Below are 57671 nucleotides of genomic sequence, written 5' to 3' on the forward strand. Positions count from 1 at the left end.
CAAACCGAGATCCTTGATGGACTCAAGGGTGGCGAGCGTGTCGTCGTCTCCGGTCAGTTCCTGATCGACTCGGAAGCGAGCTTGTCCGGTGCGCTGGAACGCTTGGGCAGCAGTGGCGCGAACGCCAAGGAGCCGCAGCCATGATCGCCCGACTGATCCATGCCTGCATCGCCAATCGCGTGCTGGTGCTGATGGCGGCGGCGTTGCTTGCCGTCGCCGGATTGTGGTCGGTCCGCCACACGCCGCTGGATGCACTGCCGGACCTGTCCGACACCCAGGTCATCATCCGCACGCAATGGCCGGGACAGACACCGCGCATCGTCGAGGACCAAGTCACCTATCCGCTGGCGACGACGATGCTGTCGGTGCCGGGCGTGAAAGCCGTGCGCGGCTTCTCGTTCTTCGGCGATTCCTTCGTCTACATCCTGTTCGACGACGCCACCGACCTGTACTGGGCACGTTCGCGCGTGCTGGAGTACCTCAGCCAGGTGCGCGACCGCTTGCCACAAGGTGTCAGTCCCGCACTGGGGCCGGACGCCACTGGCCTGGGCTGGATCTACCAGTACGCGCTGGTCGATCGCACTGGCCAGCATGACCTCGGGCAACTGCGTGCCTTGCAGGACTGGTTCCTGCGCTACGAGCTCAAAACCATCCCCGACGTGGCCGAAGTGGCCAGCGTTGGCGGTGCGGTGCGCGCTTGGCAGATCGTGCCCGATCCGCAGGCACTCGCCGCCCGCGGCCTGACCGTGGCGCAGGTGACCGAGGCGATCGGCAAGGCCAACGGCGCCGCCGGCGGTTCGGTGATCGAACAGGGCGAAGCCGAACTGATGGTGCGCAGCGAGGGCTACCTGCGCAGCCAGTCCGATTTCGAGCGCGTGCCGATCACGGCCGGCGGCATTCCCGTCCTGCTGGGCGACGTGGCCACCATCACCCGCGGGCCGACCTTCCGTCGCGGCATCGCCGAACTCGACGGCAATGGCGAAGTCGCCGGCGGCGTCATCGTGCTGCGCACAGGCAAGGATGCCTTGGCGGCCATCGAGAACGTCAAGGCGCGATTGAAGCAGTTGCAGGGCAGCCTGCCCAAGGGCGTGGAAATCGTGCCGGTCTACGATCGCTCCGGCCTGATCCATGACGCGGTGCGCAATCTCACCCACAAGCTGGGCGAGGAATTCCTGGTGGTCGCGCTGGTCTGCGCGCTGTTCCTGTGGCACCTGCGCTCGGCGCTGGTTGCGGTGATCACCTTGCCGCTGGGCGTGCTGATCGCGTTCATCGTGATGCGCACCCAGGGCATCACTGCCAACCTGCTCTCGCTCGGCGGCATCGCCATCGCGATCGGCGCGATGGTCGACGCGGCAGTGGTGATGATCGAGAACGCGCACAAGCACCTCGAACACTGGCGCGATCAGCACGGTCGAGATCCCGAAGGAAACGACCGCTGGCACCTGATGGCGGAATCCGCCGCTGAAGTCGGCCCTGCGTTGTTCGCCAGCCTGCTGGTGATCACGTTGTCGTTCGTGCCCGTGTTTGCGTTGCAGGCGCAGGAAGGCCGGCTGTTCTCGCCGCTAGCTTTCACCAAAACCTATGCGATGGCCGCCGCCGCGGGCTTGTCGGTCACCCTGATCCCGGTGCTGATGGGCTATCTGATCCGCGGCCGCATCCGTCCGGAGCACGAGAACCCGATCAACCGCGTCCTGATCGCCGGCTACCGGCCGGTGCTGGACTGGGTACTGCGGCATCCCCGCCTGACCTTGGGTCTGGGCGGCGCGTTGCTGGTGCTGACGCTGATCCCCTATTCCCGTGTCGGCAGCGAATTCATGCCACCGCTGGAGGAAGGCACGCTGCTGTACATGCCCACGGCCTTGCCGGGCCTGTCGGCGGACAAGGCCCGACAACTGCTGCAACTCAGCGACCGCATGATCAAGACCGTACCCGAGGTCGCGCACGTGTTCGGCAAGGCCGGCCGCGCGGACACGGCGACCGATCCGGCCCCCATCGAAATGTTCGAGACCACGGTGACGTTCAAGCCGCGCGAGCAGTGGCGCCCGGGCATGACCCCGGAAAAACTTCGCCAGGAACTGGACGCCGCAGTGAAGGTGCCGGGCCTGACGAACCTGTGGGTGCCGCCGATCCGCAACCGTATCGACATGCTCGCCACCGGCATCAAGAGCCCGATCGGCATCAAGGTATCGGGGCCGGACATCGGCGTGATCGAGCGGATCAGCAGCGACGTCGAACGCGTGGCGAAGACCGTGCCGGGCGTGAGCTCGGCATTGGCTGAGCGCGTCACCGGCGGGCGTTACGTCGATGTGCGTATCCGCCCGGAAGTCGCGGCGCGCTACGGCCTGCGCCAGGCCGAACTGCAGGCGCTGATTGGCACCGTGGTCGGTGGCGATCCGATCGGCGAAACGATCGAGGGTCGCGAACGCTATCCCATCGTATTGCGCTATCCGCGCGGGCAGCGCGATTCGCTGACGGCGCTGATGCAACTGCCGCTCGTGGCCCCCGGCGGCGTGCAACTGACCTTGGGCCAGGTGGCCGAGGTGTCGCTGAGTCCGGGGCCGCCGATGCTCAAGAGCGACAACGGCCGCCTGGTCGGCTACATCTACGTCGATGTCGCCGGCCGCGACCTCGGCTCGGTCGTCGCCGATCTGCAGCATGCCGTTGGCGAGCAGGTGCAGTTGCCGCCGGGCTACGGCATCGCCTGGTCGGGCCAGTACGAATACCTGCAACGTGCGGTTACCCGCCTGAAGTGGGTCGTGCCGGCGGCGCTGGCGATTATCTTTCTCCTGATCTGGCTCGTATTCCGCCGCTTCGGCGAAGTCGCGATCATCCTGCTCAGCCTGCCGCTTGCGCTGGTCGGCGGTCTGTGGCTGATCTGGTTGCTCGGGCACGCGGTGTCGATCGCGACGATGATCGGCTTCATCGCCCTGGGCGGCGTCGCCGCGGAATTCGGCGTGATCATGCTGCTGTACCTGCGCCAGGCGTGGGAGCGGCGCATCGCCGCCGGCGAACCGGCCAACCTCGCCACGCTGGAGGAAGCGATCCGCGAAGGCGCGGTGCAGCGCGTGCGACCCAAGGCGATGACCGTGGCCGTGATCCTGGCCGGCCTGTTTCCGTTGTTCGTCGGCAGCGGTGCCGGTTCCGAAGTCATGCAGCGCATCGCCGCGCCGATGCTCGGCGGCATGGTCACCGCGCCCTTGCTGTCGATGCTGGTGATCCCCGCCGCCTTCCGGCTGCTGCGCGGTCGACCCCTGATTCGTCCCACTTCACCCGCAGTCAAGGCGGGTGCCGCGACATGAGCGACGCGTCCGTTCCGCTCATCCCTCGAATTGGAGATCCATCATGAAACGTGCTCTCTTCATTGCATGCCTTGCCATCGGCGTTGGATTGCTGAGTGCCTGTGCCTCGTTGAATCCGGCGTATCGCCTCGGCACGGTCGCGTCCGTGTCGGATAGCGACCTGCGCGTCTGCCTTGATCCACGCGCCGCACCCCCTGCAGCCGGCCAGGTGGTCCAACTGGTGCGCCGTCAGCAGATAGGCAACCCGAAGTTCGCGCCTACGTTCCGCGACCATCGTGTCGGTACGGCACGGATAGGTCCGGATGTGTCTGGACGTTGCGTGGCCGCCTCGCTCGTTCAGGGCAAGGTGCGCCGGTACGACCAGGTGTTCCCTGCACCGGTCGATGCCACGCCCAGATGAAATCGCTGCACCCGAAACGGCGACGGACTCCGCCCGTTGCCGTTCCGGATTCGTTGCCCCACCCACCCATCGCTACAAGGAGATCCACTGATGAGCACCAAACTTCAACCGCTGTCCTTTGCCTTGGCCGCCCTGCTCCTCGCGGGTTGTTCGCAGGCGCCGAACGCTGACGACATGGCCAAGGAGAACGCGGCCGATATGGACATGCCGGCGAATGAGCACGCAAAGATGGCCGAGCCGATGCCGCCCGCGGTGAGTGCAACGGCCCAGCCCGCCAAGACGGCGTCGGCAACCGGTACGGTTGAATCCGTCGATACGGCCGTCGGCAAGATCACCATTGCCCATGGCGCGATCGAAGCCGTGAATTGGCCGGCGATGACGATGGCGTTCAAGGCGACGCCGGAGCAGATCGCATCGGTGAAAGCCGGGCAGAAAGTTCACTTCGAATTCCGGCTGGAGGGGATGGACGCGACGATCACCCAGATCATGCCCATGCCGTAACCGCTGCGCAGGCAAGCAACAGCGTTGACTCCGGCTGGCCGCCGGGCGGTGTCGGGTTCGCTGCGTCATAATTGAACCCGACCGCCCGTGCGGCGGTCGTGGCTGCACCGCATCAATGGAGAGACATTAGGGGGACGAATGGGGAATGTCGGTCGATTCGATCATGGAGAGATCGAGGCACTGATTGCGCGATGGCGTGAACTGCCGACGTGCACCTACCGCAGCTGGTTCCTGTGGGAGGAACGGATCAAGAACTTCCGGTCGATCCGCCGCGGGCTGCAGGCGGTCGTCGAGGACATCGACGCCGGAACCTTCGGCAACGCCTACCGCGGCTCGACGCTGGAAACCGTCGTGGCCGCAGTCGCCGAACAACGACAGATCTTCAAGGGCGCCGACCATGCGTTCTTGTGGAAGCCCAAGCTGCGCATCCCCGACATCTACGAGAACCCGGGCCACCAGCGTAGCTTCGGTCGCTTCCTCCAAGCCTGCGACTGCTGCGACACCGAAGCTGGCGTGCTGAATGCCATCCACGCACTGGATGCAGCGAAGATCAAGGGCCTGGGGCCGGCGGCGGCGAACCTGCTGTATTTCATCCATCCGACCTTGGTGCTGCCGTTCAATACGGCCATCGTGAAGGGCTACAACGCGCTGACCGGCGCCAAGGTCAAACTGGGGCGCTGGGACGAGTATCTGGCGATGCGCCAAGGGGCGCTTGCGATCAACGCGGAGTACCGAACCTTGCTATCGAACGACCTGGGCGCCATGGCTGGCTTCCTGTTCGACATCGGCGCTGGCCACCTACCCCTCCCACCCGCCGTCGCGACCGAAGAATCGTTGGCCGCCTGGGAAGCGGATCTGGCCAAGGTTCGTGCGGACGCCGCGGCCCTGCGGCTGCAGTCGACGCAGATAGAAGAAGACCAGTCGCACACGGAGGTCCAGGGCTGGTTGCGCGATCTGGGCCGCGCATTGGGGTTCAACGTGTGGGTGGCCAGCAACGACCGGGCACGCCTCTATTCTGGAGGTCGGCTGGCCGACGGCTGCCTGGACGTATTGCCGGTTGCGCTGGAGTCTTCATTGGCGGTGGATGCCATCCGCCTGATCGATGTGCTCTGGATAGACGAGTCGAGTCGAGTGGCGGCGGCCTTCGAGGTCGAGCACAGCACCAGCATTTATTCGGGCATCGTGCGCATGCTCGATCTGGCCTTGGGCGCGGATGATGGGATGGCGGGACGCTATTTCCTGGTTGCGCCCGATCGCCGCGAGGAAGATGCACGTGCCCAGGTCGCACGCCCGGCCTTCCGGCGCGTCGCGGACATGGACCTGCGCTTTCTTCCCTACAGCGAACTCAAGACGCACCGCGAAAGCATCGCCCGTTTCGGCCAGGGCCTGCGCCCCATCGACGCGCTGGCGCGGCCGTTACGCTAAGTCGGCACGTTCAATCGGTCTTCTCCGGGATTGCCACGCCATTGAGCGGGCAATCCTTCACGGGGATGCTGGATCCGAGTTGCTGCACTTGAGTGACCTCAAGTTCGTCGTTCAGTATTGTTCCAGAGAATCGGGCGTAGACCGGCATGTCATCCTCGATCACGACGTTCTTCGGCGCGGCAGCGTGGATGTCGACATCCCCAATCACACGGAATTGCGAAGCACCGCCACACGGCAGAAAGTAACCGCGTCCGGCGTGCTCGATGTACCAGCCGGCAGCATGGATCTGATCGGATGAGGGTGTGGTCGCCTGGCAGGCGACCAGAAGCACGCCGATACCTGTCAGTACGATCGGTTTCATTCGCGTCATCCTTCTGGCCTAGATAATGGATCGGCCTGGCCGGTGCCGGCTTGCAGAGAAGTGACGGCACCGGCCCGACAATGGCGAAGGGATGCTGACGCCCCCTTTCTCGCTTACGAATTACATGCCCTTGCCGGCGTCGAATTCGGCCTTGCTCAGACGGCCATTCCTATCAGCGTCCAGCATGCCGAAATGCGGCGCGAGCCGATGCTTGGCCAGTTCGGCTTTGGACAGGCTGCCGTCCTTGTCGGTATCCAGCTTCGTGAACTCGTCGGATGCGCCACCGTGTTCGGCGGTCTTGCCATGATCCATGTGGCTGTGGTCCATGTGCTCGTGCTGCATCTGGCTGTGGTCGGTCGTGGATTGCGTCGTCGTGGCGGGTTTGGTCTGGTCTGCGGCCGTGGCAGCGCCAGCAATGAGGGAGAGCGTGAGCAGGGAAAGCGAGGCAATGTGTTTCATGGGAGAAATCCTGAGGGAGTGAGCCGTTAATGACAGGATGCACCGCGCACCGGCTCGGCGTGGCGGGCATCCGGGGAAGAAGAAGGTTCAGGCACAGCGGTCTTCGCCAGGCGCAGTGCATTGGTCACCACCGAGACCGAGCTCAGGCTCATCGCCAAGGCGGCGATCATCGGGCTCAGCAACAAACCAAACGCCGGATACAGCACACCGGCCGCGATCGGCACGCCGATGGCGTTGTAGACGAAGGCAAAGCCCAGGTTCTGGCGCATGTTGGCGACGGTCGAGGCGGAAATGGTCCGTGCCTGCACGATCCGGCGCAGATCACCCTTGACGAGGGTGACCTGTGCGCTGGACATGGCGACATCGGTACCGGTGCCCATCGCGATGCCGACATCGGCGGCCGCCAACGCGGGCGCATCGTTGATGCCGTCGCCGGCCATCGCCACGCGCCGGCCCTGGGCACGCAATTGCTGCACCAGTTCGGCCTTGTCCTGTGGACGCACGCCGCCCCGCACGTCCTCGATGCCGAGCGTGCGGCCCACCGCCTCCGCGGTGGCCTGCGCATCGCCCGAGGCCATGACCAGGTGCAGGCCATTGGCCCGCAGTTCGTTCAGTGCCGCCAAGGTGGTGGGCTTGATCGGATCGGCCACCGCGATCGCGCCGGCCAGGCGCCCGTCGACGGCGAGGTACATCACGCTGGCGCCGCCCTTGCGCAGGCGTTCTGCGGCTCCGAGCACCGGTGCGATGTCCGCCCCGACGGCATCCATGAGCGCCTGGTTGCCCAAGGCCACCGTGCGTCCTCCGATGCGACCGCGCACGCCTTGGCCAGTCACCGAGTCGAAGTCGTCCGCCGTCGTGAGCGACAAGCCACGACGACGCGCCTCGGCGAGGATTGCCTCAGCTAGAGGATGTTCGCTGCCCTGTTCGAGGCTGGCGGCCAGTTGCAGCAGTTCATCCGCGTGGAAGCCTTCAGCCGTGATCGAATCGCGGAACGCAGGCCGCCCTTCGGTCAAAGTTCCAGTCTTGTCGACGATCAGCGTATCGATCGTGCGCAGTTGCTCGATGGCCTGGGCGTCCCGGAATAGCACGCCCGATTGTGCGGCGCGTCCGGTGGCGACCATGATCGACATCGGCGTGGCCAATCCCAGCGCACACGGACAAGCAATGATCAGCACCGAGACCGCATTGAGGACGGCGTATGTCCACGACGGCTCCGGCCCGAACAGGCCCCAGCCGAAGAACGTGAGTACGGCAATCGCCAACACCGCGAGCACGAACCAGAACGCGACTTTGTCGGCCATGCGCTGCATCGGTGCACGCGAGCGCTGCGCCTGGGCGACGAGCTGCACGATCTGCGACAGCACGGTCTCCGAACCGATCCTGTCGGCGCGGATGACGAGGCTCCCGGTGCCATTGATCGTGGCGCCGATCACGCGGCTGCCTGCGGTCTTTTCAACCGGAATCGATTCGCCGGTCAGCATCGATTCGTCGACGCTGGAGCGCCCTTCGAGCACTTCGCCGTCGACCGGCACTTTTTCGCCGGGGCGCACGCGCAGTTTGTAGCCGATGTGGACATGTTCGAGCGGGATGTCGTCTTCGCTGCCATCGTCGTTGATGCGACGGGCCGTCTTCGGCGCGAGCCCCAGCAAAGCCTTGATCGCCGCCGAAGTCTTCGAGCGGGCACGCAACTCCAGCAACTGCCCCAACAGAGTCAATGACACGATGACCGCGGCGGCCTCGAAATAGACGCCGACCCGGCCATGCTCACGGAACGAATCCGGGAATAGATCCGGTGCCACAGTGGCCACCACGCTATAGCCGAAGGCTGATGCAACGCCAATCCCGATCAGCGTGAACATGTTCGGGCTGCGGTTGCGGATCGATTGCACGCAACGCTCGAAGAACGGCCAGCCGGCCCAGAGCACGACCGGCGTGCTCAACGCGAGTTCCAGCCAGGTGCGGGCACCCATGCTCAGGAACGTCAGCCGGTCGCCCAACATCGCCAGCAGGAAGACCACGACGGTCAGCGGCAACGTCCACCAGAAGCGATGCGAGAAGTCGCGCAGTTCCGGGTTGTCCTCGTCCTCCAGGCTGGGCATTTCCGGCTCCAGCGCCATGCCGCAGATCGGGCACGTCCCCGGTCCTTCCTGGCGGATTTCCGGGTGCATGGGACAGGTGTAGATCGTGCCCGCCGGCGCGGCGGGCGCCGTCTCGGCCTTGGGCGTGAGATAGCGCGGCGGGTCGGAAACGAATTTCGCTTGGCAGCGTGCCGAACAGAAGTGGTAGTCGGTGCCGGCGTGGCTGGCGTGATGCGGCGTGGTGTCGGGATCGACCTGCATGCCACAGACCGGGTCGATCACGGCGCTATCGGATGTCGGTACCTTGGTCGCACAGCAACTGCCCTTCCCTTCCCCTTTGGCCGAGGTCGTCGTGTAACGCTCGGGGTCGGTCACGAATTTTTCCCTGCAGCGTGCCGAGCAGAAGTGGTAGTCGGTGCCGGCATGACTGACGTGATGCGATGTCGTGTTGGGATCAACCTGCATGCCGCAGACCGGATCGATCACGGTGTTGTCGGATGCTGGTGCCGGCTTCTTGTTCGCACAGCAACTGCCCTGCCCATGCGCGTCGTGATCGGAATGCGTGTGCGTGTTCATGCGGCGTCCTCGTTGAGTGCGTGCAGGATCGGGCAAGCGCCCAATGCCCCATGCCCGGGACATGCCTTGATCAGCGTCCGCAATCCGTCGCGAATCCTCGTGAGTTCCGCCAGCTTGGCCTCGACGCCCGCCAGCTTCTGCTCGGCGGCTGCCTTGAGGCTGCCCATGTCGTTCTCGCGATGGCTGGAGAGTGCGAGCAGTTCGCGAATCTCTTCCAAGGTGAAACCCAGTGCCTTCGCGCGACGCACGAAACGCAGGCGCAAGACATCGGCGCTCTGGTACCGACGGTAGCCGGACGGTTGACGTTCCGGCTCCGGCAGCAGTCCTTGCCGTTCGTAGTAGCGCACGGTGTCGATGGGGACACCGGTGCGTTGGGCGAGTTCACCGATCTTCATTGAGGGACCTCTTGCGTCTGGAATGCCGCCAGTCTCCACCCTTGAGTAAAGTCCAGAGTCAAGCCCTGCTGCATGCGGCCATCCATGTACGTTCAGTGCGCTGCAAAGGCCGCTGTCGTGCCGTCCCGACGCACCAGTTCGACGGTGTACGGCTCCGAATGCCCGTCCGGCATCTCCATACCGGGCGATCCCATTGGCATGCCGGGCAGCACCAGTCCCTTAGCGTCGGGTTTTTCGGCCAACAGGCGCTTCACGTCCGCGGCCGGCACGTGGCCTTCAATGAAATAGCCTCCCACCTCGGCGGTATGGCAAGACCCCTTGCCATACGGCACGCCCACGCGTTCCTTCACCGGATTGACGTTGTCCTCGTCGCGTACCTCGACCTGGAATCCGGCTTGGCGCATGTGGTCCACCCACAGGCCGCAGCAGCCGCAACTCGGGCTCTTGTGAACGACAACGAGCGGCAGCGCTTGCGTTGGTGCGGGCACTGGTGCCACTTCGGCTGTGACCTCGGCAGCGCGTTCTGGTGCTGGCGCCTGTTTGGCGCAGGCGCCCAGCGATACGACAGCGCCCAGCACCAACACGGCCGTTGCAGCATGCATCGACATGGTCTTCCTCCTCATCGCTTCGCCCGCGAGGACCAATGGATATGGACAATGCGCCAGCCGTCCTTACCGCGCTTGAGCACCATGGTTTCGGTGCTCAGCGTGGTCACCGGCTTGCCGTCCTTGCTGGTGTGCAGTTCACTTTCGGTGCCAACCCACGCCAACTCGCCCGCCACTTTGGCCGTGCGTTGCTTCAACTGCACATGCGCGCCTTTCAGGAACTCGGCGTCGTGCGTTGCATGCCCGCCCATGTATTCGGCTTTCGAGTGCTCGGCACCGCCGCTTTCTAGGATCAGTACATCGTCGGCCAACCAGGTGCCAGCACGCTTCAGATCACCGGCCTGCAATGCGCTTGAGAAGGCATCCACGGCCACAACCGCAGGCTTCGCCTCGGCGGCGATGGCAGGTACGTTGGTCTTCGCATGCTGCGCAGGGTCATGTGCTTGCGATGCAAATGGAAGCACCAGCAAGGCGAGGAAAACAATTCGATGGATCATGGGATTCGCGGCTCCGGTCAGTGTTGGTGATCGTGGCCATCGCTGGCCGGTTCTGTTTCGGGCATGTCCATGCCGGCATGCGGGTCGGCGGTGGTCGGCTTCGCAGTGGCAGGCGTGGCCGTGGGTTTTGCGTCGTGGACGTGCTTCTTGCCGTCGGCATGGATGTGCACTTCACCGGACGGTGCCTTCGTGTCCTTCGGCGCATCGACGTGCGGCGGTGTGCCCGAAGGGTGCGAGTGCGGCTTGGGCGCATCCATCTGCATGCCCGCCATCGCGTTGTGCTCCTCTCCTTCGGTGTGCGCGTGCGCGTCGCCCTCGTCGTGATGGTCCTCGCCGCCCTCGGCATGCGCGTGGCCCTCGGACTCACCGCCACCGTGCGAATGACCACCGCTGCTGGCGACGAGCGCCTGATATTGCTCGGGTGTGAGCTTGGGCAGTGCCTGCAGGAACGCCGCCATGTTCCAGATGTATTCGTCGTCCATGCTCTTGCCCCAGGCCGGCATGCCTGAGGCCTTGATGCCGTGCTTAATCACCCAGAACGCAGTGTCGGCGTCGACCGTTTCCTTACTCAGATTCGGCGGTGCCGGATACAGGCCCATGCTCAGTTCGGTGTCTTGCATGCCCGGGCCGAGGTGGCAGCCGGTGCACATGGCGTTGTAGTTGCCAGCCCCCTGACGGATGCGCGCCGGGTCGTCGAGATCGGCGGGCACTTGCAACTTGTTCGCCCGTACCTCGATGGAGCGTTCGCGCAGGGCTTGCAGCGTCGAGTACACGGGTCGGGTGTGGGTGTCGTCCGCGCCGATGTTGTAAATACCGGACCAGACAAAACCGGCTGCCGCCGCGAGGGCGACGCCGGACAGGATGCTCAGTGTGAGCAGGGACTTTCGGGTAACGAACGGCATGATGGTCTCCCCCAATCAGAACCAGATCCGGATCCCCGCCACGAAGCGGGTGTCGTTGACGCCTTCGTCCGCCGCGCGACGAAAATCTGCAGTGCGACCGAAGGCGCGTTCATGAACCACGCCGATGTACGGCGCGAATTGCCGGGTGAACTCATAGCGCAGGCGTAAACCGGCCTCGGCGGTGCTCAGACCGGAACCGATGCCGCGGCGTTCGTCGTTCTTGCCGTAGAAACTGACTTCAACCAGCGGCTGCAGGATCAACCGGTTGGTCAGCAGCGTTTCGTATTCGGCCTCCAGGCGCGCAGCGGTCTGGCCGGATTGGCCGAGATACGCGGTCGCTTCCACCTCGAACTTGTACGGCGCCAGGCCCTGCACGCCGATCGCAACGAAGTCCTGCGATGCGCCCGGTTTGAAGTCGTGGCGCACGCCGGCGACCACATCCCACCAGCGGGCGAATGCACGGCCGTACAGCACTTCGAGATCCGCGCCTTCGGTGTGCCCCCCTACTCGCTCGCCCTCGCTGCGCAGCTTCAGAGCTTGTTGAGATCGGTGCCGACCCAGGCTTGGCCTTCCCATGCCATGCCGGTGCCATCGTCGGTATCGAAGCCTTCGAGGCGGTTGAACAGCACATAGTGCTGCACGTCGTTGTCGTGCACAGGATGATAATTCGGTGGCGGGATGGCCGCTGCACGAACTTCATCCGTGAGTACCGGAATCGGCGTGATGGGTTGGTCGGCGGGACGCGGCATGGCATGCCCTATCGCGGCGTGATCCATTGGCACCGGTTGGGCGGCGTCATGTCCCATGGCGCTGTGGTCCACGGCAGCCGGTTGCTGTGCCGGCATCGCGTGGCCCATGGCCGCGTGATCCATCGGTGCGGCGGGTACCGCTGCCTTCGTCTTCGGCGTGGCGGCGGGTTTGGCCTTCGGCTTTGGTTTTACCTTCGGTACGGCTTTCGGTTTGACCTGGTGCTGCGTGTGATCCTGCATCGCCGGCATTTGGTGCTGGGAATGATCCTGCGCAGCAGGCATCGGCATCTGGTATTGCGAGTGATCCTGTGCAGCGGCATTCAAGGCCAGCAGCAGGCCAGCAGCGAGTGGTGCGAGCGTCATGATCGTCTTCATTCGTCGACCCTCACGGTGCGCATCATTCCCGCTTCCATGTGGTAGAGCAGATGGCAGTGATAGGCCCAGCTGCCGAGCGCGTCGGCCCGCACGCGGTAACTGCGTCTGCTGCCGGGCGGCATGTCGATGGTGTGCTTGCGTACGAGGAAGTTGCCTTGATCGTCCTCGAGGTCGCTCCACATGCCATGCAGGTGGATCGGGTGCGTCATCATCGTGTCGTTCACCAGCACGATGCGCATGCGTTCGCCGTAGTTGAGTCGCAGCGGTTCGACGTCCGAGAACTTCTGCCCATTGAAGCTCCAGGCGAAGCGTTCCATGTGACCGGTGAGGTGCAGTTCGATGTCGCGGCCAGGATCGCGCCCGTCTGGATCGTCGAAGGCACTCTTGAGCATCGAATAGCTCAAGACCTTGCGTCCGTTGTCGCGCAGGCCGATGCCCGGATCATCAAGCCGTGAACTGACCACCATGGCCTGGTTGTCGACCAGCGGATTGCGCGTTTCGCTGGCCGGGTGCGTGACCGTGCTCCCGGAATCCATGCCGGCCATCGAGCCATCTTTCATGGTCGCCATGTCGTGACCTGCATGCGGATCGGCATCGGCCGGCTTCGACGTCTGCGCCATCGCGCCATGATCCATGCCGGCCATGCCCATGTTGGCGCCACAGCTCATTTCCATGCCCTTGCCGCCGGACATGTCCATGCCACCCATGCTTCCGTGATCCATGCCCATGTCCTGCATGGTCAGCAGCGGACGAGGATCGACCGGCGGAATCGGCGCACGAAGCCCTTCGCGCACGGCCAGCGTGCCGGCGACGAAACCGGTGCGGCCCATGTCCTGCGCGAAAATCGTGAAGGCATCCTGCCCCGACGGCTCGACGATCACGTCGAAGGTTTCGGCAGTGGCGATGCGGAACTCGTCGATGGTGACTGGATGCACGTACTGGCCATCGGCGGCCACTACGGTCATCTTCAGGCCGGGTATCCGCACGTCGAAATGCGTCATCGCCGAACCGTTGATGAAGCGCAAGCGGATCTTCTCGCCGGAGCGGAACAGGCCGGTCCAGTTGCTCAGCGAGGTCTCGCCATTCATCAGGTAGGTGTAGGTGTTCGCATTGACGTCCGACAGGTCGGTCGGCGACATGCGCATCTGTCCCCACATCTTGCGGTCGTCGATCGTGGTCGCAAGACCATTTCGCTCAGCATCACGCAGAAAATCCCCGACCGTGCGCATGTAGTAGTTGTCGTACATCGACATCTTCTTCAGCCGCGCGAACAGCCGTGTGGGGTCCATGTCGGTCCAGTCGGACAGCATCACCACGTAGTCGCGGTCGTAGGCGAACGGTTCAGGTTCGATGGGATCGATGATGAGCGGGCCGTAGAGCCCGGCCTGTTCCTGGAATCCCGAATGGCTGTGGTACCAGTACGTACCGCCCTGATTCACCTTAAACCGATAGTGGTAGGCCTCGCCCCGGTGGATGCCGTCAAAGCTCAGCCCAGGCACACCGTCCATGTTGGCCGGCAGCAGGATGCCGTGCCAATGGATCGAGGTTTCATGGCCAAAGATCGAGCCTTCCGGCAGCGCATTGGAGACACGCAGGTTGACCGTCGTACCCTCGCGCCAGCGCAGCAGCGGTGCTGGAATCGAGCCATTGACGGTGACTGCTGGACGCGTGCGCCCGGTGAAATTCATCGGCGTCTCGCCGATGGTCAGGTCGAACTCGGTACCCGACAGGACATTCGGATTACCGGGGCCTTTGAGCGCCCAACTGAGTTTGGGCCAGAGACCCAGGCTGGCCACAGCACCATCCGCGGCCAACCCCTGCACGAATCGCCGCCGCGACGGTTTGAACAACCCGTCGGCATTGCGGCCGAAAGCATCGGAAGACATGTGAACTCCATCAAAGTGTCATAGGCCAGCACAAGCGCTGGACCACTGCCTGCAAAGCACGTCGAACGGCGACGCGCGCAAGCGAACCGGCGCCCGGGGCGCCAAAGGACACTTAGCCGATGGGAGGTCGGATCAGATGGGGCAACGGTGGTGTTGCATGGCCCAAGGCCATCGATCGCACGCTACCGACATGCAGCAGGGCGGTGCCCTGGAAGGCCATCACCGGCACCATGGCGGCCGCCTGATGCACGCATGCACAGGTACAGGTGCTCGACTTGCAGCAATCGGGTGACTGGCCGGGTTGCTTGTCCTTGGTAGCCGTTGCCGCATCGGCCGCATCCTGCGAATGCGCGGGCTGCCCGTCGTGGTGGCATGGCATCTCGGACTCGGCACTCGCCATAGGCGCGACCGGAGTACTTGCGGCTTCATGCCCATCCGCGTGCATCTGCATCATCTGCACAGACGCCATGGCCGAGGCTGCCCCGTTGAATACCAAGGCAACGCACAGCAACAGACGCAACAGGATGGCGCGGGTGGACATGGCCTTACTTTAACTCGCGAGCGTGCTCAGGGGTAAAGGAATCATGAATAGCACGAGCCTATCTCTGGACTATGGTGAAGGGTTCAACACCCACGGCCCAATGAAGTTACTTGCCGGGAAGACGACCCCCGCTTCGACTTGGAAAGTTTCCACACCCTCGACCTGTTTGAGAAGGTCCTTCTTCTGGCGGAGGGACAACTCATTCCAACGTAGTAACAGCGCGGCCAATAAATCGTCTTCGGTGTAGAGGAACGCGGGAGGAATCCCCAGTACCTCCGCCAACCGCTTCGCGGTCTTGAGTTGGGGCTCGTGTTTGCCTCGCTCGTCGTGCTCGGATGGCAGCGCCGCCGCGGAAAGGTGGAGTCCGCATTTCCGCGGCTGGCAATGCTGGCGGGCGGCGCACTTGCTACGCTGGCATGGAACGGCCACGCCGCCGCCGGTGAAGGCGCGTCCGGTGCGCTGCGGCTTGCTGCGGGCCTGGTCCACCTGCTCGCGGCAGGCGGCTGGGTTGCCGCGGTACTGGTGTTCCTGGGCCTGCTCCTGCGCAGGGAGGCGGTCTCCGGCAGTAGGCGCCTTCGAGCGACGCATGATCTTCTGCACGGATTCTCGACGCTCGGCACGATCTTCGTTGCTGCGCTCATCGTGTCTGGCATCGCGCACTACGGTGATCTCACCGCATGGTCGTTGTCGACACTGCTCCAGAGCACGTACGGGAACCTGCTGCTGGTGAAGCTTGCCCTGTTCGGAGGAATGCTGGGCCTGGGTGCATTGCACCGCTGGACGCTGGTGCCGCGTCTGGGACGCGCCCTGGCCAGCGGCGATCCTGTGCAGGAAGTGCGGGCCCTGCGGCAGAGTGTCGCGGCTGAGGCCACACTGGCCATCCTGATCTTGATCGTCGTTTCGGTGCTGGGAACGCTCAGCCCCGCGGCTGCCTGAGCGCGATGGCGCATAGTCTTGATGGTTCCTCCCCGCCGAGCATCGGCACGAACTCCCCCGCCGTCTCCGTGCTTGACCAGAAATTGATCTGGATCAGTTTCACCGGATCAGAAAAAGAGTAAGCTCCGACCATGATCCGCCTTCGCCATCGGAACTGGTTCAAGCGCACTGCCCTCCTCGCGATGGTGGCGTTGCTCTGGTCCCAGTTCGCACTGGCCGGTCATGGCGGCTGTCTGGATCTCAAGGTCACAACCGCCGCAGTCGCGGCCGACGCGGACACCCACCACGACCACGGTCACGGTTGTGGCGCCGAGCTTCCCTCGGCTGACGAGGCACTGTGTACCGCGCACTGCAGCGAAGGCGACCTCTCGGCAGACAGCGGACGCATCCCGCCGGTTCCGCCGCTGCTTGTCGGCGTGTGGTTCTCCTGGTTCGCGGTCGCGGAAGTCGCGGACGGTGGCCCCGGGGTTACGTCCACATGGGTCGATTCGCCACCCACGCCTGCCTGGCACCGACCCACCGCGCATCCCGCGGCCCTCCTGCTGATCTGATGCCCGAACGCTGACTGCGCCGCACGCCTGTGCGGTGCAGTGCTGTGCGTTCGTGCCGTGCGCGTCACGGCATGTGTTCCTGCCCCGGCCGAGCGACTGCGTCGCGTCGGCCCAAGGACACTGATATGGCATCTCCGTTCTACCTGTGGCAGGCCAGCCGCCTGCACTGCCACCCGCTGTCCTGCCAGCGGCCACCGCGGCGGCGCCTGCTCGCCTGCGTGCTCGCCGGCGCCTTGTGGGCGCTGGCGCTGCCGGTGACCGCAACCGAGCCCATCCCGGGACACAGTCTCGAGTCGATCCGGACCTGGGTGCTCGAACACAACCCCGAGCTTCGGGCCATGGGCTTGGAAACCCAGGCTGCCGAAGCGCGGATCCTGCCGGCGGGCGCCCTGCCCGACCCAATGGCCTCAGTGGGATTTCGCGGCCTCGATCCGGACAAACCCTGGCGCACTGTCGGTGCCGAGCGTGAGGTCAACTACGCGCTGCGCCAGCGCTTCCCGCTCTGGGGCAAGCGCGACCTGGCGCGGACTGCGGCCAGCCAGAACGCGGTCGCGATCGGGCTCGATCGCATCACCGCGGCGCGCGACCTGCTGTCCGACGCCGAGGCGGCCTACGCACGTTATTGGCATGCCGATCAAGCGGTAGCCGTGCTCGATCGCCGCATCGCCCTGCTCCGCCAGGTCGAAGAGATCGCGGGAGTGCGCTACGCCCTTGGCCGCGCGCCACAGCAGGATGCCATCCGCGCCCAGGTCGAGCAGACCAGCCTGCAGCGCGAGCGGATCGAACGCCTCGCCGCCAAGCAGGAGGCGGCCGCCACCTTGAACGCGGTGCTGGGGCGCCGTTCCGATGCACCGCTGGCGGCTCCCGACGAGGCGCCGCGCCTTGCCGTCCGCAGCGCTTCGCTTGCCGAGGCTCTGGACGCCGCCGACACGCACCCCGCGGTCCGTTCGCAGCAGGCCCGCGCCGAGGCCGCGCGCACGAATGTGGTGTTGCAGCGTCGCAACCGCTTTCCCGACATCACCGTCGGCGTGGGTGCGATGCAGCTGGGCAACGGCATCCAGAGTACCGAGCTGATGCTCGAGGTGGAGATCCCGTTCCAGCAGCGCGCCCGCCGCGAGCGCGAGCGCGAATCGCGCCTGCTCGAGGAAGCCGCGCTGGCCCGCAGGGACGCCACGCTGCGGGCCGTCGAGGAGCGAGGCGCTTCCGCCTGGTCGCAGTGGACCAGCGCCCGCGAACGCCGGCAACTGATCCAGAACACGCTGCTGCCGCAGGCCGACGCCACCTGGCAGTCGGCGCTGGCGAGCTACCAGGTCGGCGAAGTCGACTTCGGGACGCTGCTGGAAGCACTCAATGAATGGCAGGGCGCCGATCTCGCACGGGTCGATGCATTGCGTGACGAACTGTTGGGCGCCGCCGCCGTGCGCGCCATCGAAGGAGATATCCGATGACCCGTGTCCAGACCCTGTCGCTCGCCATCGGCGTCGCACTCGCCGCCCTCACCACAGGCTGGATGGCCGGCCGCGCGACCAACGATTCGCCGACCGCAGCTACATCCGCCGAGGCGCCTGCCGCGGAGCGCAAGGTGCTTTATTACCGAAATCCCATGGGGCTCCCCGACACCTCGCCGGTGCCGAAGAAGGATCCGATGGGCATGGACTACGTTCCGGTCTATGCCGACGACGCGCCGCCGGCGGCGCAGGGCACGGTGGTGCTGCCGCCGGACAAGGTGCAGGCGCTGGGCGTGCGCACGGAAGCGGTTTCGCGCGGGGCACTGTCCGCCACCGTGCGCACCAGCGGCACGGTCGAGGTCGACGAGACCCGACAGTACGTCATTGCCCCGCGCTTCGAAGGCTGGGTGGAGCGGCTGTACGCGAACCAGACCGGCATGCGAGTCCGCGCCGGGCAGCCGCTGCTATCCGTCTACAGCCCGCAGTTGGCTGCGGCGCAGCAGGAATACAGGCTCGCTGACGAGACCGCCCGCAGGCTGGCCGGATCCGATCCCGCCAGCGCGGCATCGATGACCCGCCTACGCGATGCCGCCCGTACCCGCCTGCGCAACTGGGAAATCAGCAATGCGCAGATGGGCAAGAAGGCCCTGGTCCTCACCGCGCCGGCAAATGCGGTGGTGATCGAAAAACCGGTGGTCCAGGGCGCCCGGTTTGAGGCGGGCGAGACCATCCTGCGCCTGGCCGACCTGTCGATGGTGTGGGTGGTCGCCAAGGTGCCGGCGGCGCAGGCCGCGGGCATAGCAATCGGCCAGCCCGCCCGCTTTGAAACCGTAGCCCTGCCAGGCCAGGTGGCCAAGGGCAAGGTCACCTTCGTGCAGCCCGTCATCGATGCAATGACGCGCACCGTGGACGTGCGCATCGCATTCCCCAATCCCAACGGCGACCTGCGGCCCGGGCTCTACGGGACGGTGCTGCTCGAGGCGCCGGGGACCGGCCCGGTGCTCACCGTTCCGCGTTCGGCCGTGCTGGACAGCGGCACGCGCCAGATGGTGCTGGTTGAGACCGGCGCGGGCCGTTTTGCACCGCGCGACGTGACCCTGGGTCGTCGCGGCGGCGAGCGCATCGAGATCCTCGACGGGTTGTCTGAAGGCGAACAGGTCGTGGTGTCCGCCAACTTCCTGATCGACGCCGAAAGCAACCTGCAGTCGGCACTCAAGGGGCTTGAGGGTCACGCAGGACACGGGTCGCCCTCCGGCACCAGTGAAGATCCGCAGCGCGAACAGTCAGGCGATGGCTCCGCCGACCCGCACGCCGGCCATGGTGCCGAGGCAGCGGATCCGCACGCCGGGCACAGCGAGGAGGCGGCTGACCCACATGCCGGCCATGCCATGCCTGCGGCGCCGGCGGATGCGCCGGCTCCCGCCAGCGCCCTTGACGCACCTGCCGGTCAAGACGGCCATGGCAGCCACGGGATGATGAGCGACCACGCCGCACCTACTTCCCCCACCGGGCACGAGGGGCACTGACATGCTTGGCCGTCTCATTGAATGGTCGGTACGCAACGTCTTCCTGGTGCTGGTGATGGCGCTGGCGATCGTCGCCGGGGGCATCTACGCGCTGACGAACACGCCGCTGGACGCCCAGCCGGACCTCTCGGACGTACAGGTGATCGTGTTCACCGAGTACCCAGGGCAGGCGCCCCAGGTGGTCGAGGATCAGGTCACCTATCCGCTGACCAGCGCCCTGCTTGCAGTTCCGAAATCGCGAGTCGTCCGCGGCTTCTCGTTCTTCGGCGCCTCCTTCATCTACGTCATCTTCGAGGAAGGCACCGATCTCTACTGGGCGCGCTCACGCGTGCTCGAAAACCTCAACGTCGCGTCGAAGAACCTGCCGCCCGGCGTGGCACCCGCACTGGGCCCTGACGCCACCGGCGTGGGTTGGGTCTATCAGTACGTCCTCAAGAGTGACCGCCACTCGCTGGACGAACTGCGCGCGATGCAGGACTGGTATCTGCGCTACCAGCTGACCACCGCGCCCGGGGTGGCCGAGGTCGCCAGCGTCGGTGGCTTCGTGCGCCAGTACTCGATCACAGTCGATCCGGTGCGGCTGCGCGCGTTCGACATCCCGATTTCGCGGGTGTCCGAGGTGATCGCTGCAAGCAACCGCGACGTTGGCGGCCGTGTGATCGAAATGGCCGAGACGGAGTACATGGTGCGGGGCCGTGGCTACCTGCGCGGCATCGAGGACATCGAGAACCTGGTGCTGCGCGCCGAAGGCGGCGCACCGGTGCTGATCGGCGATGTTGCCCGGGTCGAGCTTGTGCCCGATGAGCGCCGCGGGATCGCCGATCTGGACGGCAAAGGTGACGTGGTGGGCGGGATCGTGATTGCGCGATTCGGCGAGAATGCCCTAGCCGTGATCGACGGGGTGAAGGACAAGATCGCCCAGCTTGCGAGTGGACTGCCGGAGGGCGTCAGCGTGCAGGCGGTCTACGACCGCTCCGACCTCATCGTGCGTGCGATCAAGACCCTGCGCACGACCCTGCTCGAGGAGAGCCTGATCGTCGCGCTGGTGTGCCTGGTGTTCCTGTTCCATGCGCGCAGCGCGCTGGTGGCGATCGTCATGCTGCCGGTCGGCGTGCTGATCGCGGTTATCGCGATGCGTGTGCTGGGCATGAACTCCAACATCATGAGCCTGGGCGGCATCGCGATCTCGATCGGCGTGATGGTCGACGCGGCGATCGTGATGATCGAGAACGCGCACAAGCACATCGAGCGCGGCGACGGCTCTCGCAGCCGCACCCAGCTGATCATCGACGCCTGCCGCGAAGTCGGGCCGGCGCTCTTCTTCAGCCTGATGATCATCACCGTCTCCTTCCTTCCCGTGTTCGCGCTGGAGGCGCAGGAAGGCCGCCTGTTCAAGCCGCTGGCCTTCACCAAGACCTTCGCCATGGCCGGTGGCGCGCTGCTGTCGGTGACGCTGGTACCGGTGCTCATGCTGCTGTTCGTGCGCGGCAAGATCGTGCCCGAGCACAAGAATCCGGTGAACCGGTTCCTGGTGGCGGCCTATCGGCCCGTGATCGACGTCGTGCTGCGGCATCGCATGGCCACGATCGTGCTCGCGCTGGTCGTCCTGTTCGCCAGCCTGTGGCCGGCATCGCGCGTGGGAAGCGAGTTCATGCCCACGCTCAACGAGGGCACGCTGCTGTACATGCCCGCGTCGCTACCGGGCATGTCGGTGACCAAGGCCTCCGAACTGCTGCAGCAGCAGGACCGGGTCATCAAGGGTTTCCCGGAAGTGGAATCGGTGTTCGGCAAGGCGGGGCGCGCCCTGAGCGCCACCGATCCGGCGCCGCTGGAAATGTTCGAAACCGTCATCAACCTCAAGCCCGAGGACCAGTGGCGCGACGGCATGACCACCGACAAGCTCATTGCCGAGATGGACGCGGCGCTGAAGTTCCCGGGTGTCGCCAACTCCTGGACGATGCCGATCAAGGCCCGCACCGACATGCTGGCCACCGGCATCCGCACGCCCGTGGGCATCAAGATCTTCGGTAACAACCTGGATCAGCTGGCGGCCCTGGCCACCGAGATCGAAGCCGTGGTACGGCAGGTGCCGGGGACGACCAGCGCCTTCGCCGAACGCCTGACCGGTGCCTACTACCTCGACATCACCCCCGACCTGGCCAGCCTGGCCCAGTACGGCGTGACTCTGGGCGAGGTGCAGGACGTGGTGGCGGCAGCGCTGGGTGGCGAGATGGTCACCACCATCCTGCAGGGCCGCGAGCGTTTCAGCGCGATCGTGCGCTATCCGCGCGAACTGCGCGACGACCCGCAGCGCATCGGGACCCAGGTGCTGGTGCCGGTGCCCGGCGGTGCGCAGGTGCCGCTCGGCGAGTTGGCGAAGATCGAGGTTAGGAAAGGGGCGCCCAGCATCCGCACCGAGAACGCCATGCTGGCCGCATACATCTATGTCGATACCCGCGAAAGCGACCTCGGCCGCTACGTGAAGGCGGCGCAGGAAGCGGTCACTCGACAGGTGCAGTTCCCATCGGGCTACTACGTGACCTGGAGCGGTCAATACGAGTACATGCAACGCGCCGCCGAAAAAATGCGGGTCGTCATTCCGGTGACGCTGGCGCTGATTTTCCTGCTGCTGTACCTCAACTTCCGCCGCGTCACCGAGTCGCTGATCGTGATGCTGTCGGTGCCGTTCGCCCTGGTCGGCGGTATCTGGCTGATGTGGCTGCTCGACTACAACACCAGCGTCGCGGTTATCGTGGGCTTCATTGCATTGGCCGGCGTCGCCGCGGAAACCGGCGTGGTGATGCTGATCTACCTCAACCACGCACTGGAGGCGCGCGCCGCGCAGCGGCAGGCCGAAGGCCGCCCGCTGGATGCACGGGACCTGCGCGAAGCGATCATTGAAGGCGCGGTAGACCGCGTGCGCCCGAAGATGATGACCGTGGTCGCGATCATGGCCGGCTTGCTGCCGATCATGTGGAGCAGCGGCACCGGCTCCGAGGTCATGCGCCGCATCGCCGCACCGATGGTGGGCGGGATGGTCTCGTCGACCATCCTGACGTTGGCGGTGATTCCGGCGCTGTACTCGCTGATCAAGCAGCGGCAACTGGCCAGGAAGCCGCACCCCTCCTCCGCACTACCCAAGGAGAAGTAGTGATGGGGCCGTTCAACGCAGGCAGGGACCGACGGTTCATGCAACTGTGGCCGCGAACATCCGTCCGTCTACGGCCAATTCGCGCGTTACTGGCTTCGCCCACCGCAAGGCCGGTTGACCTGTGTGCGAGACACAGGTCTAGCCTGATCAACACCTCGCCGGGAGCAAGCCGATGACGACCAAGGAAGAAGTGACGCTGCCGCTGATGACGGTCCGCCAGCTGGCACGGCAGGGCGATGTCACGGTGCATGTGGTGCGCAACTACCTGCGGCGCGGTCTGTTGCAAGCGGCCACGCATACCGAGGGCGGCTACCAGTTGTTCTCCACCTCGGAGCTCCTTCGCCTGCACTTCATTCGCACGGCGCAACACCTTGGCTTCACGCTGGGGGAAATCGAGGAAATCATCCACCACAGCCTGCTGCGGCACAGCCCTTGCCCACTGGTGAGGGACATCATCCGACGCAGGCTCGACGACACCCGTCACCAGCTGGACACGCTGCTCGCCATGCACGGACGGATGGAGCATGCCGTGCGCGCCTGGGCTTCGCTGCCGGACTCCATTCCAACTGGCAACGAAGTCTGCGCATTGATCGAATCTGTTGCCGCTGCTGAAGGCGGCGGGTTCGTCAAGTCCACCCCGCGGCGACTTCTTGGACGCCGCCCCACAGAGGAGAATTTGCCATGACAGCCTCCAGTCCTGCCCCCTCAGGCTCCCGACGCTGGGTCTTCTGGATCTTCCTGGCGCTGGCCGTGTTCTATCTCGCCGTCGAGCACCGCGCCCACCTTGGGGGGACTCTTCGCTGGTTGCCCCTGGCCATCCTGCTGCTATGTCCCTTGATGCATGTGTTCATGCACAAGGGGCATGGCGGTCATGGAGGTTCCGGAAGTCATGGGCGCGACGGCAATTCCGACGACACACCCCATGGCCAGCATGAGAGCCGTAGCAAGCGGGCACTGAACGACGAAACGTCCGACACCTCGAACGGAGGGCACTGACATGCAGGCACCCGACTCCGGCTACGGCCTTTGGCTGCTGGCCGCCATCAACACCGCGTTCTTCATCTTCTTCGCCTGGAGCTTCTACAAGCCCTTGACCCGCTGGGACTGGCGGGGGTTCGGGATGTTCTCCGCCTTCGTCGTGGCCCTGTTCGCGGAAATGTATGGCTTCCCGCTGACGTTGTACGTCCTGGGCGGGTGGCTCAGTGCCAATTATCCGCAAGTGAACTGGCTCAGCCATGACGCGGGCCATCTGCTGGAGATGTGGTTCGGCTGGCGCGCCAATCCGCATTTTGGTCCATTCCACATGGCGAGCTTCGTCCTGATCGGCGGTGGCTTCTGGCTGCTGTCGGCCGCCTGGCCAGTGTTGTATCGGGCGCAGCGTGAGGGCCGGATGGCCCGAGACGGCGTGTATGCGCGCATGCGCCACCCGCAGTACGTCGCTTTCGTGTTGGTGCTGACCGGTTTCCTGCTGCAGTGGCCCACGCTGCTCACGCTCGCCAGCTATCCGGTGCTCGTGTGGGCCTATGCCCGCCTGGCGCGCCGTGAGGAAAAGGACTGCCTGGGCCGCTTCGGCGACGAGTACGTCCGCTACATGCAGCAGGTGCCGGCCTTCATTCCGCGACGCAGGCGCGGCCCCGCCCCATCCCAGGGAGAAGTCCGATGACACACGTCCACGAACCGCCAGTGCGCACGCGCACCTGGCCCATCGGCGACATGGTGAGTGCCGGCTGCGCGCGCACGCTGGAGAGGGCCGTAGCCGCGTTGCCCGGAGTCAACGCCACCATCGCGAATTTCGCCACCGCGACCCTGCAGGTGTCCTACGACCCGGCCCGCCTGTCGTCGGGCGCGGTCGCCACCGCGATCCGCGACTGCGGCTTCCAATGCGACGCCTCGATGCCCGCTGCCGGCCCGGGCGCAGGCGCGCACGCCCACGCTGCGCATGCCCGGCACGGACCGGGTACCACCGCGGAGCACCCTGCCGACGCCCACGCCGGCCACGGCGATGACGCCAAGGATGCCGGGGGTCACGACGCCCATGCGGGCATGAACCACGGCAGCGATCTGCACGCCGCGGCGCGCGACATGGGCCGCCGCTTCCTGGTCGCTCTTGCCTTCGCGATCCCGGTATTCGTGTGGTCGCCCATGGGCGGCCTGATGGAGCCGCCGCCGGTGCCGTTTGGACTGCGCGAGAACGTCTGGTTGTTCCTGCTGGCGACCGGCGCCGTGCTGTATCCGGGCTGGCCGTTCTTCAGTGCGGCGATTCGTTCGCTGCGCCGCGGCGTGCTGGACATGGCGGTGCTGGTGCTGCTGAGCGTGGGCACCGGCTACGGGTTCAGCATCGCGTCGACGTTCTTCTTCGACGGACCGAACTTCTACGAGGCCTCGGCGGTCCTGCTGACCTTCGTCCTGCTCGGCCACTGGCTCGAGATGCGGGCACGCGCCGGCGCTTCGGACGCGATGAAGGCGTTGTTGAAGCTGTCCCCGCCCCGCGCGGTGGTGCGCCGTGACGGACAGGAGCTCGACATCCCGACCGCCGAAGTCCTGGTCGGCGATATGGTCGTGGTGCGGCCGGGGGCGAAGATCCCCGTCGACGGCACCGTCGCTGAAGGCAGCTCCCAGGTCGACGAATCCATGCTGACCGGCGAGTCGATGCCCGTGCGCAAAGACCCAGGGGCCTCCGTTGTCGGCGGATCGATCAACAAGAGCGGTGCATTTGCCTACACCGCCACCAAGATCGGCAGCGATACCGCGCTGGCGCAGATCATCAAGCTGGTCCAGACCGCACAGAACTCCAAGGCGCCTGCGCAACTGCTCGCCGACCGCGCTTCGCAGTGGCTGGTGCTGGCCGCGATCGTGATCGGGCTGCTGACCTTCGCGGTCTGGTTCTGGTGGCTGGGACAGCCGCTCATGTTCGCGCTCACGCTGACGATCACCGTCTTCGTCATTGCCTGTCCCGACGCACTGGGTTTGGCCACCCCGATGGCGATCATGATCGGCACGGGCCTGGGCGCTCGACACGGCATTCTGTTCAAACACGCCGAAGCCATCGAGAAGAGCGCCCGGCTGGACGTTGTGATCTTTGACAAGACTGGAACCCTGACGGTCGGTGCACCGGAGGTGGTCGACATGGCGGTCGCACCGGGCTGGACGCAGGAGCGGCTACTGGCCACGGCCGCTGCGGTCGAGGCGCATTCGGAGCACCCGCTGGCGCAAGCGATCCTCAAGCGCGCCGGTCCGGCAGCCGAACGCGCTACGGCCTTCACCAACATCGACGGCCAGGGCGCCACCGGGGTGGTTGACGGGGTGCAGGTCCTGCTGGGCAATCGCATCCTGATGGTCGAACACGGAATCGATCTATCCGTGCTGGAAGCGGAGGCCGCGCGCCTCACCGGCGCGGGTCGCACCGTGATCTATGCAGGGGTAGGCGGCGAGCTTGCGGGCTTCTTCGCCATCGCTGATGCGATCCGCGAGACCTCGCGCGCCGCCATCGACGAACTGCATCGTCGCAACATCAAAGTGGCGATGATCACCGGCGACAATCGCCCCACCGCCGAACGCGTAGCTCAGGATCTGGGGATCGACATCGTGCTGGCAGACGTGTTGCCTGGCGGCAAGTCCGACGAGGTCATCAAGCTGCAGTCGCAGGGCCTCAAGGTCGGCATGGTGGGCGACGGCATCAACGACGCACCGGCGCTGACGCAGGCCGACGTCGGCTTCGCGATCGGCGCCGGCACGGACGTCGCCATCGAGAGCGCCGACATCGTGCTCATGCACAGCGACCCCTACGACGTCGTGCGCGCGACCTCCATCGCCCGGGCCGCCCTGCGCAAGATGCACCAGAACCTCGGCTGGGCCGTGGGTTACAACGTGCTGGCCTTCCCGCTCGCGGCCGGCGTGTTCTATCCGTTCGTGCTGTCGCCGGAAATCGCCGCCCTGTCGATGTCGGGAAGTTCGGTGATCGTGGCCCTCAATGCCTTGCTTCTCAAACGCCTTCCACTGGCGGACGTTGCCGCCTCCCCTCGCATCCAGTCCAAGGAGTCCACGCCATGAATCCCGCGACGCACCTTGCCCACCCAAGGGCCCGAGGCACGTATCCCCGCCGCTGGCATGCCGCGCTGGCCTTGGCTGCTCTGTTCGCCTTCGCACTGCCGGGTGTCGCCTCGGCGAGTGAAGGTGGGTTCCGTCACAACGTACTGATGCGCGGCCAAGTGTTGGAGAAGCAGGACGAAACGCTCGTCGTCTGCGTCGGACAGGCCGACGGCGCTCAGGTCGGGCAGGTGCTGGATGTGATCCGGCACAAGCGCCGCATCCGGCATTCGCGGACCGGCGGTCCACGCTACCGCCGTGAAAACGTCGGCCAAGTGCGGATCGTTGAACTGTTCGACGGTCACTACGCGGATGCCGAAGTGATCTCCGGCAGCCCCAAGGTCAACGACACGGTGGAGCTCGTTCGCCCCTGACCAGGCGCGTCGCACGGGGATGCGCATCGGCCCTTCCAACGCCTCCCGCAATCGCTTCCTTCCGAGACAGGAGTCACGTCATGACAGCGTCTTCCAACCCCACCCTGCATTTCCTCGGCGCCGCGGGCACAGTCACCGGCTCGCGCTACCTGGTCGAGGCCAACGGCCAGCGCGTGCTGGTCGACTGCGGCCTGTTCCAGGGCTACAAACAGCTGCGCGAGCGCAACTGGGCACCGTTTCCCGTCGACGCGGCATCAATCGATGCGGTGATCCTGACCCACGCCCACTTGGACCATTCGGGCTACCTGCCCGCACTCGTCAAGCAGGGGTTCCGCGGCCGGATCCACTGCACCCACGGCAGCGTGGCGCTGTGCGGACTGCTGCTTCCCGACAGCGGGCACCTGCTGGAAGAAGAGGCGAAGTACGCCGCGCGCAAGGGCTACTCGAAGCACAAGGAGCCGCGACCGCTCTATACGGAAGATGACGCCCGTCGCAGCCTGAAGCAGCTGCAGGGACATGACCATGAACGCGACATCGAGGTCGCGCCCGGCTTCACGGTGCGCTTCCACCCCGCAGGTCACATCCTGGGCGCCGCCCACGTCGGCCTGGATGTCCAGGGCCAGCGCCTGCACTTCAGCGGCGACTTGGGACGGAAGCAGGAATCGCTGATGAATCCGCCGACGCCCCTGCCCGCCTGCGACGTACTGGTCTGCGAGTCCACTTACGGCAATCGCGAACACGTCCCGATCGACCAGGAAGCGGAATTGGCCCCGATCATCCGCCGTGTTGCCGCGCGCGGGGGCGTTATCGTCATCCCCGCCTTTGCTGTCGGACGCGCCCAGGCGCTCATGCTGCATATCGCCCGGCTGCGTGAGCGCAAGGAGATCCCTCGCGTGCCGGTGTACCTCAACAGCCCGATGGCGATCAACGCGACCCGGCACTACCACGCCCACCATTCCGAGCACCACGTGTCCGAAGAGGACTGCCAGCGGATGTTCGACGTGGCCACCTTCGTCAACACGGTGGAAGAGTCGAAGGCGCTCAACCGCCAGCGCGGACCGATGATCATCATCTCCGCCAGCGGGATGGCGACCGGGGGGCGCGTGTTGCACCACATCGAGGCGTTCGGTCCGGATGACCGAAACGCGATCCTGCTCGCGGGCTACCAGGCCGGCGGAACACGCGGTGCCGCGCTGGCGGCAGGAAAGCGAACCTTGCGCATGTTTGGCCGCGAGGTCCCCATTCGCGCCGAGGTAGTGCAGCTGGAAGGCTTTTCTGGCCACGCCGACGCCGGGGAACTGCTGGACTGGATGCGCACCGCGCCGTCCGCGCCGCGCGTCGTCTACCTCACCCACGGCGAGCCCGATGCAGCCGACACGTTGCGCGGGCGCGTGCAGCGCGAGCTGGGCTGGCGCGCGCGCGTTCCGGAGCACCTGGAGCGCGTTGGGCTGGAGGATGCGCGATGAGCGAGCTGGCCGCTGCTCACACCCTGCTGCGCGTCACCCGTGCCGGCATCGACACCTACCAGCAGCCGGTGGTGTACATGCACCGCGACTGTGAAGTCTGCCGCTCGGAAGGCTTTGCCGCGATGACTCGCGTGAGGCTAGACGTGGGTTCGCGCACGCTGGTGGCGACGCTGAACGTGGTCGTGGACGATCGGCTCGGCCTGGACGAGGTGGCGCTCTCGGAGACCGCGTGGACGCTGCTCGATCCCATGCCCGATGTCCTTGCCCGGGTCCGGCACACGGAACCCGCGGCGTCGGCAGGCGCGCTCCGCGCCAAGGTGTTCGGGGCACGGCTGGACGACGCGCAGTACCTCGCCCTGGTGCAGGACGTGATGGAAAGCAGGCTGTCGGACCTGGAGCTTGCCGCCTTCGTCACGGCCAGCGCGGGCGACCGCCTCGACAACGTCGAGACGACCGCGCTGACGCGGGCCATGATCGCGGTTGGCCAGCGCCTGGACTGGGGCGATGGGCCGGTGCTGGACAAGCACTGCGTCGGCGGCCTGCCGGGCAATCGCACCACCCCGATCGTGGTGGCCATCGTGGCCGCGCTGGGCTACCGCATCCCGAAGACGTCCTCGCGCGCCATCACATCGCCCGCGGGCACCGCCGACACCATGGAAGTGATGGCGCCGGTGGCGCTCGACCTGGCGGCGATGCGGCGGGTGGTGGAGCGCGAGGGCGGCTGCATCGTCTGGGGCGGCAACGTGCGCCTGAGCCCGGCCGACGACATCCTGATCCGGGTCCAGCGCCCGCTGGACTTCGATAGCGACGGACAACTGGTAGCCAGCGTGCTGTCGAAGAAGATCGCGGCGGGCTCCACCCACGTGCTGATCGACATGCCGGTGGGTCCGACCGCCAAGGTGCGCAGTGAGGCTGCGGCGGACAGCCTCGGCTCGCGGCTTGCACACACCGCCAGCGCGCTTGGATTGCAGCTGGCCATCCATCGCTCCGACGGCACCCAGCCGGTGGGTCGGGGCATCGGCCCGGCGCTCGAGGCGCACGATGTGCTCAAGGTGCTGCGCAACGCCACCGACGCACCGGCCGACCTGCGCGAACGCGCGCTTGCGCTGTCGGCGGCGCTGCTGGACATGGCACCGGGCAGCAGCGCCGGCACCGGACTGGAGCGCGCGCGCAGCGTGCTGGATTCCGGGAGGGCGCTGGCCAAGTTCCTGGCGATCTGCGAAGCCCAGGGAGGCTTCCGCGAACCGGCGCGGGCGCCATTCACCGCCGACGTTCCGGCATCCGCGTCGGGCCGCATCACGGAAATCGACAACCGCAGGCTGGCCAAGCTGGCCAAGTTGGCCGGCGCACCCACATCCCCCACCGCCGGCTTGGAAACGAGTCTGCGCGTCGGCGATGCGGTCGAGCGCGGACAGCCTCTGCTGACCCTGCATGCGGAGTCTCCGGGCGAGCTGGCCTATGCGCTGGAGCACGCCGCCACCTTGCAACCCTTCGTCCTTGGAGAGGTTCCATGACCCGTGTGCTGATGCCTTTCCCGGCCGATGCAGCATTGGCCAGCACCATGAACCAGGCTATGCAGGCGCGCATTGCACCTGTGGCTTGGCGGCACTTTCCCGATGGCGAGTCGCTGGTGACCCTGGAGGACTCGCTGGCTGGCGCGGATGTGGCCATCCTGGCCAGCCTGCGCCACGCCGATGCTTTGGCCCTCCCATTGCGTTTCGCCGCCCGAACGGCGCGCGAGTTCGGGGCGCGCTCGGTCGGCCTGATCGCGCCCTACCTCGGGTACATGCGCCAGGACAAGCGTTTCCATGGTGGTGAAGCGGTCAGCACGCCGCTGTTTGCCCAGTTCCTGGAGGAGACGTTCGACTGGCTTGTGACCGTCGACCCGCACCTGCACCGCGTCGAGCGCCTGCAGTCGCTCTACCGGATTCCGACGGCCCACGTGTCGGCGACGCCGGCCGTGGCCCGCTGGATCGCGGAAACCGTCCCCGATGCGGTGCTGATCGGACCCGACAGCGAGAGCGAGCAATGGGTCGCCGACATCGCCGCCCGCTCCGGCATGCCCTACCAGGTCCTCGCCAAGGAACGCCACGGCGACTACGACGTGCGCGTGAGCCTGCCTGACCCGGCGGCCGTGGCCGGCCGGACCCCGGTGCTGATCGACGACATCGTGTCGTCCGGCCATACGATCCTGGAGACCCTCGCGCACCTGCGCCAGCTGTCGCTGCCGCCACCGCTGCTGGTCGCCATCCATCCGGTGTTTGCCGGCGATGCCTATGCCCGCCTGCAGGAGGCGGGCCTGGCTCGTATCGTCAGCACCGACACCATTTCCCACCCGTCGAACGCAATTGCGCTCGGCGCGGACCTTGCCGCTGCGGCCTCGACACTGATGGCTGCTTCGACCAATTCCCCGGAGGACCCATGAACCTGCATCTGAACTGCTGCACCGCCGACCAGCTGTCAGCCGCCGAGCGCCAGCGGATCCTTGAACTGGCCGATGCCCACCGGCAGGCTGATCGCGCGTTCGCACATTGGGCAGCCGGCTACGGCGTGATCCGGCATGACCCGCTCACCCAGCTGCGGGTCCGCCAGATGGTGGACGAACTGGTGGCCCTGGGCCGCACGCCCAATACCGGCACTGCTTGGCAGCGGCTCGCCGCGGCCGATCGCGTCGCCAGTGCCGGCATGTGGCTGGTGGCGCACATGACCTACAGCCAGCGGGTCCGTACCGACGGCACGGTCCTTGAGGCCGACGATTTCAAGCTCACGCCTGAAGGCCACACCGGCGGGTCCCTCAACATGGTGCCCGCCTACGCTGGCTACCTCCTGATGGACGCCCTGGATGGTGTCACCCGCGCTTGGATGATGGGCCAAGGGCACTGCGTGGCCGCGATCGACGCGCTGAACGTGTTGGTTGGCAACATGACCGACAGGCACGCCGAACGCTATGACCGCTCCGACGCCGGACTGAGCCGGTTCGTCGGCGACTTCTACGCCTACACGCTCAATCCGGACGGGACGCCGGCGTCGCCGCTGGGCTCCCACGTCAATGCGCATACCGCCGGGGGCGTGATGGAAGGTGGCTATCTCGGCTTTGCCGAGCTTCAGTACGTGCATGCGCCGCTCAAGGACGAACGCCTGGTGGCGTTCCTCAGCGACGGTGCGTTCGAAGAACAGCGCGGCAGCGATTGGGCGCCGCGCTGGTGGCGTGCCGAAGACAGCGGGCTGGTCAGCCCGATCATCATCCTCAACGGGCGGCGTATCGAACAGCGCAGCCAGATCACCCAGCAAGGCGGCGAGCGCTGGTTGGACCGGCACCTGCGCTTGAACGGCTTTGATCCGATCGCGCTGGACGGGCGCGATCCGGCCAGCATCGCGTGGGGCATCCACGTGATGGAATCGCGCCTGCAAGCGGGCGCCGCCGTCCCCGATACCGACGTGCGGCTGCCCTATGGCATCGCCGAAACCGTGAAGGGCTTCGGCTTCCCGGCGCCGGGACCAACGCCTCGCACAATCTTCCCCTGCCCGGAAATCCGGCGGTGGATGCAGAGGCGCGCACGCTCTTCAATGAGGGCGCTGCAGCTCTGTTCGTGACCTTCCCCGAACTCGAGGAGGCCGTCGCCGCACTCAACAGCCACGATGACCAGCAGCGGGTGCGCGAACGCGACCATGCGCTGGCCGATCGCCAGATGGAACCACCCCGCGTGCCGGCGATCGCCGACCGCGGTGCCGGCGGCGAGAGCTCGCCGATGACCGCGCTGGACGAGCAGTTCGTCGCGATCGCCGAAGCGAACCCGGGCCTGCGCGTGCGCGTGGGCAATCCCGACGAGCTGCGCAGCAACAAGCTCGACCGCACCCTGGACGCGATGAAGCACCGGGTGCACGAGCCCGAGCCCGGCATTGCCGAATCGACGACCGGCGCGGTCATCACCGCGCTCAACGAGGAGGCCGTGGTCTGCGCCGCGCTCGGCAACAAGGGCGGCCTGAACCTGGTGGTCACCTACGAGGCGTTCGCGCCGAAGATGCTCGGCGCCGTGCGCCAGGAACTGATCTTTGCCCGCCATCAGAAGCAGGCCGGACGCCCGCCCGGCTGGCTGGGCGTGCCGCTGGTGCTGACTTCGCACACGTGGGAAAACTCGAAGAACGAGCAGTCGCACCAGGATCCGACCATGGCCGAGGCGCTCATGGGCGAGATGGCCGACATCTCGCGCGTGGTGTTTCCGCCCGATGCCAACGGCGCCGCCGCAGCCCTCACCCACGCCTACGCGCAACGCGGCACGGTCACCACCCTGGTCGTCCCCAAGCGGCCGGTGCCCCATGAGTTGACGCCACAGCAGGCCAAGGCGCTGGCCGAGATCGGAGCGACGTGCCTGGCCGGCGATCCGGCGAAGGCGGCGATCCTGCTCGTAGCCACCGGCGCGTACCAGCTGCAGGAAGTGCGCCGCGCGCAGGCGCGTCTGGTCGAACGCGGTGTGTCGGCCGCGATCGTCTATCTCGCCGAGCCCGGCCGGTTCCGCGCGCCGCGCGATCCGGAGGAGGCACGGTACGTGCACTCCGACACCGCGGTCCAGGCGCTGTTCCCGGTGAGCAGGCCGCGCGTATTCGTCACCCACACCCGGCCCGAACCCTTCCTCGGCGCCCTGCGCCGGCTCGATACCGGTCCAACTACGACCGCGGCGCTGGGCTTCGTCAACCGCGGCGGCACGCTGGACGTGCCGGGCCTGCTGTTCGCCAACCGCAGCACCTGGGCACACGTGGTCGACGCGGCTGCGCACGTCCTCGGCCAGTCCCGTGGCAGCCTGCTGTCCGAAGCGGAGCTGGCGGCAGTGGATGGCCGCGGCGATCCGGCCACGATCCTGCGCCCTGCCACGGGGCCAGCGTCGTGAGTCGCCCGGCCAGGACCTCGCGCTGATGGCGGGTACAGTGCGGCGCGGAGGTCAGATTGCCTGGGCCGGACTGAAGCTCGGAGTCGCCGTGCTGCGCCTGCGCCGGCGCGCACCCGACCTGCTCCCCGCATACGTCAGCACCACCCTGGTGGGGTTGGGCACCACCTTCGTCAAGCTGGGCCAAGGCTTGAGTCTGCGCTGGGACCTGCTGCCGGCACCCTACCGCGAGGCGTTGTCGCGATTGCACAGCGATGTGCCCCCCTTCCCGGCGGAGGAGGCCATGCGTATCGTCGAACAGGCGTTTGGCGCGCCGGTCGGCGAACTTTTCGCCAGCTTCGATGACAAGCCCCTGGCCGCGGCTTCAGTGGCCCAGATCCATCCAGCGCGCATGCATGATGGTCGCGATGTGGTCGTCAAGATCACCCGCCCCGGGATCCATGCCCAGGTGCAGGCGGATCTGCTGCTCCTGCGGCGCACGATGCGCGTCGCCCAGTGGATCTGGCCGCCACTGAAACGCCACCGGCCGCTCGAACTGGTGGACGAACTAGGCGCATTCCTGCGTGACGAGATCGACATGCGTCACGAGGCGCAGAACATGCGGCGCATGGCCAAGGTGCTGGATGCCCTGCCCGGCATCACCCAGCCGCACGTCGTCGAGCCGTATGCCACCCGCAACGTGCTTGTGCAGGATCGAAGCCACGGGACCCGTCTGGAGGCCGCGTACGGCACAGCGGCCGCTCCCGCACTGGCAAGGGCGCTGCTCGGTGCCTACGTGCATCAGCTCTTCGGCGCCGGCGTCTTCCATGCCGACCCGCACCCGGGGAATCTGTTCTTCTTTGACGACGGTCGCCTGTGCCTGCATGACTTTGGCTCGATCGGCGTGCTCGACCCTGCATCCCGGCTCGCGCTCGGCGGCATGGTCGAGGCCATTGCGGCCGACGACGCCGAGGGCGTGCTGGATGCAGCGATCGCCATGGGCTTCTTCCCGCCGCAGGTCGACCGCCGCTCGCATGTGCGCGAGATCCACCTGATCCTGGCCGAGATGGCCAGCCGTCCGCTGGCGCAGTGGTCCATTGCCGAGGCAATCTGGCGCGTGGCACGCATTGGGCAGGGCGCTGGCTTCCGGCTTCCGGCCCACCTGCTGTCCCTGATCCGGACGCTGTTCCTGGTCGAGAACACGCTGCGGGCGCTGGATCCGGATCTGGACCTGCTGGGGACGCTGTCCGCGCAGGCGGCCGCGATCGCCGACATTGCCGAAGCCAGCCGCCCCAGCGGCAACAGGCCGCTTGCCATGCGGCTGGCCCGCACTGCGCGCCAACTGCCACAGATCGCCACCGACCTGTTGCGGCAGGCGCAACTGAGCGACGGACGACCCGCCTTCTCCGTACACCACCATGGCCTGAGTTCCACGCAGGAGGCAATCGCGCGCACGGGCAACCGGCTGGCGTTGGCCCTGGTCACCTTGGGCCTGTACGTAAGCGGTGCGCTGTTGAGCCTGCATTCCGACGGCCCGCAAGTGTTCGGTCACCTGCCTGTCATGGCGGTGCTGGCCTTCACTGCAGCGGGCCTTCTATCCCTGCGGCTGGTAATGGCCATCGCCAGATCGGGGCACCTGTGACCAGCCGGAGCAACGAACATCGGGAATGGCCGATTTCCCGACAGTCTGTTTCAAAACCCCTGATCTATCTCCCCGCTGACGCCCAGTGCATCAGTGCATCCAGGAAGGCAGACCCATGACGCAACACAACCACCATCATCAAGATCACCAGGCACATAGCGAACAATCGCCTGTTTCCCGCAAGCGTGGCGATGGCGATGCCCATGCCGGGCACGACAAGCATGCCGGCCACAGCGCGGCGGGCTTCCGCGACAAGTTCTGGCTCACGCTGCTGCTGACCATCCCCACGTTGATCTGGAGCGGGATGATCCAGCATTGGTTCGACTACACCGCACCGCAGTTCCCGGGCGCGGCGTACATCCCCGCGATGTTCGGCACGGTCGTGTACTTCTACGGCGGCTCGCCGTTCCTCCGCGGCGGATACCAGGAACTGCGCAGTCGTTTGCCGGGGATGATGACGCTGATCTCGCTTGCGATCACCGTCGCCTTTGTTTACAGCGCCGTGGTCACGCTCGGCCTTGTCGAGGGACTGGATCTGTGGTGGGAGCTGGCGACGCTGGTGGCGATCATGTTGCTCGGCCACTGGATCGAGATGCGTTCGATCAACCAGGCACAGGGCGCTCTCAAGGAACTCGCGAAGCTGCTGCCTGATATGGCGGTGCGGTTGGATGAGGCCGGTACCGCGAAGGAAGTCCCTGTCGCGGAACTGAAGCGCGGCGACCTGCTGCTCATCAGGCCCGGCGCGAGCATTCCCGCCGACGGCGTCGTGAAGGAAGGGACCAGCGCCGTCAACGAAGCGATGATCACCGGCGAGTCCAAGCCGATGGACAAGTCGACGGGCGACCGGGTGATCGCCGGCACCGTCAACGGACAGGGCTCGCTGCGTGTCGAAGTGACGGGGACCGGCGACGAGACGGCACTCGCGGGCATCATGCGGCTCGTCGAACAGGCCCAGACGTCGCGCTCGCGCGCCCAGGCCCTGGCGGATCGCGCGGCGTTCTACCTCACGATCATCGCCATCGTCTCCGCCGCCATCACCGCTATCGTCTGGCCACTCCTGGGCCGACCGTGGGGCTTCACGATCGAGCGCGTAGTGACGGTTCTCGTGATCGCCTGCCCCCATGCGCTGGGTCTGGCCATCCCGCTGGTGACCGCCATCTCGACCACGATCGGCGCACGCAACGGCCTGCTCGTGCGCGATCGACGCGGCCTCGAAGAGGCCCGCCTGCTGAACACGGTCGTGTTTGACAAGACAGGTACGCTCACCCTCGGTTCGCATCGCGTGGTGAAGACCACCGCCGCTGATGGATTCCCCGACGACGAGGTGCTTCGCGTGGCCGCGTCCGTCCAGCGGGATGCTGAACATCCGATCGCGCAGGCACTGATGACCAGCGCCAAGGAACATGGCATCGAAGTCCCGCTTTCGCAGGACTTCGAGTCCATGCCAGGTCGCGGCGTACGCGCACTCGTCGAGGGGCGCCGGCTTCATGTCGGTGGGCCAGCGCTACTGAAAATGCTCGCCGCCGAACTGCCGGAGACGTTGCGGCGGGCCGCCGAATCAGCGGCAGCCGACGGCCAGTCGGCAACCTACCTGGTGGAGGGCAACCAGGTGCTCGCCGTGTTCGCCATCGCCGATGCCATCCGCCCGGAGTCTTTCGATGCGGTCAAGCGGCTGCACGATAACGGACTGGAGGTGGTGCTGCTGACGGGTGATTCCACGGCGGTCGGCAATGCGGTCGCGAAGGAACTCGCCATCGACACCGTCTTCGCCGAAGTCCTGCCCGAGGACAAGGTGGCAAAAATCGAAGAGCTTCAGGCCCAAGGCAAGCGCGTTGCAATGGTGGGCGACGGTGTCAATGACGCACCGGCGCTGCTCACCGCTGACGTCGGCATCGCCATCGGCACAGGGACGGACGTCGCGGTCGAGGCCGGTGACGTCGTACTCGTGCGCAGCGACCCGCGCGACGTGCCGGCGATCATCGCATTGAGCAAAGCAACCTACCGCAAGATGATCCAGAACTTGTGGTGGGCCGCCGGCTACAACATCGTCGCCATCCCTCTGGCCGCAGGGGTTCTCGCCGCATGGGGGATCCTGCTGCAACCTGCGCTCGGGGCGGTGCTCATGTCGCTAAGCACGATAGTTGTCGCCATCAATGCGCAGCTGTTGCGCCGGGCGGTACGGTCCCGATGAACATGACCTGGCGACAACTATGACCACGCGCCGGCTTCTGGCACTCAACGTTGGCTCGTCCACCCTCAAGGGCGCGTCCTACCTGTTGAACGCTGAGGTGCCGGGCGCACAGCCTCGCGTCGTCGAGCGCTCCCGGGCCGAGATTTCAGTCGGCCCGGATGCGCAAGAGCGCCTTGCCACCCTGCTCGAAACCTTGTCGGAAACGGCGGCCGGCCCTGAGGTGGTGGTCCACCGGATCGTGCACGGCGGTGACCTTCACGAGTCCCGTGAGCTCGACGAAGCTGTGCTCGCGAAACTGGATGCATTGGTGCCGTTCGCGCCCTTGCACCAGCCGCTCGCACTCGCCTTCGCGCGCGCCGCGCGGCTGCGATGGCTGCAAGCCCGCCAGGGCGTGGCCTTCGACACCGACTTTCACGCCTCACTCGCCCCCTGGAGCCGGCGTCTACCCATCCCCGAAGCATGGGATGCGCTGGGTATCCGCCGCTACGGTTTCCATGGGCTTGCCTTTGCCTCCGCGCTGCGGATCGTCGCCAGCCACGACGCCGGAATCCTGCAGAGCCGCGCCGTCTTCGCGCATCTGGGCGGTGGCTGCAGCGTCTGCGCCGTCGAAGGTGGTCGGAGCCGCGACACCACCATGGCGCTCACTCCGCTGGGTGGAATCCCGAGCCCTACCCGCTCCGGGGATCTCGATCCCGGTGCGTTGCTTTATCTGCTCCGGCACGAAGGTCTGGATGCGCAGACGCTTGAAGAGGGTCTGTCCCGCGCTGCCGGCCTTGCCGGCATTGCCGGGCATGGCGACATGCGCTTGCTGCTCGCCGACCCCGACCCCCAGGCGCAGCTTGCCGTGGAGCTGTTCGCAGTCCGGATTGCGCAGGCCATTGCGGCCATGGCCACGGCAATCGGGGGCGTTGACCATGTGGTCTTTTCCGGCGGCATCGGCCATCGCGCGCCCGGCCTGCGTGCTCGCATCGTCGCGCGCCTGGGCTGGCTTGGTCTGGCGCTGGCGTCTCGCGACAACGATGCAGGAGCCATACGGATCGATGGCGGGAGTGGGCCGGCGATCTGGAACGTCGCGATCGATGAGGAACGCGAGCTGGCTGAATCGGCACTGGCCTGGCTGTAGTCCACGGCATATCTCCAGGGCGGCTCCAGTCAGCATTACTCGTCGATTAGGGGCGTCGTGAGCACCGCTGCGAATCCACCACCCGGGGTGCGCATGTTCGTGGTTTGGCCCTGATAAAGCCGGGCCGCGAACAACAGCACACCCGCCTCGGACGCGAAGCAGCGCACATCCGCCTTGAGGGACTGGCCCCCATGCACGATCCGCATGCTCGGTGGCGCGAAGGCCTGTGCGATGTAGGTCGCCGACGCCATCGACTCCCACGTTCGCCGGGTGAGCTTGTCGCCCCGATAGCTGCCACGGCTGCCGAACCCTGCTGCAGGCTTGAAGAAGTAGCCGTTGCGCGCTGCCCACAGCGCATCCCGGTTTCCGGGGACGACTTCAACCGTTGTCGGGATCACCTCGGCCAGCAGGGCTGTCAAACCCGCATCGACCCCAAACCCGCCGAGCAAAGCCGCGTCTCCAAGCACCGCCAGGTTGCGCTTGTCGGCGAACAGCGCGTGCGCACGCGGATGCGGGGTGAGTGCGACGTCCCCTGCGAGATAAGCCTGACGAAGGTCCGCATGCGAAGCTTCCTCAAGCGCGAAATCGGTCAACCGGTTGTAGACCATGTCGATCGGGCCGTCGGCATCTGCAAGCCCCTCCGGGCCGAACCTCAGATCCTCGGGCGCGCGTATCACGCAGTCCACGCCGTGCTCCCGGAATGCGTCCGCGTACAGCTCGAACTCGGGGTAGAGGAACTGCTCCCGCGGGGCGCTGTCCACGATGGCCACACGGGACGGCGCGCGGCCCGACTGCTGCCGGGCATCGTCAAGCCAGGCGGCTACAGCCGCGCTATGGGCCTCCGTCGCCGTGGTCCAGGTGGTCCACGCAGCCGGCGCGCAAGATCTCACGGCATCGAGCAGCACGGCATTGAGGAGCAGCCCGCCTGGATTGGTGTTGACCTCGATCAACCGCGGGCCGTCGACGGTCAGGTGAAAGTCCAGCCCCAGGACGCCACCCGCCGAACCCGGGTAATGGGTTGCGATGTCGGGGGCCCATTGCAGGACGCGCTCGCGGTATCGTGGATTCTCTGCAACTTCGAAGAGCGCCGCCGCGACTCGCCCCATGGCGTCCAACGCCGCACGGTCGACGAACAGGGCGTACCGAGAGAACAGATGTGCGTGAACGGCCGGGTCAGACATGGACTCCGAGAAGGCGGCCCGGATCGACTCGTGCAGCCGCAAGACGTCGACTACTTCGCATGCACACCGCTGGTTGAGCGAGGCACCCACTGAAGTGGCACAGTTGATATTGCAGCCTGACTGGCCAGCCATTCTTGGGGCTCCCTAGGTTTACGCCTCGACGCAGCCTGGTTGCTGCGCTGCTGCATCGATCCCGCCCAGCAGTCATGTTATCTGCTCTCAGGACAAGCGCCGCTTCTCGAAGAAGACAGAGGTAGGGCGTGATGCCCCAACTGAACATCCGCTCGGGTTGGCAATCCAGCCCGCCCACCCTCGATAACGGGCCCTTATCCGCCGCCCTGCCCTCCCCCGGGCAACGTCCGCATGCGGCCAGAAGCGGACATGACACCTTCATCTCGACGATGCAACTACCAGCCTTGATCGAGAACTCATTGAACAAAGAGCATGTTCAGGCCATTTAGGAGCGCCGTGACTAGTCCTCAATGGAAAAGCGCCGGCAGTCGATCCGCATGCAACTTGGTTGTACATAATGAGTGTTGCCGCCAGCAATGCCTTGGGGAGGGTCATGATCAAGAGCATCGTCATTCAGGGTTACAAGAGCTTTCATCCAACAATTCCCACCACTATCTCGCTCGAGACGGCTACACAGAAGCCGGTGTTCTTGTATGGCCTCAACGGAGCCGGCAAGACTGCTATTGGCGAAGTAATTCACGGGAGCAGCATCGGGGACGCTAAGTTCCAAGCCTGCCGTGTGGACACAACCCAGGGCGGCCCCTTCCGCTACCTTGTCTACAACCATCACTTCGTTCAATCAATTATTGGAGAGGCCGCAGGCATGCCCGGCATCTTCACCATTGGCGAATTGGACACCGAGACGCAGCGAAAGATCGATGAGAGCGAACGCTTGCTTCAAGAGGTCCGGGGCGCGCGTGAGTCCGCGCAGCGTGATGTTTTGACCATCACCGGCCAGTTGGCCACGGCGCTGAACGACGCCAAGGAAGAAGTGTGGACCGTTTACAAGACTCACGACAAAGGCGCGTTCGATAGCTTCCTTACTGGATATGGTCGCGGTGCGCAGAAGTTCTTTGACGACCTGCGCACATACGCAACGCCGGACGACGAAACTTTGGATGACCTGGATAGTCTGGCCAAGCGCTTGGTTGATATTTCAGGCAATGAAACGTCGAAAGGCACTCACCACTTTGCTCTTGGCCCGTTCCAGGCCATCGAAGAGGACGCCGTCTGGCAAGAGCGAGTGAAGGTGTCCGGCGAGAGCCGCCTGGCCCCGTTGGTGGAAAAGCTGGACAACGGGGATTGGGTAAGCAAGGGCCGCACCTTCGTGCACGGCGGCCAATGCCCGTTCTGTCAGCAAGGATTGCCACACGGCTTCCTGGACGAGCTGTCCGAGCTGTTGGACGGGGACCGCCAGGACAAGATCGACCTCATCGACTTGCACATAAAAAATTACGAAGAGGCCATCCAGGCATTAGAAACGGCGGCTAGCGGAGCGCTGACCGAACCACTGTCCCAAGAGACGGAACTAAAACCCGTGTGGGACACGATACACGCCCTCATGAAGGCGAACCTAGCCACCATGCGACTGAAGCAGGCCACGCCGTCAGAGCCGGTGGAAATTTCCAAAACGGACCTGCAGCCGATGAGAGACGCGTTATCGGCGCTCAACACTCGCATTGGCAAGTTCAATCAGCGCATCCAGAACAAGGTGGCAGAACGCGGCGCGATCCGCGACCTGTTTTGGAAGAACATGTGCCGCGACCGCATTGGCGTCTATCGGGCATACGACGCCCGCATAGCTCCGCTTAACGAGCAACTGGCGGCGGCGCAAACGAAGGATCGCGAAGCTGCGGCCCAAGAAGCCGCCTGTATTGGCGCCCTCACCGAGTTGCGCAAGAAGCAGGAAGGCGTGGATGCATCAGTGGCGGCGATCAACGAACGGCTAAAGGGCCTAGGAATTGACTCATTTAGCATCGCGCGCAAGCGTGGCGAAGGCAGCTTGTATTGCTTGGAGCGCCCCGCCCACGGCGACAGCAGCGCCCAAACGTTGAGTGAGGGGAAAAGACCCTGATTTCCTTCCTCTACTTCATCGAACTCTTGAGGGGCTCCAATGAGCGAGGGTCAGCTATCGATATCAGCAAGACGGTGGTGGTCATCGATGATCCTATTTCCAGCCTGTCCCACAACTTCGTCTATGACATCGCATCGATCATCTGCCATGAACTCATCAAACCACCGGGTGGCCAGAAAGTGCGCCAGGTCATCGTCTTGACCCATAACCTCTTCTTCCTGCACGAACTGGTTTACCAAGTTGGCACCAAAAAGCTGGATAAAGCCGATAAGCACTGCCAATTGCTGCGCGTCGTTAAAAGCGGCCACGCCAGGTGGTGCCCATGGACGCGCGCGATTTTGCCAACGATTACGACGCTCTCTGGCACGTGATGCAAGACGCTAAGGATGGATTGGTGCGCATCCAGGTGGTGCCCAACACTATGCGATGCATCCTGGAGAACTTCTTTTCCTTCACCGGCAACACCCAGCGATTTGAAGAAATCCTTCAGCAATTGTCAGCGGAGGATGGGAAGTTCCGGCCTTTGGAGCGTTTCTTGAACCGAGGTTCCCATCGAGACGAGACAAACATCGCCCACATCGACTGGGGCCAGTTCGATATCGCCTACTACCTGACCAAACTGAACGCAGTTTTTCAGGCAGCGGGGCATCCCGACCACTACCGCTTGAAAATGGGGTTACCTAGCGAGAATTAGCCTTCGGCATGCCTCCAGTGGCTGCTTCGGGTCTTGGATTCAACTGATCGACGCAACAGTTTGTCGATATCGTTCCGCCGGTGTTTCGTAGCCTAACGTCTTCCTCGGTCGATCGTTGAGCTGTCTTGCGACTGCATCCAGCTTGGCTTGCGAGACACCGGATATGTCGATGCCTTTCGGGAAGTACTGGCGCAGCAAGCCATTAGTGTTTTCGTTCGTGCCGCGTTGCCAAGGATGATGCGGGTCACAGAAGTAGACCTGGATATCCGTAGCCAGAGTGAAGCGACGATGGGCGGCCATTTCCTTGCCCCTGGACCGGCCAGAGTTCCATAGACACTCAGTCGCCGCTCTGCGCGTAGCGCTTTTCGAACTCTACCGGTGACATGCCGCCAGCGGAACCATGCCGGCGAATCGGGTTGTAGAACATCTCGATGTAGTCGAACACGTCCGAAGCAGCAGTGGCTCGCGTCGGGTAGATCCGCCGCTTGATCCGCTCCTTCTTCAGGACGCTGAAGAAACTCTCGGCCACGGCGTTGTCGTGGCAGTTCCCGCGACGGCTCATGCTCGGCACCATCCGGTGCGCCTTCAGGAACGACTGCCAGTCGTTGCTGGTGAACTGGCAGCCCTGGTCGGAGTGGACCAGCACGCCCGGGCCGGGCTTGCGTCGCCATGCCGCCGCCATCAGCGCCTGCAGCACCAGGTCGCTGGTCATCGTGGACGCCGTTGCCCACCCGACGATCTGGCGCGAGTACAAGTCCATCACTGCGGCCAGGAACAGCCAGCCCTCGTAGGTGCGGATGTAGGTGATGTCCGTGACCCAGACCTTGTTCGGGGCGTGCGGCGTGAAGTCCCGGTTGAGCACGTTCGCCACGGCACCGACCGGGCCGCCGCGGTGGCGCGGCTTGCCGCCATAGCCCACCTGCGCCCGCAGGCCCTCGGCCTTCATCAGCCGCCGGACGCGGTGCCGGCTGCAATGCTCGCCGGCTTCCCGCAGGTCCAAGGTGATCTTGCGATAGCCATACACCGCGCCGCTGGCCAGCCAGTGGTGCCTGATCAGCCCCAGCAGGCGCTGATCGTCCCGCTCGCGGGCACTGGTGCCTTGGCGCAACCAGGCGTAGTAGCCGCTGCGGTGCACGCCCAGCACCCGGCACATCGCGACCAGGCGGAACTCGCGGATGTGCGCGCGCATGAACGCGTACTTCGCCCTTACCCCTTGGCAAAGTACGCGGCGGCTTTTTTTAGGATGTCGCGCTCCTCGGTCACACGCCGCAGCTCGGCCTTGAGCCGGCGGATCTCGGCCGAGTCGCTCGGCGCTGCTGAAGCGCCCGATGCCGGCGCCATCTTCCTCGCCACCTGCACCCAGCCATACAGCGTGTGCTTGGGGATCCCGATCCGGGCGGCGACGTCCACCACCGTGAAGCCGCGCTCGATCACCTGCTTCACCGCCTCGGCCCGGAACTCATCCGTGTACTGCTTGCTGTTGCCCATAAACACCTCGGTCATTGCCATGAATTATGGCGTCCGGATGTCTACGAAAGGCTGGTCGGTCCAGGACGACTTCGTTACCGCATTTCAACTGCGCTTGTGGACGGACATCGGCTCGGCAGAAACCGAGCGCTTCTTTGAGCAGCAGTTGGCCAAGCACAGGTTCCCTGGCGGTTGGGCGCTGGACATTGCGTTTGCATACCGCGATTGCCCTGTTCTCACCCTGGCCCAGTGGCGCTACTGCGCTTGGGCAGCTGTGAGGCGCGGTGCTTCGCTTGCTTTGCAGCAAGGACATCAAACGGATGGGGTTCGTGAGGCCATTTATCAGGAGGTGCGACGCAGAGCATCTGCCGTAGCAAGCGGCGCATGGAGCGGCTGTTCGTTTCCTCCATCATCTCCCCATCCAGAAAGCGCCCTCGGAAGAGGATTCGCGTACAGGGTGACCCGCTTGGGTCCCCTGTACTGGACGGGTTGGCCGAGCTCTGAGGTACTGCTCGGCCGCACGACAGCCTAGGTGTGGCGAGAGCCCATAATATGGCCTTGCGAATGAGCTACCTCACTGAAGCAACAATGGCCGACCTCAGCAATCCGGCGGATTTCGCCAATCTGGGAAGCCACAGCGCGCGGATTCCTTGACCCTTCGAGCGATTCGGTATGGCCGAACGTATTGCTTATCAATAAGGACGATGAGGTAGACCAAGCCAATTACCATCGCGATGGGAATAGGGATGAGAGTTAGGCTCTTCAGTTCACCGAACCCGGTCTTTAGCAGGATGTAGACCGCAAAAACAAATGTAACAGCCATCATAAGGAGGCCATATATCAGCAGGCTGCGCGGCGCATCAATGGTGGCTGGGTAGTGGTCGTAGCGCAGGCTTCCCGATCGTTTGAGCAGACAGATCTCATCATCGGTGAGGTCAGCCTCACGCTTGAGGGCAAAGATGGATTTCCGTTGTGCGGCGTTGACAGAAAATCCGAACCGCTTCTTGAACACGACCTCATCGTTTTCAGCCGCCGTGTCTCGTCCTTCTGGCGAGATCTCGGACTCCCGCACGGCGTCACGGACAAGTTCGATCATGCTCTCAACTGCTTCATTCTTGCCTGTCCGCGACACATCGGCGCACTCCTTCTGGACCGCGCGCAAGAGCGGAACAACGTTATCGCACTGATTCCCCTTGTCCTCATCGGCCACGTGCCACCGCCAACGCCACGACATCTGTGACGAGTTCTTGACTGATGCGGCCTTGTTCCAGAGCAACCTGGTAGAGGGCGCGGATCACCCGGGTCCGGTGCTCAGGACGCATCTGCCGGCCAAGCCGGCTAAGTTCGTCGTCCAGTGCGCCGACCACTCCATTGATCAGTGCGAAGTCAATTTCCGGAGATCCCGCGACTTTCGGCTCGATCTCGTCGCCTGACATCAGCCAGACCGGGTCGATCCCATACTGGTCATAGATGGCTTTAATCAGGCCCGCGGGCGCTTCGCGCTCGCCGCGCTCGTAATGAACGTACGACCTCTTCGAAACGCCGACGGCTTCAGCGAAGGCCTGTTGGCTCATCTTGAGCCCTGTTCTGACCGTAGCCAAGCGCCTTCCAATGAGAGCCTTGTCGATTGGACTAGTGGAAGATCCCATTCAAGTGATACCCATTTGTGCACTACCGTGAAGCGCAATTATGCGCTATAAGCTAGCACATGGGATCCTCGATGGCACAACACGAAGCGCTGAAGGCTCGGCTGCGCGTTGCAGGGTCTTCCTTCGCAATCATTGCGCGAAACCTGAACATCCAGCCCACGACGGTTTCAGCCACGTCGTTGGGCAAACGCCGCTCCAGGCGAATCGAGGCCGCCATCGCCGACGCGCTGGGCATGACACCTGAAGCGATCTGGCCAGATCGGTACCCGGCGCACAAAGGAGGTGCTACGTGAGCTAGATGTGCCTGCCGCCAAAGCGCGGAATGCAAAAAGGCCCTCAGCGTTGGCGCGCTAGAGGGCCTTGAGGTGCAACGGACTTGTTCGTCCACCGCACTATGCATGGCCGCATCCCTCTCGTCAAGCTCTCACCGGTGATTTTTGCCTTGGTGACGGGCAGCTTTTGCCGGAATCAATGCCATGCACGACACGAAAGAGGCGGCGCCGCCCCTGCCCCATAGCGCTCGCGTTTTGACGCAGGCAGAGGAAAAACGCCTCGACATCTATCTCTACCACTCTCCCAAGGCCAACGGTCGACTGGTCACGGTCGTCGAGCCTTGCCGCCTTGCAATAGCGCTAGCGCTTGAGTTCGATCCGGATGTCACCGCGTTCGTGGAGCGCCCGCGTTCTATTGCCGCTGAGGATCAAAATGTAGAGCTCTGCTTCTGGATTCGTAGGTCAGATAACAGTGAGCAATATGTCTTGTTTAGACGGCAAAACAAGCCAACCGTTCACGCTGTAAGGAAGGAAGAAAGGCTGTGTGCGAGCGTGCTCGCAGCCTGCAAGAAGGCCGGAATAAATCTCTCAATTAAAAAGGCCGCTTCTATCGCAACAGAGCGAATAGCAAACGCAACGCGTTTGGAAATGCTGCCTTACGTGCAGTCGGCTACAACACTGCACTCAATCGACGTCCTCGTGCCTGCAATCATGCAGCACATGAAAATCTACCGCACGAGCTCCTTTCATGGACTGGAAAGATCTCTGCCGCCTTTCGATTGGCGCGACGTACGTAGCGCAACATGTGCGCTTATCCATCAAGGCCGCCTACGCATTGATCCCACACAACGCTTGACCACCACAACCGCAGTCCATTTTGTGGAGAAGGACAATGCGTGACCTTTCACCACAGGTTCTGTCTGAATGGGACGAGTTCACCACGGACCACCTTAAAGAAAAGGAACAAGCCGCGTTCCACGCGCGGAAGAACGCCATCATCGCAGTCGCCAGAGGCATGTCCATGGCATCAGCGGCAAAGAAGTATGGCGTTAATGCCAAGACGCTGTCAGAAACGATCAACAAGGCTGTCCGCGTGGCTTCGGACGGAAGAATGCATGGATGGCGAGCCGCCCTCCCCTACAAGGTAAGGACAGTTGGTAAAAAGACTCCGGTCGAGTTTCCGAACAATGCCGGACCAGGCGCATTTAGGACGTTTCTAACACTGGCGCCCAGCGTCTGCGAGTTCCTGGAGTCGTACACAGGCCGCCTTCCAGAACGCAACTTCCCAAGCAAGCAGTTCGAGTCGTTCTTTTCAAAGTATCGGTCAAAGGTCAAAGAACTTGTTCCCAAGGACCGATACCCCGCCAATGACCCCAAATGCGCCCGGCGCAGCGTGATTGACTACATCCGCCAACAACGGCAAGGAAAGCCTTTTGTCGACGAAGCCTTCGAGATCGAAGATAACGTCGCGGCTGCTCAGTTTCCAGATGTATTTGCGTTGCAGTTGTGTGACTGGACTCAATACGATGGTCACCCACTCGACTGCGACATCTACGTGGAGGGTGAAGACGGCGATGGTCAGTCGGCCCTGCAACGCATCACCTGTACGTGGCTGCTGGTGGGCTATCTCGCGCTCCTGCGCATGTGCTGCAGCTGGAAGCTGTGCTTCGGAAAGAACTACAACGGCACGGATTTCAACGAAGCGTGCGCCAACGGTTTGCGCTCATGGACGCCGCGGGCGCTCGTGTCGCCCTCAATGGTCTACATCGCCGGAAGTGGGATTGGAACGTCGGAAGCCATCGGCTTCGTAGCCTGCGGGGCCATCACGAGCATGGACAACGCCATGGCGCACCGACTCAACGTCAACCGCCAAAAGCTCGCGAGCCAACTTCGAGGCGTTATTCACTTTGGAAAAAGTGGCGTACCGGAAACCCGCGGACATCTCGAGGCATGGAACAAGCGGTTGGAGGAGACGACCATCAGAAAGCTTCCCGGCGGCTACCGACCCGCCGGCGACGTTTCGGAGAAAGAAAGCACCAACAACTACAACTCGGCCAACTATCCATCGTCACCTGATACACTTGAGGACCTGATGGACGTCATGATCAGCGCTTCAAATGTCGGTGAACGGGAATGTTTTCAATTGCGCTCCCCGACACAGGTCCTGCAAACATTCCATGCGTCAGGCGGGTGGATCTTCTCTACAACCAGTCTTGATGATCAAGCGCGCGAACTATCTCAACTACAGTTCTCTGGGGTGTTCAGAGGATCGAAGAAGAACAAGAAACAACCATACGTTCGATTCCAGTACGCGAGGTATCGATCGACGGCAGTAAAGAATCGTTGGGACTTGATAGGACAACGATTCATTGCTCGCGTCGATATTCATGACGCGCGATTCATCAGGCTCTACGACGAAAGCGGCGAGCTTTTCGTCGTCTTGCGAGCCATTCGCCCGTGGAGCCGTACGCCACATAGCTTGGCGCTGCGTCGATTGATACACCGCAACTCAAAGAAAGGCCATTTCGAAGTAAAGGGCACCAGCGACGCAGTGGAAGTCTATCGCAACTTCCTGCGCAGCCTCTTCGCATGCAGCCCAGATGCCGCCACGATGATGGCGCAACATAGAGATGCCTTCGACGCAATTCCAGATTCAAAGGAAACGAGGCCACCTACCGAGCCATCCCAGGCCAGGAAGGCGCGAAACGTATTCGTGCCTCTCAGCGGCCCCGTCACGTTGGGCAAGAAAGGGAGCCTGAAGTGACCGCATTTAAGGCTAACGGCACCCCAATTGTGCCCACCAGAGGCATGGAGAGTGGTCTCACTAACCTCGCGGCGGCGATAGAAGCTGAGTATGGGGGAATGGGGTTGCATTCCTTGACGCGCTTCGGGAAAACCACGCTAGCGGAATACATCGAGGCATGCCACGGCTGGCTCGATACTCCCTATGTCGCGACACTTGCCCGTCTCCGTGACCTAAAGTCTGGCCAGGGCGCCTTTTATGACTGGTTCACGGCACGCCTCGGCCTGCAACCTATCACTCAGCAAGCACCAGAACAAAAGCTGCTCAGGATAGTTAACACAGTCACCCTAAAGACGCAGGCGTCCAAAGCAAAACTCTTCCTGTTCATCATGGACGATGCGAACTTGCTTGAGGCTGAGAGTTTTCAGTACTTCATCGACATTGACAACGCTCTTGAAGAAGGAGGGCAGAGATTCTTTCTGCTGTCCCTGTTTCAGGACAATCACACCGTCGGGCGCCGGGAAAAGATCAACAAGCTAATCGTGACTCCGCAGGTTCGCAGTCGCTTCTTGACTAGGTATCACGCCTTGCACGGACTCCGTGGCATCGCCGATCTTCATACCTATCTTCAACGTTTCGAGGATGAAGTCGAGACGGCGCCAGGATCGGGAGTCACTCTTCCCAGGCTCATGGCGCCATCGCTCTACGATTCCGGCTGGCGCATGTGTGAATCAGCGCAACTGATCTGGGAAACTGGCCAGCAGTATCGTGCTGCAGCTGGCAAGCAAGTTGACGGCGAGTGGCCCCTGAAAGCTTTCAGTCTCATAGCCAACTTTCTAGCACAACGTACGATTTGCAAACCAATGTTTTCGACGATTACAGCATCGGATATTGAGCTTGCGGTCCAGTTTTCCGATCTTGCTGCCTATGACGGGGAGTCCGGTGAAGTGGACTTCAGTGACGACGATGACTGACGCTGATTGGAGGATGGCGCACCGATCAAGCGACGATCTTTTCGGTGTTTCTGCTTTTGGCCTCCTCACCCAAATCCTGCGATTGAACTGCTTGACTCCGACTCACGCGTTCTCCGCTTTGGGTGTTCGCCTCAACTACAGCGAAGATTGGAGTCTGCGTCTTAGAAAATCAGACAAGTTGCGCGCTTCCATCGTGAAGAAAATGCCTTCTTCCGAACCTCTGGCCACACTTTGGGATTCGAGTCCTTGGCAAGCGTTCGGCTCCGGACCTGGTTTTGCCAACCCGACCCTCACGACGTGTCGCGAGTGCATGCGCAGTGGGTTCCATTCAAACCTTTTTCAGATGCCCTGGGTGAACCAATGCCCATGGCATCGATGTCCACTGCAAGCAAATGCGAGAGGTGCTCAACCCCCTTATGGAAAAGCGTGGTTCGCGACTCTCCAATTTTGCTGTGCTCGTGCGGATTCGACCCCGTCGATTTGAAAGAAATCTTGCACGAGTCTCCGGATCAGATCGCTAAACGTGTTGCAATGATCCGGCGTTACTTGAAGTGGGCGGAAAAGAGTCGAGGAAGCCGAGATGCATTCGGATTCGAGGGCTCACCGTTCTTTTGGGACCACACGGAATCATCCGGCAATGATCGTAAACCGTGGTGGAAACCTGGCGCTCCAGCCGTTTCCCTTCTGGTCAGACACACTGTTGCTAGTTTTCAAGCGTCTTGCGTTGACGGAGAGTTGACCCGCATAGCGCGGGACATAAGTGAAACCAAAGAGTTCTTCATCGAGCTCCCCACGTCTATCGCATCATCTATGAGAAGCGTCTCTTCAGCAGTTGCTAGCCAGTTCCCAGAAGATGCGTTTTCAGCACGTGAACGCGTGTTACTCGGCCTTGAGCAACATTCTGGTGCGGCCACTGAGCGTGCGCGGATGCCAATTGTTCTCCTACCCGCTTTCACCGTGACCACGCGAGCCTTCTTTGACGGCAGAATTCTGTCGATGAAAGCGCAAATGATCATCCGTGAGATTAGCGAAGCCATCTGCCGTGAAGACTGTGAGCCTGAGCGCATGTACGGGCTACTGGTGGCTCTTGAGCGAATCGTATGTCGTGCTTACGCTGAAGCAGTCAACATTTCTTTAACGCGGGTCGTAAGTAGGTCGAATCCGTCTCCCATCGGAAAACTCTGGTCACCTGCCGTGATCGTCCGATACAAGCGTGAAAAGACCTTTCTTCGGTTCCTGTGGATGCGGGAGAAGGTCAATCATGAAAATCCCTGAGACATGATCCGACCTGATTAGCCCCGACCCTCAGCCGCGAGTCGCAGGATTTGCGCCGCCTGCGGCACAGCATGGTGCCACCTGAAGCCAACGAGGTGGCGCCATGGGCATCAACCGCGTGCAGTTCCAGCCCGGCCTTTCGATGAGCGAGTTCATCCACCGCTACGGCACCGAAGCAAAGTGTTACCGGGCCTTGTACAAGTGGCGCTGGCCTGAAGGCTACCGCTGCCCGGCCTGTGCCGGACGCGCGCGTTCGCGATTCAGGCGCGGCGATGCGATCTACTACCAGTGCCGCGCTTGCCGGCATCAGACGACCTTGACGGCGGGCACCCTGTTCGAAGGCACCAAACTGCCGCTGCGCACCTGGATGCTGGCGATGCACCTGCTGACCTCGACCAAGACCAATTTGGCTGCGCTGGAACTGATGCGCCACCTGGGCGTGAACTACAAGACCGCCTGGCGCTTGAAGCACAAGGTCATGCAGGCCATGACCGAGCGGGAGGATTCCAGAAAACTCCAGGGTTTCGTGCAGCTTGACGACGCCTATTTGGGCGGCGAGCGCAACGGCGGAAAGCCCGGGCGCGGATCGGAGAACAAGCAGGCGTTCGTGATCGCAGTGCAGACGGACGAACACCTCGAACGCCCGACCTTCGCAGTGATCGAGCGGGTCCGCAGCTTCGACAACGCCTCGCCCAACGACTGGATCACGCGCCGCCTGGCACCTGAGTGCGAGGTCTACAGTGACGGCTTGGCTTGCTTCCGCCGGCTCGAAGACGCCGGCCACGCCCACACAACGCTCGACACCGGCGGCGGCCGCGCCGCCACCGAAGTGGCTGGAGCGCGATGGGTCAACGTCGTCCTGGGCAACCTCAAGCGGGCGATCAGTAGCACCTACCATGCCGTCAAACAAGCCAAGTACGCGCGGCGCTACCTGGCCGAAGCGGCGTACCGTTTCAACCGCCGGTTCCGCCTGCGCGAGACGCTGTCGCGACTTGCGACCGCGATGATGCGGTGCAAACCATGTCCGAAGACGCGTCTGCGGATTGCGAGCAACTTTCTTGGCTGAGCGTCGGGGCTAATCAGGTGATACGATTCAGGTGTCCCCTACGCGCCTACTTTGCGTAGAAATCTCTGCAACGCATCAACCATGTGCCAGCCATTTCTACAATGGACAACCTCAGCGCAACTTTTTCTGCCCTGCCCGCGGGAGACTGCGCCTACAGATGTAGAAGGATGCTCCGTTAAATCAATGACTTGGGCTGCGCGGAGTTATCTACCGTGAACAGCGGCCCGGACCGGGCCTAGACTGCGCGCCCGGCAAAGGACATCGCGCACTCAGGAACGGATACTTACCCGCATGAGCCGCATTCACGGAATCCCGGTCGGCGCGCTGGTGCGGCTGGCATCGGAGCACCTGGCGGTGATGGCGGAACCCGGCGGCGAAACCCTGCTCAAACCCAAAGTGCGCGTGTTTTATTCCCTGCGACGGAAGGAGAAGGTGCTGGCGCACACGCTCGACCTCGCGGACCCGGCCTGCCGGGACAGTATCGTCGGCCCCGAAAACCCGGAAAAATGGGGGTTCACCCACTTCGAAGCCCTCTGGCTCTGACCCATGGCGCATTCCGACGATCGCATGCACAGCGAGACCTCGACCTTGTCGCGGGCGGAGATCTACCGGCTCGGCGCCAGCGGCCCCAGCCTGGGGTCGGTGCTGGCAGGGATCGATGGCGCGCAACGCAGGCTGGCCCTGCTCCATATCGATGTGGACGAAGTCGGGACGATCAACGCCACCCTGGGCGAGAACATCGTGGAGCAGGCGCTGTCGGTGGTGGCCCGGCGCCTGCGCCTGGCAGTGCCCGCCGATGCCTGGCTGTGGCAGCTTGCCAGCGAGGAGTTCGTGGTGGCGGTCGCCTACCGCGAGGGCGAACCGGATGGCAACGCGCTGGCCGAACGCCTGCGCGAGGCGTTCGAGACCCCGGTGCAGGTGCCGCCGTTCGTGCTCGACATCACCCTGTCGATCGGCATCGCGATCCATCCCGAGCATGCGCACGATGCGGCCGGCCTGCTGGCCGCGGCCGAGCAGGCCATGCGCCGGGCCAAGCGCAGCGGGTCCGGCGGGCTGGCGGTCTTCGTCCCGGAGCCGGTACCTGACGCCGCGCCCGACCCCGGGCACGGCCAGGAGCATCGCTTCGTGGATGCGCTCGCGCAGAGCGAATTCCGCCTCTACTATCAACCCGTGGTCAGCGCCCAGGACGGCAGCATCGTCTCCTGCAGCGCGCTGCTGCGCTGGCATACCTCCCAGGAGGGCGTGCTGCGCGCCAGCCGCGTGCTGCCCGCGGTGGAGCGCGCGGGACTGGCCGGGCCGGTGGCGCTGTGGACGATCGAAACCGCGCTGCAGCAGGTGTGCGCGTGGCGCGAGCTCGGGATCGACTACCTGGCCGCCGCCGTCCCCTTGGACGGCGCCCTGCTGGCGCGCGGCGAATGCCTCGACCTGGTGGGCGAACTGTTCCATCGCAGTGGTGTCCCGGCTGGCGCGCTGGAGTTCGAGATTTCGGAGGCCGTGCTAACGGTGGACACTCCACACGTCGCCGAGAACCTGGCCGGCCTGCGCGCACTGGGCGCCACCCTCACCCTCGCCGATTTCGGCACCCGCGGGCTGAGCCTGACCGCGCTGGCCGAGCATCCGCTGGACCGGATCAAGATCGACCGCGGCTTCCTGCGCGATGTCACCCGCACGCCGCGCAGCGCCGCACTGGTGCGCGCCATCATCGCCATGGGCCACGGCCTGGGCATGACCGTGGTGGCCAAAGGCGTGGAAACCGATGCCGAACTGGGGTTCCTGCGCCGCTACCATTGCGATTTCTTCCAGGGCTACCTGTTCAGTCCGCCGCTGCCCGCTGCCGAGGTGGACGCGTTGCTGCGCCGGCGCTTCCTGTTGCCACAGGTGTTCCAGGCCAGCGCGGAGCAGCCGGCGCGCACACTCCTGCTGCTGGACGATGAGGAGAACGTGCTGCGTTCGCTGGCACGGTTGCTGCGTCGCGACGGCTATCGCCTGCTCACTGCCAGCAGTGTGAACGAGGCGTTCGACCTGCTGGCGCGCAACGAGGTGCAGGTGGTGATCTCCGACCAGCGCATGCCGGACATGAGCGGCACCGAATTTTTGGGGCGGGTGCGCGACATGTACCCGAACACCGTGCGGCTGGCACTGTCCGGCTATACCGACGTGAACACGATCAGCGAGGCGGTGAACCAGGGCGCGGCCTACCGGTTCCTGCTCAAGCCCTGGGACGATGCCGAACTGCGCGGGCATATCCGCGCTGCGTTCCGGCTGGCGGAGCAACGGCGCGGCAGCGGGGCCCCGAATGCGGACGTGGATGCGGGCTGAGCGTCCGCGGGTGTTCCACGGCCGCGGCCCGGGCGCTGCCGCCGCCCGCTGGCCGGATCAGGCGGCGGGCGGGGCCGCCTCGCCGGCTTCCGGCACCTGCCGGATCGGCAGTACCACCCGGAACGTGCTGCCCTGCCCCACTTTGCTGGTGACATCGATCCGGCCGTGGTGCTTGGCCACGATGCTGTAGGAGATCGCCAGCCCCAACCCAGTGCCGCGCCCGATCGGCTTGGTGGTGAAGAACGGGTCGAACAGGTGCGGCATCGACTCCGGCGGGATGCCGCAGCCGCTGTCGGTGACGCTGATCCACACCTCTTCATCGTCGCAGCCGCTGGCGAGCACGATGGTGCCGCGCTGCTCGATCGCCTGGCCGGCGTTCAACAGCAGATTCAGGAATACCTGGTTGATCTCGGAGGCCAGGCATTCCACCAGCGGCAGGCTGGTGTAGTGCTTCTCCAGCCGCACCTTGTACTTGAGGTCGTTCCAGACGATGTTGAGGGTGGAATCCAGCCCCTGCAGCAGGTCGGCCGGCTGCATTTTCTGATCGCGCCCCACCCGCGAGAAATCCTTGAGGTCCTGCACGATCTTGGTGACCCGCTCGATGCCCTCGCGCGATTCGCTGAGCAGGTTGGGCAGGTCGCCGAGGATGTAGTCGATGTCCAGCTGCTGGCGCGCCTGCACGATTTCCTGGCGGCGCGCCTGCGGGTTCTCGGAGAACAGGATTTCATGGTATTTCTCGACCAGCGCCAGCAGCGCGCTGCTGTAATCCTGCAGCGTCCCCAGGTTGGAGCCGACGTAGCCGATCGGATTGTTGATCTCGTGCGCCACGCCGGCGGCGAGCTGGCCGATCGAGGCCATTTTCTCCGAGCGCAGCAGCTGTTCCTGGGCGGTGGCCAGACGGTCCACCGTGCGCTGCAGTTCGGCGTATTGCCGCTGGCGCTCGTCGCGCTCGCTGATGTCCAGCACCACCATCAGGCAGTGGTCGCTATCCGGCGATTGCCCGCAGTGGATTTCCAACGCCAGCGGGTGCTGCGGGTCCGGGCGCACGACGCCCTTCCAGTGGCCATCGCGGAGCGCAGTGGCCCACTGTTCATCGCCAACCAGTGCTACCAGCGATTCCGGGCGGCCATCGCCGGCCACCTTGGCGGCCAGCGCCTGCGCAGCTTGATTGGCCCGGTGCACGCGCCGCTGCGCGTCCAGGAACAGGACCGGGAATTGAGGGCGCTGGCGGCCCAGAGGGCGTCATCGCTCCACAGTCCCGAGGGCTGCGCAGGAGGGGCGCTCATCCACACCCCAGCCAGCGGCCGCCGGCACGCGCGGTGCTGGCGAACCCGGAAATGTCATAGGTGCCGGTGGCCTCGCTGCGACCGAGGTGGCGCAACGTCCAGGCGACTTCCCGGCGCCGGCGCGCCAGCAGCACCGCATTGGCGCGGTTGAGTTCGTGCAGCTCGCGGATGCGCACGTGGTCGTCCGGCCCAGCAACGCGCTCGGCGTCGCGCAGGGCCGCGAGTTTCGCCTGTGCCGACTGCAACAAGGCATCGACATCGTGCTCCAGCAGGGCCCGGCGCTCGGCCTGCAGGGCCTGCTCCAGCGCGTCCAGCGGGTGCACGTCGACGTCGGTGCTCATGGGCGGATCACTTCAGGATTTCGCGTTCCAGCGCCAGCAGGCGGCTGGCGATTTCCTGCGGGTCGATCTGGTAGCTGCCGTTGTCGATCGCGCTGCGGATTTCCTTGACCCTGGCCATGTCCACTTTGGACGGCCCGGCCAGTTCCTTGGCCATCGCCTTCAGCCCGACCGCCTCGCCGGTCAGGCGCAGGCTGTCCACCGGGGGCGTGGCCTGCACCGCGGACGTGCGCGGATTGCCGGCACGGGCCTGGGCGGTTTCGGTGACGGCTTTCGCCTCCACGGGCTTCGCCGGCAGGTTGCCTTCGATTTTCGTGGTCATGGCCAGCGGCTCCGGATAAGGGTTCGAATGGGTTAACGGCCGTCTTGAACCGGACTTTAGGGGGGATTCGGCGGAAAAACTCAATTGACCACGTCCACCGTACCGTCCGCGTTCAGGCGGCCGCGGATGATCCGGTGCGAGCTGTCGTTTTCCACGTTCACCACGTTCCCGGCCATGGCCTGCCCCAGTGCGCGCCCGCCCATGCGGATTTCGGAGTTGCCGATCCGGGCGCGCAGCACCACCGGGTCGCCACGCTTGACGATAACGGCCGGTGCCCCGCCATCTGCAGGGGCACCCGCGGCGGGGCTGGCGGCCAGTGCCATCGGGGCGTTGCGGACCGGCACGAACAGGCGCCAGCCCGGGGCGTCGGGGCAGCGCACGTCGGCCACGGTCGGAGTGCTGGGCACCGCGACCAGCGGCTGGCGGCAAGCCGCCAGGCGCAACCCCGGGGCCAGCATCGCCTGGGTACCGGGGCCGGCCTGCAGGGCGGTGAGGGCGGCCTGCTGGATCGCCGCCAGATCCTGCAGGGACTGCGCGGGCGCGCCGGACGACAGAGGGGCGGACAAGACGCCGGCCAGGCAGGCCGACAGCAGGCGCCAGGGTGCGCGATGGCGGTCGCAGGCAAAGCCAGGGAGGAAATGCGGGGTCCGCATGGGCGGTGGGTCCGTGCAAACAGGTTGGCTTTTCTGAAGCAAGAGACATGCCGGCTCAAGACGCCGGGCTTGCGGCCGACAATGCCCGCATGGCACGCAACCAGCTGCTCGACCGCATCGACCAACGCATCCGCCTGGCCGGCCACAACCGGTTGGCCCTGCTGCTGTTCCGGCTGGGCGGGCGGCAGGTGTTCGGGGTGAACGTGTTCAAGGTGCAGGAGGTCCCTGCTGCGCCCGCCCTTGTTCACCCTGCCCCAGCTTCCGCCGGGCTTCCTGGGCGCGGCCGATATCCGCGGCCGCAGCGTGCCGGTGCTGGATCTGGCGGCCGCGATCGGCCAGCCCGGCGAGGGGGCCGCCAATTACCTGGTGGTGACCGAGTTCAACCGCACCGTGCAGGGGTTTCTGGTGTCGGCGGTGGACCGCATCGTGAACATCGCGGTGGAGGACGTGAAGCCGCCGCCGGAGCTGGGCAGCGATCCCCACTACCTGACCGGCGTCACCCGCTACCACGACGAGCTGATCCAGCTGGTGGACGTGGAAAGCGTGCTGGCCGAAGCGCTGCCGGCGCCGCCGGCCAGCGTGGCGATCCTGCCGGTGGCGCAGGGCGGCGGCCGCGAGGTGCTGGTGGTGGACGATTCGCGGGTGGCGCGCAACCAGATCCGCAGCGTGCTGGACCAGCTCGGGCTGGGCTGCGCCCAGCTCTCCGACGGCCGCCAGGCGCTGGAGCATCTCAAGCAGATCGCCGCCGGCGGGCAGCGTCCCTCGCAGCGCTACGCGATGGTCATCTCCGATATCGAGATGCCGGCGATGGACGGCTACACGCTCACGTCGGAAATCCGACGCGACCCGATGCTGAGCGACCTGTACGTCCTGCTGCACACCTCGCTGTCGGGCGTGTTCAACCAGACGATGGTCGAACGGGTGGGTGCGGACGACTTCGT

Annotated in this window: 51 protein-coding genes and 3 pseudogenes (2 of these 54 cut by a window edge); 34 read left to right on the plus strand and 20 right to left on the minus strand. The window is 64.7% G+C overall.

Annotation, left to right across the window (positions count from 1 at the left end; translation table 11 throughout):
- The 5 genes from LJB71_RS08405 to LJB71_RS08425 all read left to right on the plus strand — a co-directional run.
- Nucleotides 1-144 carry the final stretch of an efflux RND transporter periplasmic adaptor subunit gene (locus tag LJB71_RS08405; protein ID WP_259303837.1) on the plus strand. It extends 1080 nt beyond the left edge of the window, so only the last 144 of its 1224 coding nucleotides appear in the window; its start codon lies beyond the left edge, outside the window; its stop codon occupies nt 142-144.
- Nucleotides 141-3299, plus strand: coding sequence for an efflux RND transporter permease subunit (locus LJB71_RS08410; RefSeq protein ID WP_259303838.1), 3159 nt, complete (start codon nt 141-143; stop codon nt 3297-3299). The genes LJB71_RS08405 and LJB71_RS08410 overlap by 4 nt, the downstream gene beginning before the upstream one ends.
- A 43-nt stretch (nt 3300-3342) precedes the next feature.
- A complete protein-coding gene (locus LJB71_RS08415) occupies nt 3343-3699 on the plus strand; it encodes a hypothetical protein (protein WP_259303839.1) in 357 nt (118 codons plus the stop codon).
- A 90-nt stretch (nt 3700-3789) separates the two neighbouring features.
- A complete protein-coding gene (locus LJB71_RS08420; RefSeq protein ID WP_259303840.1) occupies nt 3790-4200 on the plus strand; it encodes a copper-binding protein in 411 nt (136 codons plus the stop codon).
- A gap of 87 nt (nt 4201-4287) precedes the next feature.
- Complete coding sequence (locus LJB71_RS08425; protein WP_259303841.1) at nt 4288-5625, plus strand: type II restriction endonuclease; 1338 nt, start codon at nt 4288-4290, stop codon at nt 5623-5625.
- A 10-nt stretch (nt 5626-5635) separates the two neighbouring features.
- Here the strand turns inward: LJB71_RS08425 and LJB71_RS08430 are convergent, their stop codons facing one another.
- The 11 genes from LJB71_RS08430 to LJB71_RS08475 all read right to left on the minus strand — a co-directional run bounded on the left by LJB71_RS08430 (nt 5636) and on the right by LJB71_RS08475 (nt 15049).
- Nucleotides 5636-5986, minus strand: coding sequence for a hypothetical protein (locus LJB71_RS08430; protein ID WP_259303842.1), 351 nt, complete (start codon nt 5984-5986; stop codon nt 5636-5638).
- Between the two features lie 120 nt (nt 5987-6106).
- Complete coding sequence (locus LJB71_RS08435) at nt 6107-6445, minus strand: hypothetical protein (protein WP_259303843.1); 339 nt, start codon at nt 6443-6445, stop codon at nt 6107-6109.
- A gap of 26 nt (nt 6446-6471) precedes the next feature.
- Nucleotides 6472-9099: a heavy metal translocating P-type ATPase gene (locus tag LJB71_RS08440; RefSeq protein ID WP_259303844.1), complete on the minus strand. Its 2628-nt coding sequence runs from the start codon at nt 9097-9099 to the stop codon at nt 6472-6474.
- Entirely contained in the window at nt 9096-9494 is a 399-nt protein-coding gene (locus LJB71_RS08445) for a heavy metal-responsive transcriptional regulator (protein WP_114958846.1), read from the minus strand. Before LJB71_RS08445 ends, LJB71_RS08440 begins: the two co-directional genes overlap by 4 nt.
- 92 nt (nt 9495-9586) lie before the next feature.
- Nucleotides 9587-10096, minus strand: coding sequence for a DUF411 domain-containing protein (locus LJB71_RS08450; protein WP_114959248.1), 510 nt, complete (start codon nt 10094-10096; stop codon nt 9587-9589).
- 17 nt (nt 10097-10113) lie between these two features.
- The gene (locus tag LJB71_RS08455) at nt 10114-10596 is read right to left on the minus strand and encodes a nuclear transport factor 2 family protein (RefSeq protein WP_114958845.1); all 483 of its coding nucleotides are present in this window, start codon (nt 10594-10596) and stop codon (nt 10114-10116) included.
- A gap of 17 nt (nt 10597-10613) precedes the next feature.
- Nucleotides 10614-11498: a cytochrome c gene (locus LJB71_RS08460; RefSeq protein WP_114959247.1), complete on the minus strand. Its 885-nt coding sequence runs from the start codon at nt 11496-11498 to the stop codon at nt 10614-10616.
- A 15-nt stretch (nt 11499-11513) separates the two neighbouring features.
- On the minus strand, nt 11514-11972 hold the full coding sequence (locus LJB71_RS14570) for a copper resistance protein B (RefSeq protein ID WP_310649408.1): 459 nt from the start codon (nt 11970-11972) through the stop codon (nt 11514-11516).
- Nucleotides 11973-12028: 56 nt separating this feature from the next.
- Complete coding sequence (locus tag LJB71_RS14575; RefSeq protein ID WP_310649409.1) at nt 12029-12622, minus strand: hypothetical protein; 594 nt, start codon at nt 12620-12622, stop codon at nt 12029-12031.
- Nucleotides 12619-14508, minus strand: a complete 1890-nt coding sequence (locus LJB71_RS08470) for a copper resistance system multicopper oxidase (RefSeq protein WP_259303845.1) — start codon at nt 14506-14508, stop codon at nt 12619-12621. The genes LJB71_RS14575 and LJB71_RS08470 overlap by 4 nt, the downstream gene beginning before the upstream one ends.
- 112 nt (nt 14509-14620) lie before the next feature.
- The gene (locus LJB71_RS08475) at nt 14621-15049 is read right to left on the minus strand and encodes a CopL family metal-binding regulatory protein (protein WP_114958842.1); all 429 of its coding nucleotides are present in this window, start codon (nt 15047-15049) and stop codon (nt 14621-14623) included.
- 309 nt (nt 15050-15358) lie between these two features.
- On the opposite strand from LJB71_RS08475, the gene LJB71_RS08480 reads away from it, so the two are divergent.
- The 18 genes from LJB71_RS08480 (at nt 15359) to LJB71_RS08565 (ending at nt 38405) form a co-directional block, all read left to right on the plus strand.
- Nucleotides 15359-15985 (plus strand): CopD family protein, encoded by a 627-nt coding sequence (locus LJB71_RS08480; RefSeq protein ID WP_240311022.1) that lies wholly within the window; start codon nt 15359-15361, stop codon nt 15983-15985.
- Nucleotides 15986-16116: 131 nt separating this feature from the next.
- Nucleotides 16117-16536: a hypothetical protein gene (locus LJB71_RS08485; RefSeq protein WP_114958841.1), complete on the plus strand. Its 420-nt coding sequence runs from the start codon at nt 16117-16119 to the stop codon at nt 16534-16536.
- A gap of 125 nt (nt 16537-16661) precedes the next feature.
- A complete protein-coding gene (locus LJB71_RS08490) occupies nt 16662-17984 on the plus strand; it encodes a TolC family protein (protein ID WP_240311021.1) in 1323 nt (440 codons plus the stop codon).
- Nucleotides 17981-19510, plus strand: coding sequence for an efflux RND transporter periplasmic adaptor subunit (locus tag LJB71_RS08495; RefSeq protein WP_114958840.1), 1530 nt, complete (start codon nt 17981-17983; stop codon nt 19508-19510). Before LJB71_RS08490 ends, LJB71_RS08495 begins: the two co-directional genes overlap by 4 nt.
- Before the next feature lies 1 nt (nt 19511).
- Nucleotides 19512-22661, plus strand: a complete 3150-nt coding sequence (locus LJB71_RS08500; RefSeq protein ID WP_259303846.1) for a CusA/CzcA family heavy metal efflux RND transporter — start codon at nt 19512-19514, stop codon at nt 22659-22661.
- Between the two features lie 172 nt (nt 22662-22833).
- Nucleotides 22834-23346 (plus strand): MerR family transcriptional regulator, encoded by a 513-nt coding sequence (locus LJB71_RS08505; protein WP_223158069.1) that lies wholly within the window; start codon nt 22834-22836, stop codon nt 23344-23346.
- The gene (locus LJB71_RS08510; protein ID WP_310649410.1) at nt 23343-23657 is read left to right on the plus strand and encodes a DUF2933 domain-containing protein; all 315 of its coding nucleotides are present in this window, start codon (nt 23343-23345) and stop codon (nt 23655-23657) included. Before LJB71_RS08505 ends, LJB71_RS08510 begins: the two co-directional genes overlap by 4 nt.
- A gap of 1 nt (nt 23658) precedes the next feature.
- Nucleotides 23659-24324: an isoprenylcysteine carboxylmethyltransferase family protein gene (locus LJB71_RS08515; protein ID WP_028839372.1), complete on the plus strand. Its 666-nt coding sequence runs from the start codon at nt 23659-23661 to the stop codon at nt 24322-24324.
- A complete protein-coding gene (locus LJB71_RS08520) occupies nt 24321-26711 on the plus strand; it encodes a heavy metal translocating P-type ATPase (RefSeq protein ID WP_259303847.1) in 2391 nt (796 codons plus the stop codon). Before LJB71_RS08515 ends, LJB71_RS08520 begins: the two co-directional genes overlap by 4 nt.
- Nucleotides 26708-27121: a hypothetical protein gene (locus LJB71_RS08525; RefSeq protein WP_141480898.1), complete on the plus strand. Its 414-nt coding sequence runs from the start codon at nt 26708-26710 to the stop codon at nt 27119-27121. Before LJB71_RS08520 ends, LJB71_RS08525 begins: the two co-directional genes overlap by 4 nt.
- Before the next feature lie 80 nt (nt 27122-27201).
- Entirely contained in the window at nt 27202-28587 is a 1386-nt protein-coding gene (locus tag LJB71_RS08530) for an MBL fold metallo-hydrolase (protein ID WP_259303848.1), read from the plus strand.
- The gene (locus LJB71_RS08535; RefSeq protein WP_187570524.1) at nt 28584-30101 is read left to right on the plus strand and encodes a thymidine phosphorylase family protein; all 1518 of its coding nucleotides are present in this window, start codon (nt 28584-28586) and stop codon (nt 30099-30101) included. The genes LJB71_RS08530 and LJB71_RS08535 overlap by 4 nt, the downstream gene beginning before the upstream one ends.
- Complete coding sequence (locus LJB71_RS08540) at nt 30098-31012, plus strand: ribose-phosphate diphosphokinase (protein ID WP_259303849.1); 915 nt, start codon at nt 30098-30100, stop codon at nt 31010-31012. Before LJB71_RS08535 ends, LJB71_RS08540 begins: the two co-directional genes overlap by 4 nt.
- Nucleotides 31009-32181: a hypothetical protein gene (locus LJB71_RS08545; RefSeq protein WP_259303850.1), complete on the plus strand. Its 1173-nt coding sequence runs from the start codon at nt 31009-31011 to the stop codon at nt 32179-32181. Before LJB71_RS08540 ends, LJB71_RS08545 begins: the two co-directional genes overlap by 4 nt.
- Complete coding sequence (locus LJB71_RS08550; protein WP_259303851.1) at nt 32178-33473, plus strand: hypothetical protein; 1296 nt, start codon at nt 32178-32180, stop codon at nt 33471-33473. The genes LJB71_RS08545 and LJB71_RS08550 overlap by 4 nt, the downstream gene beginning before the upstream one ends.
- On the plus strand, nt 33418-35091 hold the full coding sequence (locus LJB71_RS08555) for an AarF/UbiB family protein (RefSeq protein WP_259303852.1): 1674 nt from the start codon (nt 33418-33420) through the stop codon (nt 35089-35091). Before LJB71_RS08550 ends, LJB71_RS08555 begins: the two co-directional genes overlap by 56 nt.
- A 115-nt stretch (nt 35092-35206) precedes the next feature.
- Nucleotides 35207-37282, plus strand: a complete 2076-nt coding sequence (locus tag LJB71_RS08560; RefSeq protein ID WP_259303853.1) for a heavy metal translocating P-type ATPase — start codon at nt 35207-35209, stop codon at nt 37280-37282.
- Nucleotides 37283-37301: 19 nt separating this feature from the next.
- Nucleotides 37302-38405: a hypothetical protein gene (locus LJB71_RS08565; protein ID WP_259303854.1), complete on the plus strand. Its 1104-nt coding sequence runs from the start codon at nt 37302-37304 to the stop codon at nt 38403-38405.
- Nucleotides 38406-38440: 35 nt separating this feature from the next.
- Here LJB71_RS08565 and LJB71_RS08570 read toward each other — a convergent pair whose 3' ends face one another.
- Complete coding sequence (locus tag LJB71_RS08570; RefSeq protein WP_259303855.1) at nt 38441-39628, minus strand: hypothetical protein; 1188 nt, start codon at nt 39626-39628, stop codon at nt 38441-38443.
- Nucleotides 39629-40151: 523 nt separating this feature from the next.
- On the opposite strand from LJB71_RS08570, the pseudogene LJB71_RS08575 reads away from it, so the two are divergent.
- Both LJB71_RS08575 and LJB71_RS08580 read left to right on the plus strand, forming a co-directional pair.
- Nucleotides 40152-42043: pseudogene (locus tag LJB71_RS08575) on the plus strand (AAA family ATPase).
- Nucleotides 41995-42366 (plus strand): AAA family ATPase, encoded by a 372-nt coding sequence (locus LJB71_RS08580; protein ID WP_259303856.1) that lies wholly within the window; start codon nt 41995-41997, stop codon nt 42364-42366. Before LJB71_RS08575 ends, LJB71_RS08580 begins: the two are co-directional and overlap by 49 nt.
- 39 nt (nt 42367-42405) lie before the next feature.
- On the opposite strand, the pseudogene LJB71_RS08585 reads toward LJB71_RS08580, so the two are convergent.
- From LJB71_RS08585 to LJB71_RS08600, 4 genes and pseudogenes are all read right to left on the minus strand, one after another.
- Nucleotides 42406-42678 (minus strand): annotated as a pseudogene (locus tag LJB71_RS08585) (IS30 family transposase); the annotation flags it as partial.
- Between the two features lie 25 nt (nt 42679-42703).
- A protein-coding gene (locus LJB71_RS08590) for an IS3 family transposase (protein ID WP_232540407.1) occupies nt 42704-43854 on the minus strand; the annotation gives its coding sequence in 2 pieces (ribosomal slippage) (nt 42704-43608 and nt 43608-43854; 1152 coding nt in all).
- A 577-nt stretch (nt 43855-44431) separates the two neighbouring features.
- A complete protein-coding gene (locus LJB71_RS08595) occupies nt 44432-45043 on the minus strand; it encodes a hypothetical protein (RefSeq protein ID WP_259303857.1) in 612 nt (203 codons plus the stop codon).
- Entirely contained in the window at nt 45033-45482 is a 450-nt protein-coding gene (locus tag LJB71_RS08600; RefSeq protein WP_259303858.1) for a helix-turn-helix transcriptional regulator, read from the minus strand. Before LJB71_RS08600 ends, LJB71_RS08595 begins: the two co-directional genes overlap by 11 nt.
- Nucleotides 45483-45541: 59 nt before the next feature.
- Between LJB71_RS08600 and LJB71_RS08605 the strand changes: the two genes are divergently transcribed.
- The 8 genes from LJB71_RS08605 to LJB71_RS08640 all read left to right on the plus strand — a co-directional run bounded on the left by LJB71_RS08605 (nt 45542) and on the right by LJB71_RS08640 (nt 54131).
- Nucleotides 45542-45775 (plus strand): helix-turn-helix domain-containing protein, encoded by a 234-nt coding sequence (locus LJB71_RS08605; RefSeq protein WP_259303859.1) that lies wholly within the window; start codon nt 45542-45544, stop codon nt 45773-45775.
- Between the two features lie 183 nt (nt 45776-45958).
- Nucleotides 45959-46654: a hypothetical protein gene (locus tag LJB71_RS08610; protein ID WP_259303860.1), complete on the plus strand. Its 696-nt coding sequence runs from the start codon at nt 45959-45961 to the stop codon at nt 46652-46654.
- Nucleotides 46647-48518, plus strand: coding sequence for a Mu transposase C-terminal domain-containing protein (locus LJB71_RS08615; RefSeq protein WP_259303861.1), 1872 nt, complete (start codon nt 46647-46649; stop codon nt 48516-48518). Before LJB71_RS08610 ends, LJB71_RS08615 begins: the two co-directional genes overlap by 8 nt.
- The gene (locus LJB71_RS08620; protein WP_259303862.1) at nt 48515-49471 is read left to right on the plus strand and encodes a hypothetical protein; all 957 of its coding nucleotides are present in this window, start codon (nt 48515-48517) and stop codon (nt 49469-49471) included. The genes LJB71_RS08615 and LJB71_RS08620 overlap by 4 nt, the downstream gene beginning before the upstream one ends.
- A 297-nt stretch (nt 49472-49768) precedes the next feature.
- The gene (locus LJB71_RS08625; RefSeq protein ID WP_259303863.1) at nt 49769-50746 is read left to right on the plus strand and encodes a hypothetical protein; all 978 of its coding nucleotides are present in this window, start codon (nt 49769-49771) and stop codon (nt 50744-50746) included.
- 103 nt (nt 50747-50849) lie between these two features.
- Nucleotides 50850-51812 carry an IS1595 family transposase gene (locus LJB71_RS08630; RefSeq protein WP_259303864.1) on the plus strand — a complete coding sequence of 321 codons (963 nt, stop codon included), beginning with the start codon at nt 50850-50852 and terminating at the stop codon, nt 51810-51812.
- Between the two features lie 291 nt (nt 51813-52103).
- Nucleotides 52104-52355 carry a hypothetical protein gene (locus tag LJB71_RS08635; protein ID WP_259303865.1) on the plus strand — a complete coding sequence of 84 codons (252 nt, stop codon included), beginning with the start codon at nt 52104-52106 and terminating at the stop codon, nt 52353-52355.
- Between the two features lie 3 nt (nt 52356-52358).
- Nucleotides 52359-54131: an EAL domain-containing protein gene (locus LJB71_RS08640; protein ID WP_259303866.1), complete on the plus strand. Its 1773-nt coding sequence runs from the start codon at nt 52359-52361 to the stop codon at nt 54129-54131.
- 57 nt (nt 54132-54188) lie between these two features.
- On the opposite strand, the gene LJB71_RS08645 is transcribed toward LJB71_RS08640, so the two are convergent.
- The 4 genes from LJB71_RS08645 to LJB71_RS08660 all read right to left on the minus strand — a co-directional run bounded on the left by LJB71_RS08645 (nt 54189) and on the right by LJB71_RS08660 (nt 56730).
- Entirely contained in the window at nt 54189-55367 is a 1179-nt protein-coding gene (locus tag LJB71_RS08645) for an ATP-binding protein (RefSeq protein ID WP_310649439.1), read from the minus strand.
- Between the two features lie 46 nt (nt 55368-55413).
- Nucleotides 55414-55758, minus strand: a complete 345-nt coding sequence (locus LJB71_RS08650; protein WP_259303867.1) for a flagellar protein FlgN — start codon at nt 55756-55758, stop codon at nt 55414-55416.
- Nucleotides 55759-55765: 7 nt separating this feature from the next.
- Nucleotides 55766-56077, minus strand: coding sequence for a flagellar biosynthesis anti-sigma factor FlgM (flgM, locus tag LJB71_RS08655; protein ID WP_259303868.1), 312 nt, complete (start codon nt 56075-56077; stop codon nt 55766-55768).
- 80 nt (nt 56078-56157) lie between these two features.
- The gene (locus LJB71_RS08660; RefSeq protein ID WP_259303869.1) at nt 56158-56730 is read right to left on the minus strand and encodes a flagella basal body P-ring formation protein FlgA; all 573 of its coding nucleotides are present in this window, start codon (nt 56728-56730) and stop codon (nt 56158-56160) included.
- A gap of 89 nt (nt 56731-56819) precedes the next feature.
- Here LJB71_RS08660 and LJB71_RS08665 point away from each other — a divergent pair.
- Nucleotides 56820-57671, plus strand: a pseudogene (locus tag LJB71_RS08665) (chemotaxis protein CheV) (it continues 70 nt past the right edge of the window).

This window comes from Thermomonas sp. S9, assembly GCF_024704365.1.
Lineage (GTDB): Bacteria > Pseudomonadota > Gammaproteobacteria > Xanthomonadales > Xanthomonadaceae > Thermomonas.

Coding starts and splice junctions, on each gene's coding strand:
- LJB71_RS08435 (WP_259303843.1), bottom strand. CDS start 6,445: ATGAAACACATTGCCTCGCTTTCCCTGCTCACGCTCTCCCTCATTGCT.
- LJB71_RS08445 (WP_114958846.1), bottom strand. CDS start 9,494: ATGAAGATCGGTGAACTCGCCCAACGCACCGGTGTCCCCATCGACACC.
- LJB71_RS08415 (WP_259303839.1), top strand. CDS start 3,343: ATGAAACGTGCTCTCTTCATTGCATGCCTTGCCATCGGCGTTGGATTG.
- LJB71_RS08475 (WP_114958842.1), bottom strand. CDS start 15,049: ATGTCCACCCGCGCCATCCTGTTGCGTCTGTTGCTGTGCGTTGCCTTG.
- LJB71_RS08545 (WP_259303850.1), top strand. CDS start 31,009: ATGAACCTGCATCTGAACTGCTGCACCGCCGACCAGCTGTCAGCCGCC.
- LJB71_RS08520 (WP_259303847.1), top strand. CDS start 24,321: ATGACACACGTCCACGAACCGCCAGTGCGCACGCGCACCTGGCCCATC.
- LJB71_RS08530 (WP_259303848.1), top strand. CDS start 27,202: ATGACAGCGTCTTCCAACCCCACCCTGCATTTCCTCGGCGCCGCGGGC.
- LJB71_RS08560 (WP_259303853.1), top strand. CDS start 35,207: ATGACGCAACACAACCACCATCATCAAGATCACCAGGCACATAGCGAA.
- LJB71_RS08610 (WP_259303860.1), top strand. CDS start 45,959: ATGCACGACACGAAAGAGGCGGCGCCGCCCCTGCCCCATAGCGCTCGC.
- LJB71_RS14575 (WP_310649409.1), bottom strand. CDS start 12,622: ATGAAGACGATCATGACGCTCGCACCACTCGCTGCTGGCCTGCTGCTG.
- LJB71_RS08640 (WP_259303866.1), top strand. CDS start 52,359: ATGGCGCATTCCGACGATCGCATGCACAGCGAGACCTCGACCTTGTCG.
- LJB71_RS08605 (WP_259303859.1), top strand. CDS start 45,542: ATGGGATCCTCGATGGCACAACACGAAGCGCTGAAGGCTCGGCTGCGC.
- LJB71_RS08495 (WP_114958840.1), top strand. CDS start 17,981: ATGACCCGTGTCCAGACCCTGTCGCTCGCCATCGGCGTCGCACTCGCC.
- flgM (WP_259303868.1), bottom strand. CDS start 56,077: ATGACCACGAAAATCGAAGGCAACCTGCCGGCGAAGCCCGTGGAGGCG.
- LJB71_RS08650 (WP_259303867.1), bottom strand. CDS start 55,758: ATGAGCACCGACGTCGACGTGCACCCGCTGGACGCGCTGGAGCAGGCC.
- LJB71_RS08515 (WP_028839372.1), top strand. CDS start 23,659: ATGCAGGCACCCGACTCCGGCTACGGCCTTTGGCTGCTGGCCGCCATC.
- LJB71_RS08470 (WP_259303845.1), bottom strand. CDS start 14,508: ATGTCTTCCGATGCTTTCGGCCGCAATGCCGACGGGTTGTTCAAACCG.
- LJB71_RS08450 (WP_114959248.1), bottom strand. CDS start 10,096: ATGCATGCTGCAACGGCCGTGTTGGTGCTGGGCGCTGTCGTATCGCTG.
- LJB71_RS08455 (WP_114958845.1), bottom strand. CDS start 10,596: ATGATCCATCGAATTGTTTTCCTCGCCTTGCTGGTGCTTCCATTTGCA.
- LJB71_RS08535 (WP_187570524.1), top strand. CDS start 28,584: ATGAGCGAGCTGGCCGCTGCTCACACCCTGCTGCGCGTCACCCGTGCC.
- LJB71_RS08630 (WP_259303864.1), top strand. CDS start 50,850: ATGGGCATCAACCGCGTGCAGTTCCAGCCCGGCCTTTCGATGAGCGAG.
- LJB71_RS08505 (WP_223158069.1), top strand. CDS start 22,834: ATGACGACCAAGGAAGAAGTGACGCTGCCGCTGATGACGGTCCGCCAG.
- LJB71_RS08600 (WP_259303858.1), bottom strand. CDS start 45,482: ATGGGATCTTCCACTAGTCCAATCGACAAGGCTCTCATTGGAAGGCGC.
- LJB71_RS08485 (WP_114958841.1), top strand. CDS start 16,117: ATGATCCGCCTTCGCCATCGGAACTGGTTCAAGCGCACTGCCCTCCTC.
- LJB71_RS08540 (WP_259303849.1), top strand. CDS start 30,098: ATGACCCGTGTGCTGATGCCTTTCCCGGCCGATGCAGCATTGGCCAGC.
- LJB71_RS08615 (WP_259303861.1), top strand. CDS start 46,647: ATGCGTGACCTTTCACCACAGGTTCTGTCTGAATGGGACGAGTTCACC.
- LJB71_RS08460 (WP_114959247.1), bottom strand. CDS start 11,498: ATGCCGTTCGTTACCCGAAAGTCCCTGCTCACACTGAGCATCCTGTCC.
- LJB71_RS08565 (WP_259303854.1), top strand. CDS start 37,302: ATGACCACGCGCCGGCTTCTGGCACTCAACGTTGGCTCGTCCACCCTC.
- LJB71_RS08580 (WP_259303856.1), top strand. CDS start 41,995: ATGGACGCGCGCGATTTTGCCAACGATTACGACGCTCTCTGGCACGTG.
- LJB71_RS08660 (WP_259303869.1), bottom strand. CDS start 56,730: ATGCGGACCCCGCATTTCCTCCCTGGCTTTGCCTGCGACCGCCATCGC.
- LJB71_RS08635 (WP_259303865.1), top strand. CDS start 52,104: ATGAGCCGCATTCACGGAATCCCGGTCGGCGCGCTGGTGCGGCTGGCA.
- LJB71_RS08440 (WP_259303844.1), bottom strand. CDS start 9,099: ATGAACACGCACACGCATTCCGATCACGACGCGCATGGGCAGGGCAGT.
- LJB71_RS08490 (WP_240311021.1), top strand. CDS start 16,662: ATGGCATCTCCGTTCTACCTGTGGCAGGCCAGCCGCCTGCACTGCCAC.
- LJB71_RS08555 (WP_259303852.1), top strand. CDS start 33,418: ATGGCCGCGGCGATCCGGCCACGATCCTGCGCCCTGCCACGGGGCCAG.
- LJB71_RS08430 (WP_259303842.1), bottom strand. CDS start 5,986: ATGAAACCGATCGTACTGACAGGTATCGGCGTGCTTCTGGTCGCCTGC.
- LJB71_RS08500 (WP_259303846.1), top strand. CDS start 19,512: ATGCTTGGCCGTCTCATTGAATGGTCGGTACGCAACGTCTTCCTGGTG.
- LJB71_RS08410 (WP_259303838.1), top strand. CDS start 141: ATGATCGCCCGACTGATCCATGCCTGCATCGCCAATCGCGTGCTGGTG.
- LJB71_RS08525 (WP_141480898.1), top strand. CDS start 26,708: ATGAATCCCGCGACGCACCTTGCCCACCCAAGGGCCCGAGGCACGTAT.
- LJB71_RS08510 (WP_310649410.1), top strand. CDS start 23,343: ATGACAGCCTCCAGTCCTGCCCCCTCAGGCTCCCGACGCTGGGTCTTC.
- LJB71_RS08420 (WP_259303840.1), top strand. CDS start 3,790: ATGAGCACCAAACTTCAACCGCTGTCCTTTGCCTTGGCCGCCCTGCTC.